Genomic DNA, 57,301 nt, shown 5'->3' with positions numbered 1-57,301 from the left:
GGTATCGGACAGCGTTATCTTGCCGTCCTTCAGCTTGCCAACCTGATCGAGCAGCAGCAGCGCGACACTGTCGAATCCTTGCGGCGCCCCGCGCGCCAGATTCATCCGGTCGGCCACTTCGATGCCGCCGAGATTGGCGCGGGCGGCCTCCATCAGGCGGCCCTTGATGGCGGGCAGGGGCGAGCTGCCCGACAGCGTCACCCGGACGACGTCGCGTTCCGCCGACCAGACGAACGGCTTGGCTTCGGGAACGAGCCGGGTTTCATCGTTGACCAGCCGGACGCCCGGAACGGCCCCGACCGACGTCACCGCGCCCTGCCGGCCGTCTTCCGAGAACGCATCCGCCGCAAGCGTCACGTCCCGACCGGCGACCGAGATTCGCCGTTTGTCGAGGACGGTGTCCTTGAGGGCCGCGACTGAACGCTGCGCCAGATCGGCTTCCAGCGGCTCAGTGCTCGTCCAGGCCGCGATAGCCCAAAAGATGACCAAAGGAATGATGCCCGGCCACCATTTGCCACTCCACCTGAAAAGTCCGTGCATTCGAGTTCCCGCGGGGTCCGAAACGGAGAGAAAACAAACCCTTGCGGGACTGTCAAACACGAAATGTCGCAGCCGCCGGACGGCTCTGAACGGGGTCCGGCTAACTGTTTCTTCAGCGATGTTTCGCTAGTTTTCGTCCTGTAAATGACCGGGCAGCCCTACACCCCGATGAAAATGCTTCGCAACACCGTCATTCGCGCCGGACTGGAAGCGCTGTACTTCTCCGGTGCGCATTATCTGCTGCGACCAATCTTCGCAGGTGTCGGCGTCATTTTCATGCTGCATCACGTCCGGCCCCGCCGCGACGGCGAGTTTCAGCCCAACCATCATCTCGAGGTCGAGCCGGAATTCCTGCGGGCGATGCTGGCCCATCTTCGCGCGCTCGATCTCGACATCGTCACCATGGACGAGGCGCATCAGCGCCTTGCGGCGCGCGATTTCGCGCGCCGCTTTGCCTGCTTCACCCTCGATGACGGCTATCGCGACAACCGCGATCATGCCCTGCCGGTGATGCGCGAATTTGATGCGCCGCTCACCGTCTATGTGACGAGCGATTTCGCCGAAGGCACCGGACGGTTGTGGTGGGTCGCGCTGGAACGGGCGATCGCCAAGACTCCTTCGATCGACGTGCCGATCGGCGGCACCAAGATCAAGCTCGACGCCTCGACACCGGCGGCCAAGCACGCAGCTTTCGAGCGCATGCATGACTGGCTGCGCCGGCTGCCGACCGAGCATGACATGCAGCGCGAAATTTCCGCGTTATGCACGCGGTATGATGTGGACGAAGCGCCGATCACCCGCGAGCTCTGCATGTCCTGGGACGAATTGAAGGGGTTTGCCGACGATCCGCTGGTGACGATCGGCGCGCACACGATCACGCATTGCAACCTGGCGCGGCAGAGCGAAGAGGCCGCCTCGTTCGAGCTGGCGGAGGGCCGCGCGCGGATCGAGGCGGCGCTGCAGCGCCCGGTGCTGCATCTCGCCTACCCCTATGGCGACAGGATCGCGGCCGGCCGGCGCGAATTCGCCATGGCGAAGGCGGCCGGATTCAAGACCGCAGTAACAACGCGGCCGGGCATGATCTTCCCTGAGAGCGCCGACCACCTGACCGCGCTGCAGCGCGTCTCCCTCAACGGCAATTATCAGGACGCGCGTATCATCCCGGTCCTGACCTCCGGCGCCGCCACCGCGATGTGGAACGGTTTTAGGCGCATCGACGCGGCCTAGATTCCGATTGCAGCTCCGTTGGGTCGATCAGCGCCGAGGCCCCCGCGTACTTCACATTTTGTTCCGACCGGCTCCCAGCGGTGCTGATCGTCATGGAAAATTAAGAAACGCAAGGGAGCATGAAAGATCATCAGGGCATCTTGAAGAGCTACGCGGAGACGCGGCCGAATGCGTGCTCCGGAACCCGGCTACTGACCAAGCGAAGGGGGACATGTTCAATCGCCTTGCGCCGCATCTGGATAAACTGGCTGACAAGGTCGAACAGGCCATGAATGCCCGCCAAGCAGGCTGATGGCAAGTGGGGGCGGGTATGCGGGCAAAAACGCTACTCGTTCTACTGGGTGCCACTGCGCTGAGCGCCTACTTCATTGGTCGCCATGGCACCCCCGTCGCGCAGCCGCAGCCCGCCATAGCCAAGGCTGTCGCGTCGCACGCCCTGCATCACGTTCCATTGCCGCGACCGCGACCACAAACGCGGACGGACCCATCACCTCTCTCGGTCGCGCGGTCGCGCGATTGATGCAGGCCTCGCCCGCAAGGGAGAGGGAAAGCGACACTTCCTTGACTCATCGCCCTCCCCCGCCCAAAACCGGCGGCAAGACAATGGAGGAACTCATGTTCAAGGATCTGTTTTCGCTCAACGGCCGGATCGCGCTGGTGACCGGCGGCTCGCGCGGCATCGGCAAGATGATCGCGGCCGGGTTTCTCGCGCAGGGTGCGGCCAAGGTCTACATCACCGCGCGCAAGGCGGGACCTTGCGAGGCCACCGCGAAAGAACTCACCGCCGCCTATGACGGCGAATGCATCGCGCTGCCGATCGATATCTCGACCGTGGCGGGCTGCGAGAAGCTGGCTGCCGAAATCATCAGGCTGGAGCCGAAGCTCGACATCCTCGTCAACAATGCCGGAGCGGCCTGGGGTGCGGAGTTCGATGAATTCCCGGAGAGCGGCTGGGACAAGGTGATGAACCTGAACGTCAAGTCGCTGTTCTTCCTGACCAAGGCGCTGGCGAAGCCGCTGCGCGCGGCGGCCTCGGCCGAGCGGCCCGGCAAGGTGATCAACATCGCGTCCATCGACGGCATCTTCGTCAACCCGATGGAGACCTACTCCTACGCCGCGAGCAAGGCTGCAGTGATCCATTTGACGCGGCGCATGGCCGTCAAGCTGATCAAGGACCACATCAACGTGACGGCGATTGCGCCGGGCGCCTTCGCCTCCGACATGAACCGCGCCGCGCGCGACCAGGCCGAGGCGGTCGCCAAACGCGTTCCGGCGCGGCGCGTCGGCACCGACGAGGACATGGCGGGGGTTGCGATCTACCTCGCCTCGCGTGCCGGCGACTATGTGGTCGGCAACACGATCGCGGTCGACGGCGGCGTGGTGTACGCGACGGCGGGCAGCGAGATCGCGGGGTAGCCAAAACCTGCGTCGTCCCGGCGAACGCCGGGACCCATACCGCGTGTTGCATCAATTGGGCACGACGGCAGACATCGTACCAAGACAACGTCATCCGGTGGTTATGGGCCCCGGCTCAAGGCCGGGTCGACAGTGAAGATCAGGTTTCGATCTTCACGTACTCGAAATCGCCGGGCTTGTTGTCGATGCCGACTTTCGGCGGCGAGATCCAGGGGGCGAAGGCGCCGATTTCCGTTACCGGCTTCATCAGCGAGGCGATGAAGTCGCCGTCGTCGCTGGACGGCAACCATTCGCCCTTGCGTTTGTTCCAGGTGGCGTCGTCGATCAGCACGCCGTCGGGCGTGGCGTTGATGTCCTTGAACTCGCCGATCTGGCGGTGGAAGGCGACGTTCGGCAGTGTCAGCTTGTACTGATAGCCCGCGGTCGAGATCACCTTGTTCCAGCGCAGCATGCCCTTGACGCAGTCCTGGGTGTAGTCGTCGCGCAGGCGCATGTTGAGCGCGGTCAGCGCCGGCTCGTCGACGCGCTTGATCACGCCGTCGACCAGCTTGAGCACCGGATAAGTGGCGTTCTTGAGCTGGTGGTCGTCGTCGATCTGCGTCTCCTTGTAGCGGCCCTTGATGCCGGCGTTGAAGGCGTTCGCCGCGTTGGTCGAAACCTCCGAACCAAAGAGATCGAGCGACAGCGAATAATGCAGGTTCAGCTTCTTCTGGATGGTCGGCAGGTCGATGACCCCCAACGCGCGCACCTTCGCGATATCGGTCGGATCGGTGATGCCGGCTTCGCGCATCGCCTCGCAGGTACGCTGCACGACACGGCTGATGCCGGTCTCGCCGACGAACATGTGATGCGCCTCTTCGGTCAGCATGAAGCGGCAGGTCCGCGACAAGGGATCGAAGCCGGACTGCGCGAGGCTGTGCAACTGCATCTTGCCGTCGCGGTCGGTGAAGTAGGTGAACATGAAGAACGACAGCCAGTCCGGCGTCGCCTCGTTGAAGGCGCCGAGCATGCGCGGGGAATCCGCATCGCCCGAGCGGCGGCGCAGCAAATCGTCGGCTTCCTCGCGGCCGTCGCGGCCGAAATATTTCTGCAGGAGATAGACCATCGCCCAGAGATGGCGGCCTTCCTCGACATTGACCTGGAACAGGTTGCGCAGGTCATAGAGCGAGGGCGCGGTCTTGCCGAGATGGCGCTGCTGTTCGACGGAAGCAGGCTCAGTGTCGCCCTGGATCACGATCAGGCGCCGCAGCATGGCGCGGTGCTCGCCCGGGACTTCCTGCCAGGCCGGCTTGCCGTAATGCTCGCCGAAGGGAACGACGCGGTTCTCTTCCTGCGGCGCCAGCAAGATGCCCCAACGATATTCCGGCATCTTGACGTAGTCGAATTTGGCCCAGCCGCGCGGATCGACTGAATAGGCGGTGCGCAGATAAACCAGCGACTGCTGAAAGCCTTCCGGCCCCATGTCGCCCCACCAGTCCATATAACCGGGATGCCAGCCTTCCAGCGCTTTCAGCACCTGACGGTCTTCGCTGAGATTCACGTTGTTCGGAATCTTGGTCGAATAGTCGACGTTCATGTAATTCATTGGGGGCCTCCCGTGGTTCGGTCTCGTGTCCCGGACGCGGTGCAGCGTTCTTCACGATGCACCGCAGAGCCGGGACCTATTCGGTGGCTGAGGTGGGTCCCGGTTCTGCAGCGCCTCACTTGCGTGCCGCACAGCGCCCGGGACACGGACTTAAACTCTCGTCATGTCGAAGTGCGCCTTCTGGCCGGTGCCGTAGCGGCGCAGTGCGCCGTCTTCACCGACCGCGTTGGGGCGCTGGAAGATCCAGTTCTGCCACGCCGTGAGGCGCGAGAAGATTTTCGATTCCATGGTCTCAGGACCGACGAAGCGCAAATTCGCTTCCATGCCGGTGAGGCCGTCGGGCGAGAACGACGTGCGCTCCTCCAGGAACACCCGCACCTCGTCGTCCCAGTCGATGTCGTCGAGCGCGAAGGTGACGAGGCCGAGCTCTTCGGCCTCCTCGGCATCGAGCGCCTTGCCGATCGCGCCTTGCGCGCGATCTAGGTCGGACGGGTCGGCCTGGAAGCGCGATTGCAGCCGCGTCAGGCCGTGGCTCATCGGATAGGGGCCGAAATTCAGCGCGGTAAGCTGGATCGCCGGCGGCGGCCGGTTGTCGCCCTGGCGCGAGCCGATCAGCATATAGGAGCGGTCGGCAGCGAACACGAGTTCGGCCAGCGTGCCGGCGAAGCAGGAGCCGGGCTCGACCAGCGTCACCAGCGTGCGCGAGGTGACGTCGATGCGCTTCAGGACGCGCTTCCAGTAGTGCCTGATCTCGTTGACCAGCCAGTGTGCCTTGTTGGCTTCGAGGAAGGCATCGCAGGCGACCACATTGGCGGGATCGCCGTGCGACTTGAACACCAGCATTGCGATCTCGAGCTCATTGAGGCGCAGATGCAGGATCGCGTCGTCGAGTTCGCGCGCCACCTGCAGCGGCCAGAACGATGCGCCTTGCGCGACTAGGCCGTCGATATCGGCCGGTGGCCCCTGCTCCGGCGCCTTGATCGAAATGGTGGCGATGCGCGCCGCGCGGTCGATGTCGACGCTCACAAAATCATAGCGGATGCCGGCCTCGTCGATGGTGCGGTCGAGCGGCGTGAGCGTGATGCCCTTGCCGCTGCCGTTGCGCTTGGAAGCAGCCGCAAAGGCCTTGGCGCGCTCGGCGACTTTTGCATCGAGCTTGCTGTTCGGCGCGATCTCGTCGACCAGCCGCCAGGCAACCGCGCGCTTGCCCTTGATGCCTTCCTCGATGGTGCAGAAGAAATCCGCATGGTCGCGGCGCACCTTGCGCTTGTCGACGACGCGGGTCAGGCCGCCGGTGCCCGGCAGCACCGCGAGCAGCGGCACTTCCGGCAGCGCGACAGCGGCAGCGCCATCATCGGCGAGAATGATGTGGTCGGTCGCCAGCGCCAGCTCATAGCCGCCACCGGCCGCGGTGCCGTTGACGACGGTGATGAAACGCTGCCCGGAATTTTCCGATGAATCTTCCAGGCCGTTGCGGGTCTCGTTGGTGAATTTGCAGAAATTGACCTTGTGGGCATGCGTCGCGCCCGCCAGCATGCGGATATTGGCGCCGGCGCAGAACACGCGGTTCTTGCCGGAGCGCATCAGCACGACCTTCACCTCGGGATGCTCGAAGCGCAGTCGCTGCACGGCATCCGCCAGTTCGATATCGACGCCGAGATCATAGGAATTCAGCTTGAGCTGGTAGCCCTCGAACAGGCCGGCATTCTCGTCGACGTCCATGGTGAGCGTCGCAACCTCGCCATCGACGGCGAGCTTCCAGTGCCGATAGCGCGATGGGTCGGTTTGAAAATCGATGTATTTAGCGCCGCCCGCGAGGACGCGATCTTCGCCGGCCATGAGCCACCCTCTGTCGTTTTCTCTGGTAACGTTCTGATCGTTAGATGCACAATAATGCATGTTTTAGACTTCGTCCAGCCAAAAACGCCGGAACATGCATTTTGTTTCATGTTCTGGTGGCGACCGAAAACGTCACCCACTCGGTCTTGTCGAGCTGCGGCCGGGCCAGTCTCGCTTCGACGAGCCCTGTCAGCGCCGCCACCGGAAAGCTGTCGGCGAACCCATCGCCGCCGGCGCTGCGCAGGCCCAGGGCATCCAGTTCGCTGAGTGCCTCGCCGAGCAGGCGCACGGTGACGTGGACTTTCCGCATCCGCAACCGCAGATTCGCGGTCGCGATCAGGATGCAGGCGCGCAGCAAGGTCCGTTCGCGACCGCCCTGCGGCGCTGCCGCCCACACCGCCTCCAGGATCTCCTGCGCTTCCCAAAAATAGCCGTGGTCGTTGAGGCCGATGCCATAGCGCAGCGCCGGATGGCGCGCCGGCACGTAGCCATGGAAACGGGCAGGCACCAATGCCGTGACCCGCGCCAGCGTCTCGTAATCGGCCCGATCCTTCTCGGAGATGCCGGGCACATAGGCCCATCGCGGCAGCGGCAGATGGCCCGCGCTGCCGGATGGCGCGATCATCGGAAACTCGTTCCAGCGCGCGCGAATGCGCTAGGCGGCCCCTCTTTGCGAGCCGCTTCCCATCTGCAACACCGCGTTTGCGAATTCCTTGATCGCATCGAGCGTCGCCTCCGGCGCGTCGCGATGCGGCTGATGTCCCGCCTGTGGAATCACCGTCACATCGACCGGACAGTAGCACTCTTCCCTGGCAATCTCGACCTGCCGCATCGTGCCATACTGGTCGTTCGTACCCTGCAGGATCGCAACGGGGACGCGGATATAGGCGAGGTGTTCGGAAATGTCCCACTTGCGGAAGTCCGGATCGAGCCAGGCGCCGTTCCAACCATAGAAGGCATTGTCGACGTCCCGGTGCCAGCGCGACAGCTTGCCCTTCAGGTTGGTGGTCTCGTAGGCGGTGCGGATCTGCGCGATCGAGGCGATCGAAATATCCTCGACGATGAAGTGCGGCGCGATCAGCGCAAGGCCCTGCACGCGGTGATCCTGATGCGAGCCGGCATAGATCGCTGCGATGGAGGCGCCGTCGGAATGACCGAGCAGCATGCCGCGGCGAAAGCCGATCTTGTCGAGCAGCTTTGGCAACACGTCGAGCGCCTCGACATGCATGTAGTCGAGCGGACGCGGCAGTTTGACCGGCGTCGATGCGCCATAGCCCGCGCGCGAATAGACGAAGACGCCGGCGCCGGTCGCGGCCTGCAGCTGATCCGGAAAATCGCCCCACAGCTTGGCTGATCCGAGCCCCTCATGCAGCATCACAATGGTCGGCGCGCTTTCGGGCGACGGGCCGATCATACGGTATTCGAGATGCGCGGCGCCGACGGTGAGGAAGCCCTGGGGGGTTAGGGTGGTCATTGAAAGCTTTCCGAAAGTGATCGTGACGTCGTACTCTCAAGCTCGTCGTCCCGGCCTTGAGCCGGGACCCATACTCCACGGCTCCTCGCACAGGCAGGATGGCCGACAGCTTCCTAAACAACAGAGGCCGCGGCGTGTGGGTCCGGACGTTCGCCGGGACGACGCCTGGAAGTTACTCTGCCCCATCGCGCAGCTTGAACCTTTGAATCTTCCCGGTTGCCGTCTTCGGCAGGCTATCGACGACCTCAACCCAGCGCGGATATTTCCACGGGCCGATCTTCTGCTTGACGTGCTCTTTGAGCGATTCGTACAGGCTGTCCGTGCGGCTGCCCTCGCGCAGCACGACAAACGCCTTCGGTTTCAACAGGCCTTCCGGATCGGCATGGGGCACGACGGCGGCCTCCAGGACGGCCGGATGCTTGATCAGCGCGCTTTCGACCTCGAAGGGCGAAACCCAGATGCCTGATACCTTGAACATGTCGTCGGCGCGGCCGCAGAAGGTGTAGCGGCCATCTGCGTCGCGAACATATTTGTCGCCGGTGCGGGTCCAGTTGCCCTGAAACGTATGCCGGCTCTTGCTGCGCTGGTTCCAGTAGCCTTCGCCGGCCGACGGCGCCTCGACGAGAAGCTCGCCGACTTCGCCGTCCGCGACGTCCTCGCCGGTCTCGCTGACCAGCCGGACCTGGTAGCCGGGGACGGGCCGGCCGGATGTGCCGTATTTGATGTCGCCGGGCGCGTTCGACACGAAGATATGCAACAGCTCGGTCGAACCGATCCCGTCGAGGATGTCGACGCCAAAGCGCGCTTTCCAGGCTAGGCCGACGGATTCGGGCAATGCCTCGCCGGCGGAGGTGCAGATGCGCAGCCGCGTCCCTGCCCTCTCGTTCTGCGTCGTCTCCTCGTTGAGCATCGCCGCAAACAGCGTCGGCGCGCCGTAGAAGATCGTCGGGTTGTATTTGTTCAGGAGCGCGAACATCAGCGCCGGCGTCGGCCGGTCGGGATTGAGCACCGTGGAGGCGCCGACCGACATCGGAAAGGTCAGTGCGTTGCCGAGGCCATAGGCGAAGAACAGCTTCGCCGCCGAGAGACAGACGTCGCTCGCGTTGATGCCGAGCACCTGCTTGGCATAGGTGTCGGCGGTGGCCTGAAGGTTGGCGTGCAGATGGCGCACGCCCTTTGGCATGCCGGTCGAGCCTGATGAATAGAGCCAGAACGCCGGCTCGTCGGGATGGGTTTGCACCGTGGCGAAGGTGTCGTCCTCTTTCGCCAGCTCCTCGGAAAGCAGCTTGTGGCCGAACGCATGCTTGCCCGACACGACCACGCAATCGAGGTCCGCCATGCGGCCCACGATGTCCTTCACGACCGGATAGAGCGCTTCGGAAACGAACAGCACGCGGGCGCGGCTGTCGGCCAGCACATAGGCGTATTGCTCCGCCGTGAGCAGCGTGTTGAGCGGCACCGGTACGATGCCGGCGCGGATCGCGCCGAGAAACACAGCGGGAAAATCCACCGTATCCAGCATGATCATCGCCACGCGTTCCTCGCGGCGGACGCCGAGCCGGCGCAGCATGTTGGCGACGCGGCAGGTTTGCCGCTGCAGCTCGCGATAGGTGACCTCGGAGACCGTATCGGTGAAGGCGAGCTTGGCGCCGCGGCCCTCGTCGACGTTGCGGTCGAGCAGCCAGGTCACCGCATTGTACGAACCGGACGTGTACGAACCGGACGTGCCGCTCACGACGCTTCTCCCACAGTTTTTAAGAATTATAATTCATAGAAAGCCACCAGCCACGCTTGCTGTCAATCCTCATCGGCATTATGTTTCCGAAAATACCTCCTACCCCCATGGCAGCGCCGAACGAGGGCAATGACCGAGGCCAGCGACCCCGAAACCGGTTTTCTCGAGCAGCTTGGCCAGCGTGTGCGCACCATGCGCGCCCTGCGCGGCATGTCGCGAAAAGTGCTCGCCAAGGTTTCTGGAATTTCCGAGCGCTATATCGCGCAGCTCGAAAGCGGCAAGGGCAATGTCTCGATCGTGCTGCTGCGCCGCGTGTCGAACGCGATGGGCGCGCATCTGGAAGATTTGATTCCCTCCGCCGATCCGACGCCGGACTGGGCCGTCATTCGCGACCTCCTGCGCAAGGCAACACCTTCGCAGATCGCGCAGGCCAAGGACGCGCTCGCTGGCGGTGCGGCAGCAGCGCAGCGCCGCATCTCGTTCGCCGGCATCGCGCTGATCGGCCTGCGCGGCGCCGGCAAATCGACGCTCGGCCGGATGCTGGCGAAAAAGATCGGCTGGAAGTTCGTCGAGCTCAACAAGGAGGTCGAGGCGCAGAACGGCCTCTCGGTCGCCGAGATCATCGCGCTATACGGCCAGGAAGGCTTTCGCCGCATGGAGCAGGCGGCGCTGTCTCAGCTCTTGGCCCGCAAGGAGCTGATGGTGCTGGCGACCGGCGGGGGCATCGTCTCCGAGCCATTAACCTTCGATCTGATCCTGTCGTCATTCTACACGATCTGGATCAAGGCCGATCCGGAAGAGCACATGGCCCGCGTCCGTGGCCAGGGCGACCTGCGGCCGATGGCGGACGATCGCTCGGCGATGGCCGAGCTGCGCAACATCCTGATTAGCCGCGAGCCGCTCTACGCCCGCGCCTCCGCCGTGGTCGATACTGCCGGACTTTCGGTGGACGCCGCGGCGGCGCGCTTGAGCGATGCGGTGGCCCCGGTGCTGCACGACAAGCACGCCTTCGGCCTGCGCAGCGCGGTCTCCTGACTTTCCGGCCTCTGAATCATCCATCTTGGCCTGAGTTCGCCCATGCGGGCGCATGCCCGCGCCGGTTGTGCCCCACTGCAAATTAACCACCCGGCAAATCCCATGAGCACGGAGGCACCAACACCCTCCAATTTGTGTTACCAATCCGTTAATGGGAATGGAGAAGAACGGTGCCGGAGCGCCGCCAGCAACAGAGAAACCGCGTCTATTACGGCGGAACGATCGCGTTCAACGCGCGCAACTCGACGGTCGACTGCGTGGTCCGCAATTTCAGCCCGTGCGGCGCCAAGATCGAATTCGAGAATTCGGCGATGCTGCCCGACAGCGTCGACTTCGAGGTCGCGCGCAAGGGCCTTACCTGCCTCGCCCGCCTGGTCTGGCGCGACCGCAACGCGGCGGGACTGATGTTCTGCGAAGAGCACGAGACGGGCAGCGTCGTCACCCTGGACTGGGCGCGCAAGCTCCGCGCCAGCGAGCGCGCCAACCGCCGGCTGAAGTCGCGACTCGATCAGCTATTGAACGAGCATTGAGCGCGGTGCTGTCCGGAATGACCGCATGAGCACGCTCGACGACGAGGACGCCCTGCTCGCCGGCGCCAGGCCGAAGGCGCTGCGGCGGCCGCTGCGCACGATCCTGCTGGCGCTGCTGACGCAGTACGTCGCCATCGCCTGTAGCGTCGGCCTCACCGTCGCAGTGACGCTGCACTATTGGGTGACGCCGCAGATCGTCGCCACGTTCGAGACCCTCGAAGCCGCGTTCAAGCGTTTGCCGCCGCGATAGCGCGGCCGATCGGATATCATTCGCGGACGGCTGGCCCTCGCACTATCGGCTTGGTCGCGATACTGATGGCGCATGAAGCTGCTCTTCCTCCATGGTGCGCCCGCCGCCGGCAAGCTGACCGTCGCAAAGGCGCTGCTCCGGATCGTGCCGGGCCGGCTGATGGACAATCACGCCGCGATCGACCTGGCGCTGACGGTCTTCGACTTCGGCACGCCAGGTTTCTGGGAGCTGGTCCAAAACGTCCGCGAAGCCGTGCTCGAAGCCGCTGCCGAACGGGACGTGCCGCTGCTGGTCACGACCTTCTGCTATGCCGAGCCGGAAGATCGCGCGTATTTCAGCCGGGTCGAGCAGATCATGCAGCGCTATGACGGCGAACTGCTCCCGGTCTTCCTGCACTGCTCGCGTGAGGAGGCCCTGCGCCGGGTCGGCAATCCCGATCGCGTGGCGCGGCGCAAAATATCTTCAGGCGAGCACCTGATCCGCGATCTCGACCGCTACGATCTCACCGCGGTGCCGCGGGCCGATTGCCTAAAGCTGGATACGAGCGTCAATCCGGCTGATATGACTGCGCAGCAGATCGTTCGTCATTTTGGGCTTGGCGGCTAGAAGCCGCGTGCTTCCTCTCTCCGTTCGTCATTGCGAGAAGCGAAGCGACGAAGCAATCCATGTCTCGGCAAGCGGCTAAATGGATTGCTTCGCTTCGCTCGCAATGACGGCGGGGATAGAAATGCTCTCTTACACCAGCAGCGATTTCACCGACGACGCGGTTTCCTGCAGGCGCGGCAGAAAACGTTCGATCATCTCTTCGGCGGAGACGCGGTCGACATGCGCGCCCATGTTGATGGCGGCGACGATGGCGCCGTCATAGCGGCGCACCGGCACCGAGACCGAACGGAATCCGGGCTCGGCTTCGCGGTCGACCAGCGAATAGCCATTTGCGCGATCGTCGCTGATCGTCTTCAGCAGCCGCTTCTTGTCGGTCACCGTGAATGGCGTCAGCGGTGTAAGCGCCATCCGGCCGAGCGCGGCGGCGAGTTCGTCGTCGGATAACCGCGACAGCAGGACACGGCCGACCGAGGTGCAGAATGCCGGCAGCCGGTAACCGATATCGATGCCCGCCGAGAAGATACGCGTCGGGCTGGCGCGCGCGATGAATACGACGTCATCGCCGTCGAGGATCGCCATCGAGGAGATTTCCTGCGCCTCACTCGACAGCTTGTCGAGCGCCGGCTGCAGCACCGAGACGACATGGTTGGATGCGAGATAGCTCGATGCCAGCACCAGCACACGCGGCATCAGGCGAAACAGCTTGCCGTCGGTGGTGACGAAGCCGGCGCGCTCCAGCGTAAACAGGATGCGCCGCGCGGTGGCGCGCGGCAGGCCGGCGGCCTTGGCGAGATCGCTCAGCGTCATCGGCTGCCGGCCGCTGCCGAACACCTCCAGCACGCGCAGGCCGCGGTCGAGGCTTTCGATGAAATCGGTCGCGCCGCGGTTGTCTGCGTCCGCCGCGCGCTTAAGCTTGGGCATCGCTGCCTCCAAAATCCGCTTGCCTCATCCCTAGACTACGCTAAAATCGCACAAAAGTTCAATAGGCGAACACATCAGCTTTCGGAGCCTCACCATGATGAGCCAGGAGCAGAACGACCTGATCACCCGCACGGGCCGCAAGGATCCCTGCGGCAAGCTGATGCGGATGTACTGGCAGCCGGCGGCGCTGGTCGACGAGCTGGAGGGATCGCGGCCGGTTCGCCCGGTAAAATTGCTCGGCGAAAACCTCGTGCTGTTTCGCGACGAAGAGGGACGCTACGGCCTGATCGACCGCCACTGCGCGCATCGCGGCGCCGACCTCGCGTTCGGCCGGCTGGAGAATGGTGGTCTGCGCTGTGCCTTCCATGGCTGGCTGTTCGATATCTCCGGCCAATGCCTGGAAACGCCGGCGGAGCCGAAGGACTCAAAACTGTGTCAGGGCATCAGGCAGCGTTCCTATCCCGTGGTTGAGAAGAGCGGCATTCTCTGGGCTTACCTCGGCGAAGGCGAGCCGCCGGCCTTTCCGGAGATCGATTGTTTCGTCGCGCCCGACAGCCACACCTTTGCATTCAAGGGCCACATCAATTGCAATTGGCTGCAGGCGCTCGAAGTCGGCATCGATCCGGCGCACGCCTCGTTCCTGCACCGCTTCTTCGAAGACGAGGACACGTCCACGGCCTATGGCAAGCAGTTCCGCGGCGCATCCGCCGGCAGCGACATGCCGATGACGAAGATTTTGCGCGAATACGACAATCCGATCATCAATGTCGAGCATACCGAATATGGCCTGCGCCTGATTGCGCTGCGTGAGCTCGACGAAGAGCGGACGCATGTGCGCGTCACCAACCAGCTTTTTCCGCACGGCTTCGTCATCCCGATGAGCCAGGAGATGACGATCACGCAGTGGCATGTGCCGATCGATGACGAGAACTGCTACTGGTATGCGATCTTCACCTCCTACACGTCCCCGGTCGACAAGAAGAAGATGCGCGACCAGCGGCTCGAGCTCTACGAGTTGCCGGACTACAAGTCGCGCAAGAACAAGAGCAACGATTACGGCTTCGATCCGCACGAGCAGGCGAGCGCGACCTATACCGGCATGGGCAACGACATCAATGTCCACGACCAGTGGGCGGTGGAATCGATGGGCCCGATCCAGGACCGCACCAACGAGCACCTCGGCCAATCTGACAAGGCGATCGTGCAGTATCGCCGCCTCCTGCGGCAGGAGATCGAGAAGGTGGTTGGCGGCGAGAAGCCGATGCTGTTTCTCGATGATGCCACGGCCCGCAGCATTCAGGGGCCAGCGACGATGGACGGCATCGGGCCGACACTGGGCTGGGAGCTCTACTGGATGGAAGTCGATGTCAAGCGCCGCCGCGGCGCGCCCTGGACCGCGCCGGTGCCGTGCGAGATCGCGGGCAAGGTGACGCACCTGACCGCGGCGGAGTGATGGTCTCTCCTCCGTCATTGCGAGCGAGGCGAAGCAATCCATCGCGCCACACGGGGATAGATGGATTGCTTCGTCGCTTCGCTCCTCGCAATGACGGCGGTGGATTCAAGCGAGTTTGGGGGGATCGGCGTTGAGCTTCGTTAAACGTCACGGGCTGTGGTCTTCAGAGCAGCATGAGGCGACCAGCCGCCTTCGCAAGCTCGTCGAAGAGAAAAACGTCGAAGTCATCCGCCTGTCCTTCCCCGATCAGCACGGCATCCTGCGCGGCAAGACGCTGATCGCAAGCGAAGCGACTGCCTCGCTGGAAAGCGGCTGCTCCATCACCACGACGATGCTGGCCAAGGACACCTCGCACAAGACGGTGTTTCCGGTGTTCACATCAGGCGGCGGCTTCGGCATGAAGGAGATGGAAGGCGCCGCCGACGTTGTGATGGTGGCCGATCCCACTACCTTCCGCGTGCTGCCCTGGGCGCCGACCACAGGCTGGCTGCTCTGCGACCTCTATTTCAACGACGGCCGCCCGGTGCCGTTCGCCACGCGTCATCTCTATCGCAAGGTGATCGATCAGCTCGGCCAGCGCGGCTATGATTTCGTCGCCGGGCTCGAGGTCGAATTCCACCTCTTCAGGCTCGACGATGCGCATATGGCGCCTGATGATGCCGGTCAGCCCGGGCGGCCGCCGTCGGTCAGCCTGCTCTCGCACGGCTATCAGTATCTGACCGAGCAGCGCTACGACCAGATGGAGCCGGCGCTGGAAATCATCCGCCGCGACGTGCTGGCGCTCGGCCTCCCCCTGCGCTCGGTCGAGGTCGAGTTCGGCCCGAGCCAGTGCGAGTTCACCTTCCAGCCGACCAAGGGATTAGTGCCTGCCGACAACATGGTGCTGTTTCGCTCGGCGGTGAAACAGATCGCGCGCCGCCACGGCTATCACGCGACCTTCATGTGCCGCCCAAAGCTGCCCAATGTGTTTGCCTCTGGCTGGCACCTGCATCAATCGCTGGTGTCGCGCGCGAACGGAGAGAACGCCTTCATGGCGAAAGACGCCGGCGAAGCGCTCAGCCCGTTCGCCAAACACTATCTCGCCGGTCTGCTGGAGCACGCCCGCGCGTCGACCGTGTTCACGACGCCGACCATCAACGGCTACAAGCGCTACCGCTCCTACTCGCTGGCGCCCGATCGCGCGATCTGGGGCCGCGACAACCGCGGCGTCATGATCCGCGTGCTCGGCGGTCCGAATGATGCCGCCACGCGGCTGGAAAACCGCATCGGCGAGCCTGCGGCGAACCCCTATCTCTACATGGCCTCGCAGATTCTCTCCGGGCTCGACGGCGTCGACCGCAAGCTCGATCCGCCGCCATCGGCCGATACGCCCTACGAGACCAAGGCGGCCCTGCTGCCGAAATCCTTGCGCGAAGCCGTGTTCGCGCTGCAGGACGATCCGTTCTTCCGCGGCGCGCTGGGGGCGGAGTTCGTGGATTACTACGTCCATATCAAGAATGCGGAGATCGAGCGCTTTCAGGCCGAAGTGTCGGACTGGGAGCACCGCGAATATTTCGAGATGTTTTGAGGAGGCTCGTTCTCTCGTCGTCCCGGCGAACGCCGGGACCCATAATCACCGATGCCAATAATTGGAAGAAGCCGTCGACCACCGCCTTGATAATTACAGCCGCGGAGTATGGGTCCCGGCGTTCGCCGGGACGACAGAAATAGCTCATATGCCCAAATACCGGTGCTGCAAATCCGGCTCCGCGATCAACTGCTCTGATGTCCCCGTCCACACCGTACGGCCGCGCTCGATGATGTAGTGGCGGTCAGCGATCTTGGCGAGGTTGGCGACGTTCTTGTCGATGACGAGCACGGACTGCCCCCGCCCCTTCAGCATCGACAGGCAGCTCCAGATCTCCTCCCGGATCAGGGGCGCGAGGCCTTCGGTGGCTTCATCGAGGATCAGCAATTTCGGATTGGTCATCAGTGCGCGGCCGATTGCCAGCATCTGCTGCTCGCCGCCCGACAGCGTCACGCCCATGTTGTTGCCGCGCTCGGCAAGCCGCGGAAACAGCGCGTGGATCTTGTCGATCGTCCAGGGATCGGACGCGCCCTGGCGGTTGCCGGACGCCGCGACGAGATTTTCGTAGACCGTGAGGTTCGGAAAAATCTGGCGTCCCTCCGGCACCAGGCCGATGCCGAGTTTTGCAATCTTGTACGACGGCAGGCTACGCACTTCCTCGCCCGCGAAACGGATCATGCCGGCGCGCGCGCGCGTCATGCCCATGATGGAGCGGATGGTGGTGGTCTTGCCCATGCCGTTGCGGCCCATCAGCGCGACCATCTCGCCCGATTGGATCTTCAGCGACAGGCCGAACAGCACCTGGCTGAGGCCGTAGCAGGTCTCGACGCCGTCGATTTCCAGCAGGGTTTCAGCCATGATGTGTCACCGCGTGCTGCTCGCCGAGATAGGCGCGTTTGACTTCCTCATTGTTCCTGATTGTGTCGGGATCGCCGGAGGCGATGACGCGGCCATAGACCAGCACCGTGATGCGATCGGCCAATGCAAACACCGCCTCCATGTCGTGCTCGACCAGCACGATGGCGACTTCCTTCCGCAGCTCTTTCAGCAGCGCCACCATGCGCGCGGATTCAGTGACGCCGAGGCCGGCCATCGGCTCATCCAAGAGCAACAATTGCGGCTTGGTTGCGAGCGCGACGGCCAGCTCGAGCTCGCGCTGCTCGCCGTGGCTCAGCTCCGACACCAGCACATCGGCGCGCTTGGCGAGCCCGACCCTCGTCAGTGCTGCCTGCGCCGCTTCGCGCAGATGCCTCTCCTTGCGCGCGGCGCCCCAGAAACGGAAGGAGTGGCCGTCATGCGCCTGCGCGGCCAGCGCGACATTGTCGGCGGCGGTGAAATCCGGCAGCAGGCAGGTGATCTGGAACGAGCGCGCCAGGCCAAGCCGGCTGCGCTGGTAGGACGGCAACCACGTGACCTCGCGGCCGGCGAAATGAATCGTGCCGGAGTTCGGCGCCAGCTGCCCGGTCAACTGGCTGATCAGCGTGGTCTTGCCGGCGCCGTTGGGGCCGATGATGGCGTGAAGCTCGCCGGGCAGAACGTCGAGCGACAGATTGTCGGTGGCCTTGATGCCACCAAAACTGCGGACGAGATTCTCGACGCGGAGCAAGGGTTCAACCACGGCTCAACCTCCCGAGCACGCCCATGATGCCGCCGCGCGCGAACAGCACGATCAGCAGCAGCAGCGGGCCCATGATCAGCGCCCAGTATTCGGTGAACTGCGACAGCACTTCTTCCAGCACCAGGAAGACGATGGTGCCGATGACGGGGCCGAACAGCGAGCCCATGCCGCCCAAAATCACCATCACCATGAGATCGCCAGAGCGGGTCCAGTACATCGTCGCCGGACTGATGAAGTCGGTATTGTTGGCAAGTAGCGCGCCGGCGAGGCCGCAGATCGTGCCTGAAATGACGAAGCAGACCAGACGATATCTGTTGGCATGAAATCCGATCGCCTGCATGCGCTGCTCGTTGGAGCGCACGCCCTGCACCACCATGCCGAAGCGCGAATTGATGATGCGCCAGATCAGGTAGATGCCGCCGAACAGGCAGGCGAGGCAAAGGTAGTAGAACTGCACGCGGTTCGAGAGGTCGATCAGGCCGCCGAAGGTGCTGCGCTTGTAGATGGTGAGGCCGTCGTCGCCGCCATAACGCGACATGCCCGAGGCGATGTAATAGGCCATCTGCGCAAAGGCGAGCGTGATCATGATGAAGTAGACACCGCGGGTGCGCAAGGACAGCGCGCCTATGACGAGCGCATAGAGCGCCGAGACGATCAGCGCCACCGGCCATTGGATGAAGCCGGAGCCGATGCCTTCATAGGCGAGGATGCCCACCGCATAGCCGCCGATGCCGAGATAGGCGGCATGGCCGAAGCTCATCATGCCGCCATAACCCATGATGAGGTTGAGGCTGGCCGCCGCGAGCGCGAAGATGACGATGCGGGTGAACAGCGTCAGGATGAAGATGTTGCCTGATAGCGCCGAATAGGCCGGCAACAGCAGCAAGCCAAGCGCGGTGAGCGCCACGATGACGTTGCGGGCGTTGATGGAAAATTTCATCGCTTCGCAGCCGGAAACAGCCCCTCCGGACGAACCACCAGCACGATGGCCATCAGGAGATAGATCAGCATCGACGATAGCGCCGGCGCGGCAGTTGAAGCCGCGGCGGAGCTGAGCACCTTACGCAAGAGATCCGGCAGGAACGCGCGGCCGAGCGTGTCGATCATGCCGACGAAGATCGCCGCCAGGAACGCGCCTCGGATCGAACCGATGCCGCCGATCACGATGATGACGAAGGCAAGAATGAGAATGTTCTCGCCCATGCCGATCTGCACCGTGAGGATCGGCGCCTGCATCAGCCCGGCAAGGCCGGCAAGCGCGGCGCCAAGCCCGAACACCAGCGTGAACAAGAGCTTGATGTTGATGCCGAGCGCGCCGATCATTTCACGGTTCGAGGCGCCGGCGCGGATCAGCATGCCGATTTTAGTGCGCATCACGACGATATAAAGCAGGGCTGCGACCGCCAGCGCCACCACGATGATCGAGAGGCGGTAGGCCGGGTAGAACACGCCGGGCACGATCTGCACCGGCACCGTGAGCCAGGCCGGCAGCGGCAGCGACAGGCCAGCCGGTCCCCAGATCAGCCGCACCGCGTCATTGAAGAACAGGATCAGGCCGAACGTCGCCAGCACCTGATCAAGATGGTCGCGGCCATAGAGATGCCGCAGCGCTATGAATTCCAGAGCGATGCCAAGCAGCAAGGTGGCGCCGAGCGCGAGCAGGATGCCGAGCACGAAACTGTTGGTCCAGGCGACGAAGGTTGCGGCGAAATACGCGCCCATCATGTAGAGCGAGCCGTGCGCCAGGTTGACGAAGTCCATGATGCCGAACACCAGCGTCAGGCCAGCCGCCAGCAAAAATAGCAGCAAGCCGAACTGCAAGCCGTTCAGCGATTGTTCGATGAGGACGAGCATTGATCCCTTAAACGCCTGGGGCCTAACAAAACAGCGGCAGCACATCTGCGCCGCCGCCATTTTTCTTGTTGGGCGGATGATCTGTCGCAAACCGCCCCCGGGTCAAGCCCATGGGCGTTTTGCCGCGATCATGCACCGGCCATGCCAACCGTCACTTCTTCATCGGACATTTGTCGTGAAAGCGGTCCTGGTCGTCCTTGACGATGGTCGCCACCGTCTTGAGCGCGAGCTGGCCGTCGGCGTCCTTGACCACGTCCTGCAGGTAGAAATTCTGGATCGGGATGTGGTTGTTGCCGTATTTGAACGGGCCGCGCACCGACTTGAAGTTGGCCTTCTCCATCTCGGCCTTCATCTCGTCCTTCTTGGAAGTGTCGCCCTTTACCGCGACCACCGCGCTGTTGATCAGGTTCGCGGCGTCATAGGACTGCGCGCCGTAGAAGGTCGGCCGCAGCCCGGGGTACTTCTTGCGATAGTCCTCGACGAACTTCTTGTTCTCGGCGTTCGGCAGGTCGTTGACCCATTGCTGCGCACCGGGCACGCCGAGCGCGTTTTCCTTCTGCAAAGGCAGCGACAATTCGTCGATGGTGAAGGCGGTGTAGAGCGGGATCTGCTGCTTGATTCCGGCCTGCGCATATTGATTGAGGAACTGCACGCCGGCCGCTCCCGGATAGAACACGAAGATCGACTCGGCCTTGGAGTTCTTGGCCTTGGTGAGTTCGGCGGAAAAATCGAGCTGACTCGGCCACACCGTATATTCCTCGCCGACGACCTGGCCCTTGAAGGTGCTCTTCACGCCGGCCAGCATGTCCTTGCCGGCGGCGTAGTTCGGGCCGATCAGGAATACCGACTTGACGCCCTTCTGGTTCATGTAGGTGCCGACCGCCTGCGGGGTCTGGTCGTTCTGCCAGGAGGTCGAGAAGACGTAGGGCGAGCAGAGCTCGCCAGCGAGTTGCGAGGGACCGGCGTTGGCCGAGATCAGGAACGTCTTGGCATCGACCGCGGTTTTCAGCGAGGCCAGCAGCACGTTCGACCAGATGTAACCGACGATGAAATCGACCTTGTCGGACTGGATCAGCTTTTCGGTTTTCTGCTTGCCGACGTCGGGCTTCTGGCCGTCGTCCTCGTAGATCACCTCGACCGGCTTGCCGGCGATCTTGCGGCCGAGATGGTCGAGCGCCAGCTCGAAGGAATTGCGCATGTCGTTGCCGATCACAGCGGTCGGGCCGCTGAAGGTCGAGACAAAGCCGATCTTGATGGTGTCGCCGGCGGATGCGGGCTGCGCCAGCGCCAGAATTGCCGCGCCCGCCAGCCAGAATGCCTTTTTCATAATCACTCCCCTCCTCGTTAGCGATCAGGCCCGGGCCAACCGGGCGACCGGCGCTGTCTCGCGCACCTCATTATCACTGAGGTATTTTGTGCGCGAAATCGCCGGTCAGCGGCAAGCATGAACCGGTTTGCCCGGCTTTGAACCTTCGGCGCATGCTTAAGCCACCGGAACCATAGTTCGTGGACGGCGGGGATGGCAAGAACTATAGTGCCGGTTGCTACGGCAACGATTTGTCGCAGTTTTTGGGCCGGGAATCCGGGAGGAGCGGCCACGCCGGGCAGTCCTTATGGCAAATTTCGCCCGCCATCGGCCGGAAGCGCTCGTTCAGATCAGGTATTCCGCGTCATGGATGACATAGGACGCGTGGCGAAAATCCCGGATCGTGGCGACCTGGCCGGCCGACCAGTCCAGCAGCATGAAATATTTCGGGCTAGATCCACGTTCGTTCGGATCGAACACCAGGATGGCGGGACGCCCTTCGACCAGGCCAGGCACCAGATGCCAGTCGCTGACCTTCGCGTAATTGCCGAAATAGCGGGACACTTCGACCTTGCCGTGCATGCGGGTCTTGCTGACGAGGTCGAGCCTGACATCATCAGCGATCATCGTCCGGATTGCGTCGAAATCGCGCGCGTTGAAATGGGCGACATAGGCGCCGAGGCGCGCGCGGTCCGCATCCGACAATTTCGCTTGCGGCGCATCATCAGGTTCATCGGCGATGTCGTGCAACTGCGCACGGCCGCGATGCAGGAACGCCTTCGCCGCCGGCAGGCTGCATTCCATGACCTCGCAGATTTCCTTGAGCGAGCATCCGAGCACATCCATCAGAATTACGCTTGAGCGTTGCGCCACCGGCAGGCGCATGAAGGTGCGCAGCGAAGTCGCGGCGACCTGCCGGCTCTCGACGGCATCGAGCTGATCAGCGATCATGTCCATCTCCGCATCGCCCCGAAGCGCTTCCAGGCGGCGCTTACGGCGCAAAAAATCCAGCGCGGTGTTGTGCGCGATCTTGAACAGCCAGCCCTCGGGATTGCCGATGGGGCCGGCGGAGGGATGCGCCTCCACCGCCTTGATCAGCGCGTCCTGCAGCACGTCCTCGCCGTCGATGACCGAGCCGACCATGCGCGCGCAATAGCGATGCAGTTTCGGCCGCATCGCGACAAGCAGACGCTCGATTTCAGAGCCCGACGTCTCGGAAATCACGGTCATTCAGCCTCCGGCGAATTCACGTATCGCCCAGCATGCGATAATTGCCGATAACCGTCGCGCCCTTGACGAGCGGGGTCTCGGCACAACGTTCCCGAATGCCGTTCTGGAACGCGGCGAATGCCGGAAGGCCTTGCAAGGGGCTGGCGCCCTCGGCCGCAGTCTCGACGAAATGGATAAAGGTGTCGTCCTCCAGCCGCAGCGATAGATAGCGCAGGCCTTCCGGCTGCGCCGTCTTCAGCGCCGCAAACACATTTGCGACCAGTTCGGCGTTCTTCTCGGTCATTTCAGGCGTTGTCTTGTACCTTATCACGGTTCGTCGCATGACGCTCTCCTCGTCGGTGGCCATCTCGACCCCAAGGACGTTCGGGAACTGGCAAAGGATGCGGTGGCAGGAAGTTATTTTCAGGAAGTTACTTGTTGTCGTCCCGGCGAACGCCGGGACCCATCACCACAGGATTTGGTTATTGCCCTGAGCTGCGGCTCCAGCGTTCTCAGCAAATCCCTGCTGCGAGTATGGGTCCCGGCTCAAGGCCGGGACGACAGATGATAGCGTTTCGCTATCAGGCCATTGGCAAAGGCGTATTGGACCATCAGGCGTGAATGGCTACATAATCCCTTGCATTCATAGACCAGGGCCGCATCGCATGACGACAACGCCGCAACAACCTCATCACGTGGTGATCGTCGGGGCCGGTTTCGGCGGGCTGGAAACCGCCTTCGGCCTCGCCGGCGCGCCGGTAAAAATCACGCTGATCGATCGCCGCAACCATCATCTGTTCCAGCCGCTGCTCTATCAGGTTGCGACCGCCTCATTGGCGACGTCGGAAATCGCTTGGCCGGTACGTTACCTCCTGCGCGACCGCAAGGAGGTGACGACGCTGTTCGCCAATGTGAACGGCATCGATACGGCCGGTAAGCGCGTGTTGCTGGAAGACGGCGAAACTATTCCCTACGACACCCTGGTGCTCGCCACCGGCGCCCGCCACGCCTATTTCGGCCATGACGAATGGGAGCCGTTCGCGCCCGGCCTGAAGACGCTGGAGGATGCCACCACGTTGCGGCGGCGTATCCTCGTCGCCTTCGAGCGCGCCGAACGCGAGACCGATCCTGTCCGGCGCGCGGCGCTGCTCACCTTCGTCATCATCGGCGCCGGCCCGACGGGCGTCGAAATGGCCGGCACCATCGCCGACCTCGCCAAGGACACGCTGCCGCCGGACTTCCGCAACATCGACACCCACAAGACCCGCGTCGTGCTGGTCGAGGCCGGGCCGCGCGTGCTCGCGGGATTTCCCGAGGATCTCTCCGCCTACGCGCAGCGGTCGCTGGAGGAACTCGGCGTCGAGGTGGTGCTGGGCCAGCCCGTCACCGAATGCGCCATCGATGGCGTCGTCTATGGCGGCAAGAAGCTGGAGGCCAGGACGATCGTCTGGGCCGCCGGCGTGCGCGCCTCGCGCGCGGCGGAATGGATGAATGCGCCGGCCGACCGCGCCTATCGGCTGAAGGTCGAGCCTGATCTGACCGTGCCGGGCCATCCCGATGTGTTCGCGATCGGCGACACCGTGACGATCGCAGGTCCTGACGGCAACCCGGTGCCCGGCATCGCGCCCGCGGCCAAGCAGCAGGGACGCTATGTGGCGGCGCTGATCAAGGCGCGCCTCAACGGCAGCACGCTGCCCCCGTTCAAATACAAGCACGCCGGCAGCCTCGCGCAGATCGGCAAAAAGAAGGCCGTGATCGATTTCGGCTGGATGAAGCTACGCGGCAATCTTGCCTGGTGGATCTGGGGCATCGCCCACATCTACTTCCTGATCGGCCTGCGCAACCGGCTCAGCGTCGCGCTAAGCTGGCTGTGGATTCACGCCCGCGACCAGCGCGCCGCGCGGCTGATCACGCAGGGATCGAGCAAGGTGACGGGGTAGCCTTCTCTACGGCGCGCAGGTAAAGCTCGCGGCGCGATCGACCGGTCCCGATTTATAGTGCGGCCATGCCGGCCACTGGCACAGTGGCAGCGAGCGCGTTGTCTCGAACGCCGGCGTGTCGAGCCGCTGCTCGGTCACTTCGAGATCGCCGGGCGCCTTGCCATGCTCGACCCAGTCGACCAGCACCGCCAGGATGTCGACATTGGCTGGTGCGCCCGAGCCGACATGATCGACGCCGGGCGCCGTGTAGAGCCGGGCGAACTCCGCCACCTTCTCCGTGCCGAGCTTGCGCTGTACGTTCTCGAAATAGCGGATGCCGGCATAGGGGCTCTGGGCGTAGTCGGCCATGTTTTCGAGAATGACGAGCCGGCCGCCGCGCGCGGCAAAACGGCCGAGGTCCGGGTCGGTCGAATCCATCAAGCGCGACACCTGCAGCAACCGCTCCTTGTGATCGTCGGGCTTGTAGGTCGTAACGTCGAGCTTCGGATCGCGCGCGAAGACGTATTGAATGCCGCCCGCGCCATAGATCCAGGCGATGCCGTTGTTTGGCGCCGGCGGCTGCACCGGCGCGGCCTTGCCGAGCCACCAGGCGTTCCAGCCGCCGGTCGGGCCGAACGCCGGAGTATTTTCGCCGGAGACGCCCCAGCCCGGATAGTCATCGAGACCGTTCTCGAGCGTGAAGGAGAATTTGTACGTCCCATGCAGCGTCTTGATCGCCGCGATCTGCGGTTCGGTCAAACACTGATCGCCGCTCTGGCCGGCGGCGCAGCGCAGCTCTTCCACGCGGAATTTCGCCTTGCAGCCGACCGGATCGAGAACCAGCATGTCCTCGGCGCCATCAGCCTTGTCGCAGGCCTTGAGCACCGCCTTGGCGACGAGGTCGACCTGCGCCGGACGTATCCAGCCCTCACCCATCGTGGCGAGGCCCGACTTCGTCCCGGCATGCTGCAGGCCGACCCAGTTGATGACGGGCACACGGGCGAAGATGCCGTCGAAATCATCGGGATAGCGCTGCGCCATGGTCAGCGCCTCGCGGCCGCCCTCCGACGATCCCATGAAATAGAGTTTTGTCGGCGGATTGCCGTAAGCGCGCACCATCAACGCGACCGCGGCATCGCGCACGCGCTTGTAGGAGCGATGCGCAAAATTTTCGAACGCCTCGTCGTTGAGCGCAAAGAGTTGCGGCGGCTCGCCCGGTTTGGTCTCGTGGCCGGAGTCGGTGCCGTAGGTGACAAAACCGCGCGCCAGCGGCGATGGCGCGCCGAACGGATAGGCCGGCGGCAAGGCGAGCCCAGTGATCAGCACCCCATTGAAGCCGCCGCCGCCATATTGCAGCGAGCGGCCGTTCCATTCGAGCGGCAGATTCACCTGGAATTTGATCGGCGGCGCAGCGGGATCGGACGGTGCGATGTGGCCGAGTACCTTGCAGAATTCCGGATTGGCCGGCGTGACGCGCGCCGCCGGCGTCGGCCCTTTCTCGGCGACCGCGAGCGGCGATGGCGCAACGATGCTGGCGGAATCGATCTTTACGGCGTTGTCGCCCGCTCCGACCAGGCCGCTGCATGTCGCCGCGGCATCGCCGGTTATCTTCGCGGCGGTCGCTTCTGTGGCAATGAGCGAGGTCGCAAGCGTCAGCAATGCCAAAGGGATCGAAGTACGCGTGCTAGACCTGATCCGTCGCATTGTTGTCCCCCGCAATCACAGCCGCGTTGTGCCGGCTCTCAGGCTTACAATGATGTACGGCACGCAGGCGTCAATCGAAATCAATTTGGGCTGAGCGGACCTCGCGCCCTTGTGTTGGTCTGGTGTGCCCGGGATCAGTCCACAAACTCGTCATGCCCGGGACAAGCCCCGGGCATGGCGAAATGAAAATCATGCGGCGACCTCACTTCACCAGCGCGCAGCCGCCGTCGGCGAGCGGGCGAAAGGCCTGGTCGGCGGAAATGGTCGAAACCAGCTTGTAGTAATCGTAAGGGTACTTTGATTCCTCCGGCTTCTTCACCTCGAACAGGTACATCGGGTGAACGACGCGGCCATCCTGGCGGATGGTGACGTCGCCGAACAATTTGTCCTTGCCCCTGAACTTCTTCATCTGCGGCACCACGTCCTTGGCGTGATCGCTGCCGGTCGCGGCCACAGCGTTGAGATAGGCTAAGGTCGAAGCGTAGACGCCGGCCTGGTTGCCGCTCGGCATCTTGCCGTTCATGCCGGGACGCGCTCCAAAACGCTTGGCGAAGGCGCGGGTGTCGTCGTCCATATCCCAGTAGAAGGCCTCGAACAGCTGCAGCCCCTGGCCGACCTTCAGCCCCATGCCGTGGATGTCGTTGATAAACAGCAGGAACGCCACCATGCTCTGGCCGCTCTGCTGCAGCCCGAACTCGGCCGCCTGCTTCACGGCGTTGACGGTGTCGCCGCCGGCATTGGCGAGCCCGATCACCTTGGCCTTGGAATTCTGCGCCTGCAGCAGCAGCGAGGCAAAATCCGGCGTGTTGAGCGGATGTTTTGCCGAGCCCAGCACCTTGCCGCCGTGCCTTTCGATGTAATTGGTGGCCTCGGCCTCGATGCCCTGGCCTAGCGCGAAATTCACGGTGATGAAGAACCATTCCTTGCCGCCGCGCGCCATCATCGCCGCCGCCGTCGAATTGCCGGTCGCCCAGGCGTCGTTGACCCATTGGATGGTGTTGGGTGAGCAGGCCTTGCCTGTCAGATCGGAACTCGCCGTCGACGACGCCAGGAACGTCATGCGGCTGTCGCGCAGCAGCGAATTGATGGTGAGACCGACCGCGGAGTTCGGCACATCGACCACGGCATCGACGCCGTCGACATCGAGCCATTTGCGCACGATCGCCGATCCCACGTCGGCCTTGTTCTGGTGGTCGGCATAGACGATCTCGACCTTGATGCCCTTGCCACCGCCACCAAAATCTTCCGCCGCCATGCGCGCGGCCTCCACCGAGCCCATGCCGTTGGTATCCTGGAAGATGCCGGAGATGTCGTTGAGCACGCCGACGCGCACGACGTTATCGGAAATCTCGGCACGCGCTGCAGCCGTCATCGCGCAAGACACGGCAAGCGCCAGACCCAACCCTAAACCCCGCATTGTCTTCTCCTCCGATGTTGACTTTGGCGTTCCCGGACTTTCGCCGGGTTTACCGGTTGGCGCGACGCGCCGCTGCAATCGCCGATCAGATACCGGCTTTGTATCAGGCGGCCGAAATGGTGATTGGAAGACTGTCCAGGCCGCGCAGTGTATTGTTGTAACGGCGCTTGACGGGCCCGGTGATCTCGATGCTGACGACCCTGCGGGCGATCGCCGCCATCATCACTTCGCCTTCGAGGCGGGCGACAAGCTGGCCGACGCACATGTGAATGCCCGAGCCGTAGCCAACATGGCCCGAGGTGCGGCGGGTGATGTCGTAATGATCGGGGTTTTCCCAGCGGCGCGGATCACGGTTCGCGGCCCCGAGGAACATCAAGACTTTCTCGCCCTCACCGATCACATGCCCGCCGAGCTCGACCTGACGCGTGGTGGTGCGGAAGAAGGTCTGCACCGGGCTTTCGAAGCGGATCGCCTCCTCGAAGGCGTTGCGCGCCAGCGTGGGATCGCTGCGCAGCTTCGCCAGCTGCTCGGGAAAGCGCGCCAGACAATAGACGGCGGCGCCGATGCCATAGACGGTGGTGTCGAGCCCGGCCGACAGCAGCGAACGCACCAAAAGCGGCGCTTCCTCATGGGTGATATCGCCGGCATCGGCGCGGGCATGGATGCAGGCGCCAAAACCGCCGGGGGCGAGATTCTCGCGCTGGCATTGTTCGGCGACATAGGCCTGATGCGGCGCCGAGCGCTCAATCGCCTCCTGGCGAAGCTGGTTCGGCGGACCGAATGCGTTGAACACCAGGCTGGCATAGGGCAACAGGTTCTCCCGCCCCTCCTGTTTCAGTCCGAGGGCATCGGGGAAGACCGACAGGGGATAGGCTTCCGCAAGATCGGGGATGGCATCAAAGCTGCCGCGCGAAATCAGCTCATCGACCTTGGCTTCGGCCAAGGCTGTGAAGTGGCCGCGCAGCGGCTTCATGGCGCTGGCCGACAGCACCAGGTTCAGCACCGCGCGCGTGCGGGTATGCGCCGGCGGATCCGCCTCGAGGATGATGCTTTGCGGCCGCCACGGCTTTTCCTTGGCAAAATCGCTGAGGCCGACGCCGCGGCTCGAACAGAATGTGAGGGGATCGTTGAGGACGGCGTGCACCTCGGCATGGCGCGCCACGCCATAGACGCTCCATTTGTCGAGCCACACCACCGGCCCCGCCTCGCGCAGCACCTGGTGGATCGCGTGCGGGTCCTCGAAGAATTCGGTCGAGAACGGGTCGACGTCGAGGCTCGGGACGCCTGCCGGCGCAGGTTTCTGTGTGGCGCTCATGCGGGTCTCCTACATAATGTTCTTGCAGAGCGGCGTGCGCTGTCTCTATGTCTGAAAGGCTGGAGCGGCTTCGGAAGAGCATGAGCAAGAACAGACAGGCGCGCGCGCCTCGCGCGGGCACGGCAGGCAGGAGCGGACGCGCCGAACAGGTGCTCGACCTCGACCGCTACGTCCCGGCGCTCATCACCTTCATCGCCAACAAACTGTCGCGCAGCGCGACCGTGGTCTATCAGAAGCGTTTCGGGGTCAACGTCACGGAGTGGCGGATCCTGTCGCTGCTCGCGATCGAGCCGGAAATTTCGGCGGCCCGCATCTGCCATGTGATCGGCTTCGATAAGGGTCCGGTGAGCCGCACCCTGGCAGGCATGGAGGAGCGCGGGCTGGTCAACATTCGTGCCGACCGGCAGGACGGGCGCACCCATTCGATCTCGCTGACCGCAAAGGGCTACACCACCCATGACCAGGTGATCGCGGTCGCGCTCGAACGAGAGCGGCGCCTGCTCTCCTGCCTGAGCAAGCCGGAACGCGAGACGCTGATCGCGCTGCTGCTGCGGGTGCACGGCAATCTCGATGCCGTGAAGGGCGCCGGCGAAATCGACGACCGGGCCTGAGCGGCCCGCGCTGGCCGCCGCACTAGCGCAGCGACGCAATGCGTCGTGACGATCCCGCCGTCCGAACATCCGTCTCTCCCTCATGCGGCCCAGGCACTCTCCGTGCTCTTCGAGAGGGTCGCTTTGATGAGGACAGGCTTACATAAATTAGTTGCCTTGGCAACATAAACCACAGACCACCTCGACGAGGTTCCGCGAGCCGCCCACTGGCCGCTCGCGGAAATTACATCATTTCTTGACCAGCGGGCAGTTGCCTTCGCTCTCGGGACGGAACGCCTGATCTCCGGGAATCGTCGCGACGACCTTGAGCAGATCCCATTTCGACGTGGATTCGTCCGGTTTCTTCACTTCGAGCAGATAGAGGGGGTGAATCTTGCGCCCGTCGGCACGGATGGTGCCCTTGCCGAACAGCGGATCGTCGGTCGGTATCGCCTTCATGGCAGCGACCACGGCCTTGCCGTCAGTGGCGCCGCCGACCTTGTCGACCGCCTTCAGGTAATGCAGCACGGAGGCATAGACGCCGGCCTGCATGTCGTTCGGATAATTCTGCTGCGGATGGCGTTCGGCGAACCGTTTTGCGAAGGCGCGGGTGCCGTCGTTCAGATCCCAGTAGAACGGATTCATGATCTGCGCGCCCTGCGCCGCCTTCAGCCCCAACGCGGGAATGCCGTTCATGCCGAGGATCAGGCCGACCAGCTTCTGCTTTTGCGTCAGCCCGAACTCCGCCGCCTGCTTGATCGAGGTGATGGTGTCGTCGCCTGCATTGGCGACGCCGACAATGTCGGCGCCGGAGGCCTGCGCCTGCAGCAGGAACGAGGCATAATCGGCCGTGCCGAGCGGATGGCGTACGGCGCCGAGCACCGCGCCGCCGGAGGCCTTGACGCCCTCCATCGCCTGCTTCTCCAGGTCATGGCCAAAGGCATAATCGGCGGTCAGAAAGAACCATTTCTTGCCGCCCTGCGCCACCACGGCTTTGCCGAGGCCTCGCCCATAGGCATAGGTGTCGTAGGTCCAGTGCACGGTGTTCGGCGTGCATTTCTCGCCTGTAAGCAGCGCGGTGCCGGCGCCAGAGCCGATGAAGACCTTGTTCTTCTGCTCGCTCATCGCTGCAACCGCGAGCGCAATCGCCGAGTTCGGCAGGTCGAAGACAGCGTCGATATTTTCGGTGTCGTACCAGCGCCGCGCAATGCCGACGCCGACGTCGGTCTTGTTCTGGTGGTCGGCGGTGATGACGTCAATCGGCTTGCCGGCGGCCTTGCCACCATAATCCTCCACGGCCATCTGCGCCGCGATGACCGACCCGACGCCCTGATAGGTCGAAAACACGCCTGACTGGTCGTTGAGCACGCCGATCCGAACGCGGTCCTGGGCGTGAGCCGCGCCGGCGAACATGCCGCCGAGCGCGGCCACGAGCATTCCCAGACCAAAAGACTGTCGCATGCGCTCCCTCCTGCATGAAATATGGCGGGCCTTCGCGACCGCTTCTGTATTACTTATAATTTATAACTATTTTGAGGATTGTCAATTCACATGGCGGCATGCGAGCTATGGCCCATGGGTAGAATCGGCAAAGTCTCGACACGGAGCGGCAATGGGGCAGCGAAAGCGGCCGAGCCGGATAGGCCCCGGGAGCTCGATCTCAGCGCACTCCAGGAGACTCCCGGATTCATGATCCGGATTCTGCAACTGCAGAATTTCGAAGCGTTTTATCCGTATTTCGAATCGCTGAAACTCTCGCCGCTCGAATACGCCATCCTCATCGTGGTCCGAGACAACAAGACGGTGACGCAGAGCGAGCTTGCCGCCGTCCTGAAAATGCAGCTGCCCAATCTGGTGAAGATCCTCGCCCGGATGGAGGAGACCGGCATTCTCAAGCGCAAGCGCTCGGCGCGGGACCGCCGTGCGGTTGAACTCAGCCTCAGTGCGGCCGGTGAGCGACGCGCCGACGAGGCCAGCCGGCTCGGCCAGAATTTTAACGCGCGGACACTTTCGGCGCTCAGCAAATCCGAACAGGCGGCCTTTCTCCAGATGTTGGTGCGACTGGTCGAGGCACACCGGAACGGCATCTGAGCCTCTCTCAGCCGGCGCAGCCGATCCATTCGGACGATGAATCGTCATCCAGCACGGCCACCGCGTCGGCGCGCCGCGTCAGCACCGCGCGCTGGTTGATGTAGCCCTTGTCGGTGATCTCACCACCGTCGACGGAGGCGGGCTCGGCGAGCAGCAGCGCGCGAGTCGCATGCCCCGACGAGTTGCCGCTCTGCGCCTTCAATCTCGCAAGGCCATGCGCAATCGCGCCGCGAACTTTGTCGTGGCCGATGACGTCCTTCACATCGGCCTGATCAGGCAGGCCGGCATGGGCCCGGCAGGCGGCGATGTTCGGGAAGACCAGGAAACGCACCTCATCCCCGCCATGGCCGGCCACCACGATGTCCTGCGCCAGCGGCGCCAGCGCCGCGACGCCGGCGACACGCAGCGTACCGACGCTGACCCAGGTGCCGGAATTGAGCTTGAAATCCTCGGCAACGCGGCCATCGAAGAACAGTCCGAGCTCGAGACGATCCGGATCGGCAAAGGTGACGGCATCGCCGATCAGATAAAAACCTTCGGTGTCGAACGCCTGGGCCGTCAGTTCCGGCGCCTTCCAATAGCCTGGCGTGACATTCGGCCCGCGCACGCGCACCTCCAGCTTGTCGCCCCACGGCACCAGCTTCAGCTCGGTCCCCGGGATCGGCACGCCGATATTGCCGGAACGCCTCGCCTGGAAATGACAGTCGGTGGCGAGCGGCGAGGTCTCGGTCGAGCCCCAGGCCGAGACCATCGGCAGCGCGCGTCCCACTGTTTTGATCGACAACTCTTCCAACGCATCCCAGAGATTCTGCGGGAGCGCTGCGCCGGCGTAGAAGGCGAACTTCACTTCGCCGAAAAACTTCTTTCGCAACTCGTCATCGCTCCGCAGCGCTGAGATCAGCATGTCAAAGCCGCGCGGCACGTTGAAATAGACCGTCGGCATCACGCTGCGGAGATTGGCGAGCGAGGTCGCGAACAGGCCGGGCGCCGGCTTGCCGCCGTCAACATAGAGCGTGCCGCCATTACGCAGCACCAGATTGAAATTGTGGTTGGCGCCGAAGGTGTGGCTCCAGGGCAGCCAGTCGAGGATCACGAGCTGGTCGCCGATATCTTCGAGGAATGTCCAGGTTTGCGCCTTGGCCTGCTGGCTCGAGGTCAGCATGCGCTGGGTGTTGATCACGGCCTTGGGCGTGCCTGTCGACCCCGAGGTGAACAGGAATTTTGCGATCGTGTCGGGCGTGATCGCGGCGAAGGCATTTTCGACATCGTCCGTTTCCGGCGTCGCCGCGACGGTGCGGAAAGAAATTGTTTCGCTGTCGTCCGCAGTGCCGCTGACGATGGTCGCCGAATGCAGCGGCTTGATCGTCGCCAGCGCCGCGGCAAACGGCTTGACGGCGGAGACATAGATCGCGCCGGGCCCTAGCAGGCTGATCATGCTCTTGAGCTTGTCGAAATCCCTCGACATAAGCGAATAGGCCGGCGAGACCGCGGCCGAGGGCACGCCGACATGCTGGGCGGCGAGCGCAAAAAGCGCATGCTCGACGCTGTTATCGGAGAGGATGACGAGCGGCCGCTCCGCGCTCAGGCCTTGCGCGAGGATCCAGGCGGCCGCGCCGCGCACCTGCTTCAACGCGTCCTTGTAGGTGACCATCGACCACGGCGCATCGGCGCTGGCGCGGTCGGCAAGGAAGATGCGTTCCGGCGCCAGCCGCGCCCAATGCTCCAGCCAGTCGCCGATGCAGCGTGCGCTTTCGTGCAGCGGCGTGGTCGACCTCACCAGAATGCTGCCGTCGGCGCGGCGATCGGCGACGATCGCGGGAGTCGCGAACAGCTTGTCATCGCTGATGGCGGCGATGGCCATGATTTCCTCCTGTCCCGGCTGGTTCGCCGATCGCCGCGCACACGCCGGCCTGCAGCTCGAAGGGCTGCTTGGCACTAATGTTGAGCACAACAATTGTTGTCGTCAACAACAATCTTCCCATCGGGACGGCGACGCGCTAGAAGCGTCGATGATGACGGGAAGCGCACAGGTGTTCAGATCAGGCAGGTCGCGAACCAGCGCGAGGCCGCCGCGCGGGCGGAAGCAGGCAGCCAATGGCGGTGCGAACCTCGACGATGAGATCGGCCTCGACGCGTTGGCCGGTCACGCCGGTTACGCGGTGCGGCGCTTCCAGATCTGGATTTTTCAGGATTTCATTCGCACGCTCGCCACCGTCGATATCCGCCCGACGCAGTATTCGGTGATGACCGTGATCGGCGCCAATCCCGGCCTGAGCCAAATGGCCGTTGCAAAACGGCTCGGGATCGAGCGCGCCCGTCTGGTGCACCTGCTCGACAGCCTCGAACGCCGCGACCTCGTCGCCCGCATCCGCTCGGCCACGGATCGCCGCTCCCATGCCCTGCACCTGACGGCGCGCGGCAAGACGGCGCTGGCCCAGTTCAAGCGGCTCGCCGCCGAGCATGAGCGGCATGTGGCCGAGAAGATCGGCAAGGCGAACCGGGAGAAGCTGCTTCAGATCCTTTCGGCGTTCACCTGACCGGGGCGGCCCGCCTCGCCGAAAAGCCCAGCCGCCTAATTTTTATGCAAATACTCGGCGACGGCGGACTGGCCGAAGCTACGCGCCGGCGCTTTAAGCTTCTGAAATTACGTAGCTATCATCAGATCCTGACCCGACATGGCCATTGTACACAATGGCACATCGCTTGCTTCAATGCGGGTAACCTTTGCCCGCTGGAGTTTTGCCCGCCATGGGGTCCGACGCGCCCGAAACAATTGCCGCCATCGTTGCCGCGCACCGCGCCGGCACGCTCACGCCGGCAGAGACCGTCGCCCGCTCCTACCAGCGCATCCGCGACCACAACGATCCCGCCATCTTCATCAGCCTGCGCAACGAGAAGGAAGCGCTCGGCGAGGCCGAGGCGCTGGCTTCAAAGGATGCGCACGCGCTGCCGCTGTTCGGCGTTCCCGTCGCGGTCAAGGACAATATCGATGCGCAGGGCCTGCCGACCACGGCGGCCTGCCCGGCCTTTTCCTACTCACCTGCGCAGGATTCGACGGCGGTCGCCAAGCTGCGCGCGGCGGGCGCGATCATCATCGGCAAGACCAATCTCGACCAGTTCGCAACCGGCCTCGTCGGCGTCCGCTCGCCCTATGGCATTCCCGTCAATCCGATCCGCAGCGATCTCGTTCCGGGCGGATCGAGCTCGGGCTCGGCGGTCGCGGTTTCCGCCGGCCTCGTGCCGCTCGCGCTCGGCACCGATACCGCGGGCTCGGGCCGCGTGCCGGCGATGCTCAACAACATCGTCGGGCTGAAGCCGAGCCTCGGGCTGATCTCCAACGCCGGCCTGGTGCCGGCCTGCCGCACGCTGGATTGCATCTCGGTATTCTCGCTCACCGTCGACGATGCGATGACGGCGCTGACCGCCATGGCCGGCCCTGATGGCGCCGATCCCTATTCCCGTGACCGGCCGCTCGGCGCACTATCGGCGTTTCCTGGAAAGCTCCGGCTCGGCGTTCCCGGCAACGGCCAGTTGATCTTCTTCGGCGACCGCGCTGCCGAGAAAGCCTATGACGCGGCGATCAAGCGCTGGACGCAGCTCGGCGCCACGCCGGTCGAGTTCGACCTCGAACCGTTTTACGAGGCCGCGCAGCTGCTCTATGAGGGACCGTGGGTTGCCGAACGTTATCTCGTGATCCGCGATCTCTTGGCTTCCGCGCCGGACGCGATCCATCCGGTGACGCGCGAGATCACCGCAGCCGGCGCGCGACTGACGGCGGCCGACACGTTTGCCTCGCTCTATCGCCTGCAGGCGCTGCGCCGCGCCGCCGAGCGAGCATTTGCCCATTTCGACGCGATGGTGCTGCCGACGGCGCCGACCGCCTATTCGACCGCGCAGGTGCTGGCCAATCCGCTCGAGCTCAACTCCAGGCTCGGCACCTACACCAATTTCGTCAATTTGCTCGATCTCTGCGGGCTGGCGTTGCCGGCTGCGATGCGCGACGACGGCATCCCGTTCGGCATCACGCTGCTCGCGCGCGCCGGCCGCGACGCCGAGCTCGCCAGCATCGGGCGGGTGTTCCATGCCGATACCCAACTGAAAATTGGCGCCACAGGATTGGCGCAGCCGCCGCTTGCTGCGCTGCCAGCAGCGACTGATGGCGACGAGATCACCATCGCCGTGGTCGGCGCGCATCTTTCGGGCATGGCGCTCAACGGCGAGTTACAGGCGCTCGGCGCCCGCCTGATCGAGGCGACCGAAACCGCACCTGACTACAAGCTCTACGCGCTCGATACCACGCCGCCAAAACCCGGCATGCTGCGCGTGGACGCGGGCAGCGGAAGCACGATCAAGCTGGAGCTATGGGCGCTGTCAGCGGCTTCGTTCGGAAAATTCGTGGCCGCGATCCCGCCGCCACTCGGGATCGGCACGATACGGCTTGCTGACGGGAGAGGCGTGAAGGGCTTTCTCGCAGAACCCGCAGCGATCAATGGCGCGCGCGACATTTCATCATACGGTGGCTGGCGCGCGTTCATGGCGGAGAAGACGGGAAAATAACAGCGGCGGCTGCCGTTCGGCTAATTGCCGCAAGCGCCGCCTGCGAGCCATGCGGCGATGGTCGCGCGCTCCTGACCTGTCATTTCGGTGACGTTCCCCGGCGGCATGGCGATAGACCATATTGCAGATCGACCGATGAGCTTCGCATTGCGCTGAATCTGCTCCGGCCGATCCAGCAAGACGGCCTTGGGAGCTGTCGCGATCGACGCCTAGACCGGCTCCCTGGCGTGGCACATGCTGCATCGTGACAACACGATCTCTTCGACTTCCGAAAAGCTCGGTTGCGTCTTGGGCAGCGCGCCTATCGCAGCGACCGGTGGCCCCGCCGCCGAAAGCCAGCCGATCGCGATCATGCCAGCCGCCGCGACGATCCAGACCCACCCGGGAGAATTTTTCCCGGCGTGGCGCGTTGAAGAAATGCCTGATGACGGGACCAAGCAGCAACAGGATCGCGACAATCAGCCAGTTATAGCGTGTGGCGAAGATGAGCGGATAGTGATTGCTCATCATCAGCGCGACCACCGGCAGGGTCAGGTAGTTGTTGTGAATCGAGCGAAGCTTGCTCGCCTTGCCGAGCCGAGGGTCCGGCGGCTTTCCTGCAAGCAGCGCGGCAACGATCTTCTTCTGATTGGGAATGATGACCAGGAAAACGTTGGCCACCATGATCGTGCCGACGACCGCCCCGATCTGATTCAAGGCGCCACGGCCGCTAAAGACGTGCGTGAAGATCCAGGTCAGGCCAACCAGAAACAGGTAGCCGCCCAACGCCAATTGCCATTCGTTCCGGGCCAGAGCGGTCTTGCAAGACGTATCGTAGAGGATCCACGCAAGGGCAAGGCTACAGGCACTGACGAACGCCGCCTGCAGCGGCGAGAGATCGAGGTTCGATTTGTCGATCAGGAACAGATCGGCGTCCAGATAGTAGACCACGATCATCAGGGCGACGCCGGACAGCCAGGTGGTGTAGGCTTCCCACTTGAACCAGGTCAGTTCGTCTGGCATCGCCTGCGGCGCTACGAGATATTTCACGATCCGGTAGAAGCCGCCGCCATGGACCTGCCAGGCGCTGCCCTGTACGCCATCGGGAAGGTCGCCGCTCGGCTTGAGGCTGAGGTCGAGGTGAATGAAATAGAACGAACTGCCGATCCATGCGATCGCAGCCACGATATGCAGCCAACGAAAGCTTAGGCTCAACCAATGCGTGATGATGGATTGCCAGATCATCGCGAGAGCGCGGTTTCAAGCTCGTTCAGGGCAACGCGTCAGCTCGCTTCGGTGCAGAACGTCGTCCTTCGGAATCCGATCGACCGTCCGAGCCAGTTCGATCAGTATGTCGGCAAAGAGGCCGAAGTTGATGTGCATGTGAACCGATTTGCGGCTGCTTTCTTCGCCGGAGCGTTCCAGCACCAGGGCAATGCCGCTATCGTCGACATGCGCCTCGAACCGCGACGAGCGTTCAAAGGTGCCAACATAGAATTTATCGGGATATTCCAGCGCGACCTCAACCTTATCCCGAATTGCCTTCGTCATAGGTCCTTCCCGGATTTTTTGCATTCGCCCGGAAATGTTTACCGCGGACCGCTCCGCAGAGAGTTGACGCGGACCAAAGCAACTCGTCCCGGCAACCGACTACACTGACACCGCGTAAATCTCGTACTCGCCGCGCACCAGCTCGATATGGGCGCGCATCGCCGCCGCGGCGCCGGCCTTGTCGCCGCGCATGATGGCGACGACGACGCGGTCGTGCTCGGCGTGGGACTTGGCGAGGCGGCCGAGGTTGCGGAACTGGGCGCGGCGGAACGGCTGCACCCGCACCCGCGTCGCCAGCGTCATCTCGGCGATGTAGCCGTTCTGCGAACCGGCATAGATCGCATTGTGGAAACGCTCGTTGACTTCGTGGAAGCGCTCGGGATTGCCGGCATAGCTGAGCACGCGCAGCTCCTCGTGGATCGCCTCTAGCTTCTGGCGTTCCGCCGGCGGCATCCGCTCAGCGGCGAGCCCGGCGCACAGGGCTTCGAGCTCTGCCATCGCCTCGAACATTTCCGTCAGGCGGTCGAGCGAGGGCTGCGCCACCACGGCGCCGCGATGGGCGCGGGCCTCGACGAGGCCGCTCGCCACGAGCTGACGCAGCGCCTCGCGCACCGGCGTGCGGGACACCGAGAAGCGGCGCGCGATGTCGGTCTCGTCGAGCGGCGATCCTGGCGCCAGCACGCCGCGCACGATCTCATCGGCAAGCTGCAGCCGCAGCTCCTCCGCGCGCGTGACCTTGTCGCGTTGCGCCGACGGGCGATCGACGCGGCGAACTGCGGTTTCCGGCAGATCGTCCAGACTCATGCCGTTTGACCTTTCGGCTCGTCGATAATGCTGACATGGGCGGCGACGATCTTCCAACCTTCGGGAAACCGTACCCAGGTCTGCATCTGCCGTCCTACCCGGCCCGGCGCATTGTCGCGATAGAACAGCGTCGAGGCGACCGCTGTATCGTGGCCATAGGTCGTGATGACCGTCTTGTCGGTCCGCCGCATCAGCCCGACCGGCGAGCGCGCCGCGCGGAACGCCATGATCGCTTCATAACCGTAGAGATTTTCCGCGATGCCATAGCGCAACGTGTGGGGAGCATTGCGGAACAGTTCGTCCAGCACCGCGACATCGTTCGACACCAGCGCCGCCTCATAGCGCTGGAATTGCGCGGTGACTTCGGCGAGCACCTCGGGAAGATCGATTTTCATCCTTAAAATCCTCTCGGCGCCGGCACGGCCACGACACCCATCTGTTCCAGCGCATGCGCAAGCCGTAGCGCGATATCTTCGCACCAGGGCGCTGCGATGATCTGCACGCCAATCGGCATCGGCTCCAGCGGCACCGGCACGGCGACAACAGGCAGCCCAATGAACGAGATCGGCTGGGTGTGAATGCCGATATTGGCACGCACGGGCAATTCAACGCCATCGAGCACGAAATTGACCTGACCCAGTTTCGGCGCGACGCAGGGCGTAGCCGGCGCAATGATCGCGTCGACCGACCTGAACAGTTCCAGCACTTTGGCGCGGTACCAGCGGCGGAATTTCTGCGCGCGATCGACCAGCGGCGCTGGCACCATGGCGCCGGCGATCAGGCGGTCGCGCACCGCCGGATCGAAATCATTGGGGCGCGTGCGCAGGCGGTCGAGATGCAGCGAGGCGCCTTCGGTGGTCGTGATTACATAGGCCGCGGCGCGGGCGCGCGCAGCCTCGGGCAGTTCGACCGTCGTCGTAGCGTGAAGCGCTTTCGCGACCCGCGAAACCGCTTCGATCGCTTCCGGAAAGACGTTCTTCTGAAAGTAGCCGCCGGCCACTGCAACCCGCAGGCCGTCAATGCCCTTTGCCAGCAGCGACGTGACAGGCTCGACGGGCCGCGCCGTGCAAGCGGCATCATCGGCATCCGGCCCCTGCATGGCGTCATAGGCCAGCGCAAGGTCCCCAACATTGCGCGCGAGCGGACCGAGATGATCGAGGCTAGAGACGAAGGGGAACGAACGCGCCCGCGACAGCCGGCCATAGGTCGGCTTCAGCCCAAAGACGCCGCAGAACGAGGACGGCACCCGGATCGATCCGTTGGTGTCGGAGCCCAGCGCGATCGGCACCAGCGCGCCGCCGACGGCGCTGCCCGAGCCGCCGGAAGAGCCGCCGGTCATCCGCGTCGGATCGTGCGGATTGCGAGACGGGCCGTCGTGGACGTTCTCGCCGGTGAAATCATAGGCGTATTCGCCCATGTTGAGCGCGCCGACCAGCACGGCGCCAGCCGCTTCCATCCGCTCGATCAGCGTGGCGTCACGCGGCGATGGCGCGAGGTCCCGGTTGATCTTCGATCCGGCGCGGGTGGCGAGGCCTTCCACGTCGAACAGGTTCTTCACCGCGAAGGGAACGCCGGCCAGCGGGCCGACCTTTTCACCTGCTGCGATCCTGGCATCGATCGCCTTCGCCGTGGCCCGCGCGCGGTCCGCTGTGACGTCGGTAAAGGAATTCAGCACGCGATCATGCGCAGCGATCCGCGCAAGCGCGGCCTCGGTCGCATCGAGCGCGGAAAGCTTGCGATCGGTGACCGATTGCGCGATCTGCTCGGCCGACAGTCCGTCTGACTTCACGGTCATGGCGATATCAAGCCGAGTAAATGCTGGCCGGCTCGGTCTCGTCCGGCAGCGGGAATTCATCGACCAGCCGCGCCAGCCTCAGCGACACTTCGAGGTTCGCCCGCACGGCAGGCCGCCAGGCGTCTTCGACCGGCAGCGCCAGCGCCGTTGCGACGGCATCGATGTACTTATCAAGATGGTCGTCGGCCATTTCACTCTACCTTCTCTCTTCCTTGTCATCGCCCGGCTCGACCGGGCGATCCAGTAACCACCGGCATCAGTGAGTACTGGATGCCCGCCTTCGCGGGCATGACAGCTAGACCGGCAACGGCGGATGCGGAATCGCCGTCAGCAACTCCTTGGTGTAGGCGTCCTGGGGATCGCCCAGCACGCGCTCGGACGAGCCTTGCTCGACGATACGCCCCGCTCGCATCACGATGACACGATCGCACAGCAAACGCACCACATTCAGATCATGCGACACGAACAAATAGCTCATGCCCATCGACGCTTTCAGATCCTGCAAGAGGTTGAGCACGACCGCTTGCACGGAGACGTCGAGCGCGGCGGTTGGCTCATCGAGGATCACGAGCTTTGGATGCAGCGCAATCGCCCGCGCGATGCCGACGCGGGCCTTTTGTCCGCCAGATAGCTGATGCGGGAAGCGGTCGAGCAAATTGACGGGAAGGCCGACCAGCCCGGCAAGCTCCTCACAGCGGGCGCGCAGCGCATCGCGCCCCCTGATGTCGCCGAGCTGCAGGATCGGATCGGCGATAGCGCGCGCGGCGGTGAAGCGCGGGTTGAGGCTGTCGGTCGGGTCCTGGAACACCATCTGGATGCTCTTGCGCTGCGGCAGCCGCGCGAAGGCCTGCGGCATGATGGCGCCGATCTCCTCGCCGTCGAAGGCGATGCGGCCGGAGGTCTGGTCCAACAGCCTCATCACCATCATCGAGGTCGTCGACTTGCCACAGCCGGATTCGCCGACCAGGCCGACGCTCTCGCCATGGCCGACCCTGAAGCTGATGCCGTCGACGGCGCGGAACAGTTCGGCTTCCACCGGTGGCTTGCGGGAGAACAGTTTTGTGAGGACGACGCTGGCACCCTGGCGCGGATATTCCTTGACCAGCTTTTCGACGGTGAGTAGGGGCGCCTTCTCCCTCTCCCCGTCCTTCACGGGGAGAGGGTCGGGGTGAGGGGCTGCCTCCGCGAGCGTCACTCGCGGAGAGTCCCCCTCACCCGCCGCGCTCTGGCGCGCAAGTGCGCTGCCCAGCGCGTCGGCCTCTCCCCGCGTGCGGGGAGAGGCTAAAGCGTCCTCCTCCGGCAAGAGATCGCGCAGCGACACGCCGAGCCGCGGCGTCGCGCGCATCAGCTTGCGCGTATAGGGGTGCTCGGGCCTGGCAAAGATATCCGCCGACTTCGCGGTCTCCACTACCCTGCCCTTTTCCATCACCACCACGCGGTCGCAATAGGCGGCGGCGAGGCCGAGGTCGTGGGTGATCAGGATCGTCGACATGTGCCGCCGCTTCGTCAGCTCGACGATCAAATCCATCACCGCCTTCTGCGTGGTGACGTCGAGGCCGGTGGTCGGCTCGTCCGCTATCAGGAGCTGCGGGTTGCAGGCCAGCGCCAACGCGATGACGACACGCTGGCACATGCCGCCGGAGAGCTCGAACGGATAGGCGTGATAGCGCTCGCGGGGACGGGCGATCTTGACCTGCTCCAGCGCCTCGATCGCCTTTTCACCGCGGTCGCTGGCGGCAGTCTGCACGTGCTGGCGCAGCACGTCCTCGATCTGGTCGCCCACTTTCCGGATCGGATTGAGCGCCGCGCGCGGGTTCTGGAAAATCATCGAGATTTCGCGGCCGCGCAGATCGCGCATCTCGTTCTCGCTGGCGGCCTTGACATCGATGCCGGAGAACATCACCGAGCCTTCGGCGATCTTGCCGGCGCGATCGAGAATCCGCATGACAGCATAAGAGGTCACCGACTTGCCGGAGCCGGACTCGCCGACGATGCCGAGCGTCTCGCCCTTGGCGACGGATATGTTGACGTGCTGCACCGCCTTGACGATGCCGCGGCGGGTGGTGAATTCAACCGTGAGGTCGCTGACGTCGAGCAGAGGCTGGGCCGTCATGGCGACCTCCGCAAAAATATCGAAAACAACCCCATGCACAGTAGAACGGTCAGCGTCGCTGACCTATTCCCGCGCGCAAAGCTGACGCCAGCCATCACGTCCTCCGCTGCGGATCGACGATGTCGCGCAGGCCGTCGCCGAGCAAATTGAAGCAGAACACCGCGATCATCAGCGCCAGGCCGGGGAAGAGCGCAATCCACCATTCCCCTGAAACCATGAAGGTCGCGCCTTCCGCGACCATGATGCCCCATTCCGCCGTCGGCGGCCGCACGCCGAGCCCAATGAAGGAGAGGCCGGCCGCATTCAGAATCGCGTAGCCCATGGTCAGCGACATCTGCACGATCATGATCGGCATGATGTTGGGCAGGATGTGCACGAGCAAAATCCGAAGCTCGCCATTGCCGGACAGCCGCGCCGCCTGCACGAAGCCGGCGCTGCGGCGGACATTGGCCTCAGCGCGGGCGACGCGGGCATAGAGCGGGAAGTTCACGATCGCGGTGGCGATGATGATGTTCTGCACGGTGTTGCCGAGTGCCGCGACGATGCCCATCGCCAGCACAAACAGCGGAAACGCCATGATGGTATCGGCGACCCGCCCGACGATGCGGTCGGTCCAGCCGCCGAAATAGCCGGCAGCGATGCCGGCGAGCCCGCCCATCAGGAACACCAGCGCCACGGAGGCGACGGCGATGAAGGTGTCGAGGCGGGTGGCGACAATGACGCGGCTGAAGATATCGCGGCCGAGTTGATCGGTGCCGAACCAGTGCGCCGAAGACGGCGGCTTCAGCGCTGCCGCCGTGTCACTGGCGAGCGGATCGTAGGGCACGATGTAGGGGCCGAAGATCGCGGCGAACAGGATGACGACGAGAAGGCCGAAGGCGAACGCCGTGACGCGGTTCTCGCCGAGCACGTAGCGGACGTGCTCGAAGGTTGCTGATAGGCCCGACGTCCGCGCGGGCGCGGCGGGTTCGACGGCAGGCGCGACACTACTCATGTTCCGACCTCACCCTTCCAGCCGCACGCGCGGATCGATCACGCCGTAGAGAATGTCGATGACGAGGTTGAGCAGCACGTACATGACGGCCATGGTCAGCACGAACCCCTGCACCGGCGCGAAGTCCGACGAGATCAGCGCTTCCACCGCATAGGAGCCGATGCCGGGCCAGGCGAACACCTTTTCGACCAGCACGTTCGCGCCAAGGAGGAACGAGAACACCATGCTGAGCGTGGTGATGACAGGCAGCATCGCATTGCGAAACGCGTAGGTGACGATCACCGTCGACGGCGACAACCCGGAGGCACGCGCGGTGCGGACGAAGTCGGAGGCCAGCACCGCCAGCATCGAGGCCCGCGTCATGCGAGCGATCGGCGCCAGCGAGAAGATCGCGAGCGTCGCCGCCGGCAGGATCAACTGGCTCAGCGCCGAACGGAACGTCTCGAAATCGTGCGCGATCAGCGCGTCGAACAGATAGAAGCCGGTGACATGCGCCGGCGCGCTGTAGAACACGTCCAGCCGGCCGAGCGGCGCCGGCGACCAGCCGAGCCTGAAGTAAAAGAGATAGACCAGGACGAGGCCGGTAAAGAACACCGGCAGCGATACGCCGGCCGTCGTGGTGACACGGCAGAGATGGTCGATCCAGGAGCCCGGCCGCGTCGCGGCAAGCACGCCAAGCGGAATCGCGATGCCGACCGAGATGACGAGGCCGAGCAACGTCAGCTCGGCGGAGGCCGGCAGGCGGTTACGGATTTCGGTGGCGACCGGCTGGCCCGTGGTCAGCGACGTTCCGAAATCGCCACGCGCAAGATCGTTGGTGTAGCGGAAGAACTGCTCGACCAGCGGCTTGTCGAAGCCGAGCTTCTTGCGGATCTGCTCGATGGCTTCCTTGCTGGCCGCGGGCCCGGCGAAATAGGCCGCGGGATCGCCGGGCAGCGCGCGCGTCAGCAGGAAAGTGACGATGACGACCCCGATCAGCGACGGGATCGCAAACATCAGCCGCTTGCCGATCATAGTCAGCATGATGCGCTCCCAGCTTGCTCCCCGCCTCTCCCCCGCAGGACAGGGCAATCGCATGAGGAGTAGTCGAGTACTGGCCGCGGGCTCGCTTCGCCTCTCCCGCTTGCGGGGGAGGCCGACGCGCTCCAAGAGCGCGGCGGGTGGAGGCTCTCGCCACGCAGGGAATCTCGATGCGGAAGCACCCCCACCCCAACCCTCCCCCGCAAGCGGGAGAGGCGGCGCAGTGCGGATGCCGCCGCATCTCGTACCTCACTGATTGAACGAGTCGAACAAGCCCGCGTTTCGCCCGCACGCCGCATGATACATTACGCCTTCACCAGCGCGCGATAATCGAGCCGGCGGTGGAACCAATACTGATAGCCGGATACGTTCTTCTGCATCGCGACATTGACGTAGGGTTGATAGAGCGGGATGCGCGGGATGTCCTTGAAGGCGAGATCGACAAAACTCTTTACGTCGCTGTCGTATTTCGCGGTGTTGCCGACCGCGGCGGCATCGACGGCACCGGCGATGTAACCGTCCATCTCCTTGGATTGGTAGCTCATGGTGTTGAAGATCGAATTCTTGCCGTCGTAGCACCAGATGAAGAAGTATTCGGGATAGTCGAGCCAGCCGGAGAACACGTTGGTGTAGAGCGGCAGCACCTTCTTGTTCAGCTCGGTCCGCCAGTTGGCGCCGGGGATCTTGTTGATGGTGGTCTTGATGCCGATCTGCGCGAGGCTTTCCTGCACCAGCACGCAGAGCGGCTCATTGACGCCGGCAAAGCCGAGGTCGAACGACAGCGTGGTCTCAAAGCCGTTAGGATAGCCGGCTTCCGCCAGCAGCGCCTTGGCCCTGGGGATGTCGGTGACGTATTTGGTCGGCTGCGGCCATGCCACTTCGGTCGCCTTGTCGGCCGCGGCGCCAAACATCGGCTTGGCGAGGCCGAACAGCACCGCATCCATGATCTTCTGGTAGGGAATCGCGCAGGCGACGGCCTCGCGGACCTTGACGTTGTCGAACGGCGCGATCTTGACGTTCATGCCGATATACTGAACGCCGTTAGAATACGGCACCGAGACGATGTTGAGCTTGCCGCTGTCCTTCAGCTCGACGAAATCCTTATTCGGCAGATCGTAGGAGATATCGGCGTCGCCGCGCTCCAGCAGCGCACGGCGGTTGCCGGCCTGCGGCACCATGCGCCAGATCACGCGCTTGACCTTCGGCAAGGGGCCGCCGGCCCAGGCGTCGTTGCGCTCCATGACGACTTCGGTGCCGGCTGTCCACTTCGTCACTCTGTAGGCGCCGGAGCCCGCGGTCTGCTGCTTGGTGTATTCGAGGCCCCAGGGGTCCTTCTCGCTGGCGTTCTTCTTCACCAGCTCCGAATTGACCACGCAGGGCACGATGACAGCGAGATCGGGAAGCGTCAGGCGATCCTTCTTGGCGAAATCGATCCGTACCGTGTTGTCGTCGACGATGACGAACTGCTCGGTCTTGGTCAGTGAGCCCGCGCCCATCTGGAAGGTCGGGAAGCCGCCGACACTGACGGCGCGATCGAGCGACCACTTGACGTCCTTGGCGGTAACCGGCGCGCCGTCATGGAATTTCGCATTCTTCTTCAGCTTGAAGGTCACCGACATGTCGCCAACATTCATGTCCTCGGCGAGTTCGGGCTTGAACTTGTCGCGGTCGTAATAGGGCACGCCGCCGGGGCCGGTCTTCATCTCGTGGGTGATCAGCCGGTCGTAGCAATTCCACGACACCTCATAGCCGGGCACGTTGGTGCCGACACCGTGGATGTCGAGATTGTTGGGCCCGCTCTCGGAGACGATCAGCAGCGTCTCCGACCGCGCATCCGCCTTGGCGGCGGACCAGATCGCCGGTGCCGGCGTCAGCGCGCCGGCCGCGGCCAGCCCCGAGACTGATTTCAGGAAATCGCGACGCTTCATGGGTGATGCTCCAAACGCCTGAGGGGAACGGCCTTGGAACAGGGAATCGCAAGGTTTGTGCCAACCGTTAAGAGAAGGTTATGGCGAGGCCAATCGATTGATATGGCTAGGTATTTTATCTTGCGCCGGCCTCGAACGGGACGCGACGAGCCGGGCGGCTTGCATACAAAGCGGCGTATTTGCCCACGAAGTAGGCAGAAATCTTTGGACGCTTGCTCGCTGGGCGCGGCTCAGACTGGCCAGAGCAGCTCCTGCAATTCCTCGAGGTTGGCGGCCTTCTGCTGCCAGCCCTCGATATAGATGTGCCTGATCGGATCGCTGGCCTGGTGCAGCATCATCAGCGCCATCAGCCGCCGCTTCAACTCGAAATTGATATCGGCACCCGAATAGCCGAAGCCATCGAACAGGCTGCGGACGCGCCGCGGCCGGCCCGCGGTCATAAAGGCGCTGGGTCCCAGCAGGTCGTATTCGCCCCAGCCGGCCATCACGTCGCCGAAGTCGAACAGCCCCGCGAGGTGCCAGGTGCCAGCCTCGCGCCTGAGCAGAAAATTCTCCGGGATGTATTCGCCGATGAGGATCACCGGCGCCGCGTCGAGCGGAATGAGGTCAGTGGCATCGCGCAGCAATCCATCCAGCCCATCAAGAAATTTCTGCGGCAATCCGAGACGCGCGTGCCGGGCGTGGCACGCCGCGATTTGGCCACGCACGAACGTGGGCCAGTCCGGCTCGATACGGGCGAGCGGGCCGATCGGTGCGCGCTGCACCTCGGCAATGGTCGCGCCGATCTCCGCAAGCACGCCCTCCTTGTCCGCTTCCGGCAAGGACGGCCATGCATCCGCGCCGAGTACCCCCGGTAGCCGCGTTATGACGAGATAGGGCCATCCGTCGCGCTCCCCCTCCACAACGATTTCGGGGATCGCGATTCGAAGGCGTCCGCGAAGCTGGGCGAGCGAGCTTTGCTCCGAGACGAATTGCGGGCGAAGAATGGGCGGAAAAATCTTCAGGATGTGATGTTCGTCGAGCGCCATGACGAGGTTGGTGCCGGTGGCGAAGACGTGCGGCGCGGTGCATGCGAGGCCATGGCTGCGGGCGATATCGCGGGCGATCGGCAGCCACTGCGCGGGGTTGGCGCGAAAGGAGCGGAAGGATTCGTAGTCGGTGAAGGGGGGAAGGGATGGGGACATGGGAATGACGAACTCTATCCACCGTCATTGCGAGCGAAGCGAAGCAATCCATAGCGCCGCAAGCGGAGAGGTAGATTGCTTCGTCGCTTCGCTCCTCGCAATGACGGTGGATATGTCGTTACCCCCAATGGCCGAATGAAACTACCGATCCGGATTAGCCCGCTCGAACTGGCGCAGCAGGCGGTTGCCGCGCTCGACGGCCTGATCGAGGGCGGCCTGCGCGGTCTGCTTGCCGCTGAAGACGTGCTCGAGTTCTTCGTCGATCACATTGCGGATCAGCACAAACGACCCAAGCCGGATCCCCTTCGAGTTCTCGGTCGGCGGCTTCAGGGTGAGCTGCTCGATCCCGATCGCGGCGCCGGGATTGCGGTCATAGAAGCCCTGCGTGCGGCTGAGATTGTAGGCGGCCCGGGTGATCGGCAGATAGCCGGTGTTCTGGTGCCAGGCGGCCTGCACTTCCGGCTTGGAGAGATAGGCGAAGAACCGGGCGACACCGGCATATTCGGCGGCCGGCCGGTCGCGCAGCACCCATAACGTGGCGCCGCCAATGATCGAGTTTTGCGGTGCGCCGGCGATTTCGCTCCGGTACGGGATCATGCCGTAGCCGACCTCGAATCTGGAATTGGCCTTGATGTCCGCGCGCGTTCCGGACGAGCCGATGAAGATGGCGCATTCGCCCTTCTGAAAGCGCGGCTCGGCCGACTGGCCGCGGCCGCTGTAATCGAAAATCTTGGTCGCCTGCCATTCGGCGAGCTGCGCGACATGCCGCACCACCTCGGGCCTGTTGAAAATCAGCTCCGCGTCCAGCCCGTTGAAACCGTTGCCGCGGGTGGCCAGCGGCAGGTTGTGGAACGCAGAAAAATTCTCGACATGCACCCAGGAAGGCCATGACGTGGTCAGCCCGCAGGGCGAGCCGGACGCGCGCAGGCGCTTTGCCGCAGCCCCAATCTCGGCCCAGGTCTTCGGCGGCGCCTCCGCGTCGAGGCCCGCTGCGCGGAACAGATCCTTGTTGTAGTAAAGGATCGGGGTCGAGACATTGAACGGGAATGAGAGCATGTTGCCGGCGACGTCGGCATAATAGCCTGTTACCGCCGGTAGATAGGCCTCCGGCGAGAACGGCTCGGATTGATCGCGCATCAGCTCGAAGACCGGATAGATCGCGCCCTTGGCCGCCATCATGGTCGCGGTCGCGATCTCGTTGACCTGGACGATCGCCGGCTGGCTGCGCGACCGGAAGGCGAAGATCGCCGCCGTCACCGTCTCGGTATAGTTGCCCTTGTAGGTCGGGACGATCCGGTAGTCGGATTGCGATGCGTTGAAATCGGCCGCCAGCTTCTCGACGTGCTTGCCGAGTTCCCCCGACATCGCGTGCCACCAATTGATCTCAGTGGCGGCCTGCGCCGGAGACGCCAGCGCCGCGGCTACGACCGCCATGACTTGCAAGAATCTGAAGGCCAATTTCACTGGCGTTACCCTGCTCTGGCGCAGGCGCGACGCGCCTGTTCGCCGCGCCCTCATAAATCCCCCTGCCTGCGGTTTCAATCGGCCGGCATCACCGCAATGCACAATTTGAGATTGTAGAGGATTGCCGAATTTACCTTGGGCATCCTATCCGCCGGTCACGCCGGCCAATAGCCAAGCATCGGTAAATTCTGCTAAAAATGCGTTGAACCTTTTGTTCCCGGCGCAGACTTCATCTGAAGGGGAATTGTCGCCAGTGTATTGCCGCGCCAACCTTTCGCGGACCTTCGTGCCTGTTGTTGCGCTGTTGCTTGCGGCGGTCTCAACGGGCGCTTTTGCGCGCGGGTTTCACACCCAGGACCCCCAAGGCGACCCCCAAGGCGGTTCCCATGGCCAATCCAGCGCGGAACAGGAACCGACCGGGACCGGCGCGACCACCCCCGACCGTACCATCGTTGCATTGATCGGCACGATCGCACCGCTATTGGTCTGGCGCTTTGACAAGACGGAGCGGATTTGACCGGCGCAGCGCAACAGCAGCAGACAGGGGAACGGCCGCCAAGCTTCGCCGCGCGCGGTCGCTTTCGCGTGGTCCAGTGGCTGCGCGCCGTGCCGATCCGCTGGCGCATCCTGTCGATTGCCGCGCTGAACTCCGCCGTCGTGGTCGTGCTCGCCATCCTGATCTGGAACGGCGCCAAGGTGCTCGGCTCGGCCTGGGACGATGTCCGGCTGGTGCGCGAATCCGACAAGATCCTGGCGCATCTCGAAAGCGAGACCTCCAGGCTGCAGAACCTGATCCACCGCTATATCAACCAGCCGAGCCCGGAACTGTTCGCCGAAATCCTGCTGCTGCGCGAAGCGGTGCTGGGCACGCTGACCAACCGCGCCGCCAACGACCCGATCCTGTCGGGGTCGGTCGAGCGGCTCGAACAGGTCACCGACCGCTTCCTCAACGGCTTCGGCGAATTGCGCGCCGCGCAGGCCACCATCACCAAGACCTACGAGCAGCAGGTGCTGGGACCGGCCCGGGAAATGGCGGGCCTCTACTCGGTCATCGAAGGCGCCACCGGGCATCGCGATGCCCAGATTTGGCCAGCGCTCGGAAGGTCCCGCGAGGCGTTTACCGCGCTGCTGGTCGCCGCCAACGCCTATTATTTGTCGCCTGCCTCGACCTCGGCCGAGGACGCCCGCCGGAACACCGAGACGATCGAGAAGACCATCCCGGTGATGACCGACCTCGCCGACAATGACCTGCAGCGCATGGCGCTGCAGCGCCTGCAGGCGCGCACCGTGGCGCTGCGCGAGGGCATGGCGAAATTGACCGAGCAGCTCGCTGTCAGGACCGAGCTGCTGCGCAACACCATCGATGCCAGCCAGGCCGAGGCGATCGCCGTGATCGACGAATTGTCGGTCAAGATGCGCCAGCGCGAGCAGAAGGCGCAGGAGACGTTCGATAAGACGCTGTCGGGCATTTCGCGCCGGGTGCTGTCGATTGCCGTGATGTTCCTCGGCATCATCCTGTCCGCCGGCGTCTTGATCGCGCTCTCGATCCGCCTGCCGCTGCAACAGATACTCAGGTCGATGCACGCCATCACGTCGGGCAATCTGGATCGGGGGGTACAGGGCACGACAGCCAGGGACGAGGTCGGCGCCATGGCGCGCGCGGTCGACGTGTTTCGCGAGAACGCCATCGCCAAGCGCAAGACGGAAGACGAGCTGCGCTCCGCCAAGGAGCGCGCCGAAAGCGCGCTGCTCGAGCTGAACACTGCGCAGCAGAATTTGATCGACGCCGAACGGCTGGCGGCGCTCGGCGGGCTGGTGGCCGGCGTCGCGCATGAGGTGAACAATCCGATCGGCATCAGCCTGACGGTGGCGTCGAGCTTTGCGCGGCGGGCCGAAACCTTCGAATCCGAATTGCGCACCGAGCCGTTGCGCCGCTCCAAGCTCGACGAGTTCGTCAAGTCCTCGCGCGATGCGGCGGGGCAATTGGTGGCGAACCTGCACCGCGCCGGCGAGCTGATCCAGTCGTTCAAGCAGGTGGCGGTGGACCGCTCGCACGCCGAGCGCCGGCAATTCAATCTCAGCGAGGCCACCGACCAGATCGTCGCTAGCCTGAAGCCGGTATTGAAGAAGGCGGCGATCACGTTGTCGGTCGACGTGCCGGAAGGGTTCGTCATCGACGGCTATCCCGGCTCCTACGGCCAGATATTAACCAATCTTTTCCTCAACGCCGCCAACCATGCCTTCGGCGACGGCCGCTCCGGGGCGATCTCGATCTCGGCCCGGGCCCGCGGCAGCGACGATGTCGAGATCATTTTCGCCGACAACGGGGCCGGAATGACGCCGGACGTGCAGCGGCAGGCGTTCGACCCGTTCTTTACGACGCGCCGCAACGAGGGCGGTACCGGGCTGGGCTTGCATATCGTCTATAATCTTGTCACTCAACAGCTTGGCGGCCGGATGATGCTGGAGTCGAGGCTGGGACAAGGCACCACATTCCGCATTATCATGCCCAAGGTCGCCAAGGGCGGACCTTCGATTGTAGACCAGACAGTAGCCGACGGAACTTCGCAATGGCCGAACAGGACGATGTCCTCCACCTGATCGACGATACCGGGGCCGCTCCGGAGGACTCGTCCGCCCGCAAATGGAAGGTCGCCGTCATCGACGACGATGCCGCGGTGCATGAGGGCACCCGCTTTGCGCTGAGCGACTACAGCCTGAACGGCGCGACGCTGGAAATCCTGTCGGCCTACTCCGCGGCCGAAGGTCGCAAGCTGATGCGCGACAATCCCGATGTCGCCGCCGTGCTCCTCGACGTCATCATGGAAACCGATGTCGCGGGGCTCGAGCTCGTCGAATACATCCGCAACGAGATCAAGAACGAGACCGTCCGCATCATCCTGCGCACCGGACAGCCGGGCCAGGCGCCGGAGCGCCGCGTCATCGTGCAGTACGACATCAACGACTACAAGGCCAAGACCGAGCTGACCGCCGACAAGCTGTTCACCTCGCTGACCGCGGCGCTGCGCAGCTATCAGCAGCTCGAGCGCATGGTGCAGACGCGGCGCGGGCTCGAGATCATCATCGATGCCGCCTCGACGCTCTACGACTTCAAATCGATGCAGCGGCTCGCCGAAGGCGTGCTGACGCAGCTCGCCTCGCTGCTCAATGTCGACTGCGCCGGCATCCTGGTGCTGCGCGACGATGGCGCGTCGGGCGCCGAGTTCTCGGTGCTGGCGGGCTCCGGCTGCTACAGCCGCTTCATCGGCACCACCAGCTCCAAGGCGCTCGATCCGGATCTGCGGGCGATGGTGGAAGCCGCGTTTATGCGCCGCAAGAACGAATTCGCCGACCATCGCAGCGTGCTTTATTTGCGCACCGGCAGCGGCCGCGAGGTGGTGGTGCTGCTGCAGGCCGAGCGCCAATTGTCCGACACCGACCGCGCGCTGGTCGAGATCTTCTCCAGCCGCCTGTCGATCGCCTTCGACAACGTCATCCTCTACCGGCAACTGCACGAGGCCAATACCCAGCTCGAGGACCGCGTCGCCCAGCGCACCCGCGCGCTGATGCAGGCCAACCGCCGTCTTTCCGCACAATGGCTGCGGCTGCAGCGCGCCAACGGCTTCAAGAACGAAATTCTCGGCACTGTCGCGCACGACCTGAAGAATCCGCTCGGCGTAATTCTCGGCCGCACCGAGATGCTGACCGAATTGATCGGCGCCGGCTCGCCGAAGGAGAACATCACCGCCCAGGTCGAGCATATCAGGGACGCCACCAAGCGGCTGACCACGATGGTCGACCATTTGATTTCCGATGCGATGGCCGACGCCTTCGACATCACCATCCGCCGCGAGCCGGTCGACGTCGCGGCGCTGGTTGCCGAGGTCGCCGATTCCAACCTGCCCTCGGCGGTCAACAAGCAGCAGACCATCCACGTGTCGGCACCGCCGAATATCGTCACCATGTGCGATACCGACCGCATCCGCGAGGCGATCGACAACCTGTTCAGCAACGCCATCAAATATTCGCCGATCGGCGGCAAGATCACGGTCACCGTCAGCCATGAGGAGGGCGACACGGTGATCCGCATTGCCGACCAGGGCGCCGGCCTGTCGCCCGAGGATTTGGGACGGCTGTTCGGCCGCTTTCAGCGGCTATCGGCAAAGCCGACGGCGGGGGAAAGCTCGACCGGCCTCGGCCTGTCGATCGTCAAGCGCATCATCGATATGCATGGCGGCCATGTGACCGCGGAAAGCGCCGGCCCCGGACAGGGATCGACCTTTACCGTTACACTGCCTGCGACAGAGACGACATGACCCAGAACCCGCACATCTTCATTGTCGATGACGAGGCGCCGGCCCGCGAGATGGTCGGTGATTACCTCAAGATGCACGGTTTCGGCGTGACCTTGTGCGACGGCGGAAAAAGCCTGCGCAAGGAGATCGAGACCACTGTGCCCGACCTCGTCGTGCTCGACCTCAACATGCCCGAGGAAGACGGGCTATCGATCATTCGCGACCTCAAGAGCCGCATCAACGTTCCCGTCATCATGCTGACGGCGACTGCGAGCCCGATCGACCGCGTCGTCGGCCTCGAGCTCGGCGCCGACGATTACATCGCCAAGCCCTGCGAGCTGCGCGAACTGATGGCGCGCATCCGCTCGGTGCTTCGCCGCAGCACGCCGGCGAAAGCTGCCGCCGCGCCCGAGACAGCGGCGAAGGCAGAGAAGGAGCAGCTGGTGCGGTTCGGCACCAAATGGCTCGACCTCGAAGCCCAGGCGCTGCGCGACGATGAAGGCAACGAGCACCCGCTGACGGCGTCCGAATTCGGCCTGCTAAAAGTGTTCGCGGCCAATCCGAAGCGCGTGCTGTCGCGCGAGCGGCTTTTGGAGCTCGCCAATGCGCGCGACGCCGAAGCCTTCGACCGCGCCGTGGATCTCCGCATCATGCGCATCCGTCGCAAGATCGAGATCGATCCGACCAAGCCTGCCGTGATCCGGACGATTCGTGGTGGCGGCTATCTGTTCTCGCCGACCGGCGAGAAGGGTTAGGCTCTTTGTGCTCCCTCGCGCCGCTCTTCGCGGGGAGAGGGTCGGGGTGAGGGGCTCTCTCCGCGAGCACTGCAGTTCGATAGACCTATACCCCCTCACCCGGATTGCTTCGCAATCCGACCTCTCCCAGCAAGCGGGGCGAGGTAAGAAGCGTTCTTCAGGTCAACGCGCATGGAACAAATCCGCATCTGAAATCTTCCAATTTTCCACACATTGGAATTATTGGCGTTTTCGGTCCGAATGTTTCGTCGCAGGGCCCGCGACGAAACAATTCTCGCGGGCACGAAACCATTTTCCCCTTGTCGAGCAGACATCCCGAAACCGAGCCTCATTAACAATCCTTCCAACGAAACGCCGCCGGGCGTGGGGAATTGGGAGCCTGTCATGTCGAACGTCATTGCCATCAACGCCGCAGCCAAGCAGTCGATTGCCGCCGCCCGCGCGATATCAGACGAAATGCTGCTGGCGAGCATTGCCAAGGGCGACCGGACGGCGATGCATGTGCTTTACTCCCGCCACAACGTTCGGGTTTACCGCTTCGTGCTGCGCATGGTGCGCGACACCACGATGGCAGAAGATTTGGTCAGCCAGGTGTTTCTCGACGTGTGGCGCACCGCCGCGCAGTTCGAGGGCCGCTCGCAGGTTTCGACCTGGCTCTTGTCGATCGCCCGCTTCAAGGCGCTGACCGCGCTGCGCCAGCGCAAGCATGAGGATATCGAGCAGGAAGACGTGTTGGAGATCGCCGACGAAGCCGATACCCCGGAAGCTTCGCTCGACCGCAGCAACACCAGCGCAATCCTGCGCGCCTGCGTCGCCAAACTGTCGCCGGCGCATCGCGAGATCATCAACCTGGTCTACTACCACGAGAAGTCGGTGGAAGAGGCCGGCCTGATCATCGGCATCCCCCAGAGCACGGTGAAAACCCGGATGTTCTATGCCCGCAAACAATTGGCCGAGTTGCTTAAGGGCGCCGGCGTGGACAGCCTTGCTGCATAAAGCCAAATGATTTCAATCAATTAGTAAGGAACTGGGGGCGTAGAGCGGGGCCGGTTTCGCGGATAAAGATTACCTCCGACGAAACAAATGAAACAATCGGCGACATCACCCGGAAAAACTCACCCCCTATACCTGCGATCAACGCAACGCCAACGCCGAACAGGAGAGCGAACATGCTGAAGCCGTCCTTCCGCTTTTTCATCGTCCCGCTCGGCGCCGTCGCAACGCTCGCCACCTTGTCGGCCCAGAACGTCCAGCCCCGCGCTCAGCGTGACACCGGCTCGTCGTTCGTGCGCGAACAGGTGGTCGATTGCGGCACCAAGAGCCCCAAGGAGATTTGCGTGATCTCCTACGACAGCGAGACCCCCCGCTGAAGCTTCTCTAGCCTCCCAAGTTCCAGGACCTCCAAGTAACCTCCAACGACCCGGCCGGGATGCCCCCACAGCCGGGTCGCTTTGTATTTGGCGTCCGCTGTTTGCGTGACATGGAAAAGACTCACGTCCGACTGAAGTTCGATCGGCTCGCTGGCGCAATCGTGTTTCATCCACCTCGCGTTGCCGCTTGACGCGACAAGGCCGCTCGTGATGTTTGCCGCCGGCGGTGGATGCTGTGGCAGACGAGAACGAAGTCAGGTTACGCAAGGGCACGACACTCAACGAGCGGCTCGTTCTCGCCGGAATCGCCGTCGTCTTGTGCCTGATCGCCCTGCCCGGCCTCGCGCACCTTGCAAACGACCAGTGGCTCGGCATCGCCGCCCTCTTCGCACTGCTGTTCGGATGCCTGCTGCTGATCGCGGCGCTGTTTGATCGCAACGTCGTCTGGATCATCACGCCGGGCGAAATTGCGATCGGCGAACAGCGGCCATTCGGGAAGCTGCAGCGAAAGCTGGTCGGGGATCACGAAATATCCGGGATGCGCCTGCGCAAGAGCATCGGCAAATCGGTGGAGTTCACCCTCGTCGTCGAGACCCTGTCGGGCGACACGCTCACCTCGCCGCCGCTGCCCGATGTTACCCAGGTGCAACGAACCACCTTGCAGGTGGCCCGGCTGCTGCATTTGCCCGCGCCCGAAATCGCCGAGAACCCGCTCGATTCAGCCAATGCCAGGATACGGCTGGGCAAGCCGCTCGGCCCCAACCGCGTCATGGCCTACCGCGCTCTGGTCGCGCTGCTTGCCTGCTCGCTGAGTCTTCCGTTCGCCTATGCGATCTGGAGCGGCAAATTGTCCGCCCTCGGGATCGCCGTCTGGTCGCTCGGCGCGATCGTGGCCTTCGTGCTGATCCGATATCTCCGCCGGACCACTGCATTCTGGATAGTTCACAACGGTGCCTTCAGGTTTGAACGGTTGTCTTTGATCGGCAGGACGCAGACCGACATGGTCAGCGGCGACGAGGTCGATGGCATCGATGTCGAAAGCGGCGGCCGGAGGGGCGGCCACTACATCCTGGCGATCCGGCTCCGCACCGGCAAGAAGATCCGCAGTCCGGTGCTGGTCGGCAAGGAGCAGACCCGGGCCGTGAAGGCGGAGATCATCCGAAGGCTGGGACTTGATCCATCGGACAATGGATAGGCCCGCACGCCTGTCCCGCGCGGCGTGCAGGTATAATCGTCGCATCGGGCGTGATAGTCTGAATGCCTGGGTCGGACGCAATTTTCGAAAACCTGGTTCCGTTTTTGAAGCATGCGCTCGTTACGAAACTGCGACAGGTGGTGCGGATGTTCGAAGGCTTTGATGCGGTCGTATTGGCCCGGGCGCAGTTTGCTTTCACGATGTCGTTCCACATCATATTCCCCGCCTTCTCGATCGGGCTCGCCAGCTATCTCGCCGTGCTCGAAGCGTTGTGGCTGTGGACCGGGCGCGAGGTCTTCATCAATCTCTTCAATTATTGGCTGAAAATTTTCGCGGTCGCCTTCGGCATGGGCGTGGTGTCGGGCATCGTGATGTCCTACCAGTTCGGCACCAACTGGTCGGCCTTCTCCGACAAGGTTGGACCGGTGATCGGCCCCTTGATGGCCTATGAGGTCCTGACGGCGTTCTTCCTGGAGGCCGGCTTCCTCGGCGTCATGCTGTTCGGGCTGAAGCGCGTCGGCCCAAGGTTGCATTTCCTGGCGACGCTGATGGTCGCGATCGGCACGCTGATTTCGGCGTTCTGGATTCTCTCCGCCAATTCCTGGATGCAGACGCCGACCGGCCACACCGTCAATGCCGACGGGCAGTTCATCGCCGCCGACTGGCTCAAGGTGATCTTCAATCCATCCTTCCCCTATCGCCTCGTGCACATGGTGCTGGCAGCGTATCTGACCACCGCGCTGGTGGTCGGCGCAGTCGGCGCCTGGCACCTGCTCCGTGATCGCCATCTGGCGGGGGCGCGCGTGATGTTCTCGATGGCGATGTGGATGGCGACCTTGGTGGCGCCGATCCAGATCCTTGCCGGCGACCAACACGGGCTCAACACGCTGGAGCATCAGCCGGTGAAGATCATGGCGATGGAAGGCCACTTCCAGAGCCACGAGGACGGGGCGCCGCTGATCCTGTTCGGCCTGCCCAACCAGCAAGCCGGAAGGGTCGATTTCGCGATCGAGGTGCCGAAGCTCGGCTCGGTCATTCTCAAGCACTCGCCTAATGCTCCGATGGCCGGGCTCGACACGGTGCCGCGCGAAAACTG

At 63.7% G+C, this 57,301-nt stretch carries 51 protein-coding genes and 1 pseudogene (2 of these 52 cut by a window edge); 21 read left to right on the top strand and 31 right to left on the bottom strand.

From position 1 onward, the window contains the following. A protein-coding gene (locus RX331_RS03190) for an OmpA family protein (RefSeq protein ID WP_317255210.1) crosses the window boundary here: on the bottom strand, positions 1-540 show its start. It extends 855 nt beyond the left edge of the window; the window shows 540 of its 1,395 coding nt (coding positions 1-540); it begins with the start codon at positions 538-540; its stop codon lies beyond the left edge, outside the window. Between the two features lie 168 nt (positions 541-708). On the opposite strand from RX331_RS03190, the gene RX331_RS03185 reads away from it, so the two are divergent. Beyond that, positions 709-1,767 (top strand): polysaccharide deacetylase family protein, encoded by a 1,059-nt coding sequence (locus RX331_RS03185; RefSeq protein ID WP_317255209.1) that lies wholly within the window; start codon positions 709-711, stop codon positions 1,765-1,767. 615 nt (positions 1,768-2,382) lie between these two features. Further along, positions 2,383-3,183: an SDR family NAD(P)-dependent oxidoreductase gene (locus tag RX331_RS03180; protein ID WP_317255208.1), complete on the top strand. Its 801-nt coding sequence runs from the start codon at positions 2,383-2,385 to the stop codon at positions 3,181-3,183. A gap of 139 nt (positions 3,184-3,322) precedes the next feature. Here the strand turns inward: RX331_RS03180 and boxB are convergent, their stop codons facing one another. From boxB to RX331_RS03155, 5 genes are all read right to left on the bottom strand, one after another. Next, positions 3,323-4,759: a benzoyl-CoA 2,3-epoxidase subunit BoxB gene (gene boxB / locus RX331_RS03175; RefSeq protein WP_317257992.1), complete on the bottom strand. Its 1,437-nt coding sequence runs from the start codon at positions 4,757-4,759 to the stop codon at positions 3,323-3,325. Between the two features lie 159 nt (positions 4,760-4,918). Beyond that, a complete protein-coding gene (boxC, locus tag RX331_RS03170) occupies positions 4,919-6,607 on the bottom strand; it encodes a 2,3-epoxybenzoyl-CoA dihydrolase (protein WP_317255207.1) in 1,689 nt (562 codons plus the stop codon). A 106-nt stretch (positions 6,608-6,713) separates the two neighbouring features. Beyond that, a complete protein-coding gene (locus RX331_RS03165) occupies positions 6,714-7,232 on the bottom strand; it encodes a DUF309 domain-containing protein (RefSeq protein ID WP_317255206.1) in 519 nt (172 codons plus the stop codon). A 30-nt stretch (positions 7,233-7,262) separates the two neighbouring features. Next, positions 7,263-8,081 (bottom strand): alpha/beta hydrolase, encoded by an 819-nt coding sequence (locus RX331_RS03160; RefSeq protein ID WP_317255205.1) that lies wholly within the window; start codon positions 8,079-8,081, stop codon positions 7,263-7,265. A 172-nt stretch (positions 8,082-8,253) separates the two neighbouring features. Next, entirely contained in the window at positions 8,254-9,771 is a 1,518-nt protein-coding gene (locus tag RX331_RS03155; protein ID WP_317257991.1) for a benzoate-CoA ligase family protein, read from the bottom strand. Between the two features lie 174 nt (positions 9,772-9,945). Between RX331_RS03155 and RX331_RS03150 the strand changes: the two genes are divergently transcribed. From RX331_RS03150 to RX331_RS03135, 4 genes are all read left to right on the top strand, one after another. Beyond that, complete coding sequence (locus tag RX331_RS03150; protein ID WP_317255204.1) at positions 9,946-10,851, top strand: helix-turn-helix transcriptional regulator; 906 nt, start codon at positions 9,946-9,948, stop codon at positions 10,849-10,851. A gap of 170 nt (positions 10,852-11,021) precedes the next feature. Next, positions 11,022-11,381 carry a PilZ domain-containing protein gene (locus tag RX331_RS03145; RefSeq protein ID WP_317255203.1) on the top strand — a complete coding sequence of 120 codons (360 nt, stop codon included), beginning with the start codon at positions 11,022-11,024 and terminating at the stop codon, positions 11,379-11,381. A 25-nt stretch (positions 11,382-11,406) separates the two neighbouring features. Then, positions 11,407-11,631, top strand: a complete 225-nt coding sequence (locus tag RX331_RS03140; protein ID WP_317255202.1) for a hypothetical protein — start codon at positions 11,407-11,409, stop codon at positions 11,629-11,631. A gap of 72 nt (positions 11,632-11,703) precedes the next feature. Further along, positions 11,704-12,237: a hypothetical protein gene (locus tag RX331_RS03135; protein WP_317255201.1), complete on the top strand. Its 534-nt coding sequence runs from the start codon at positions 11,704-11,706 to the stop codon at positions 12,235-12,237. Positions 12,238-12,366: 129 nt separating this feature from the next. On the opposite strand, the gene RX331_RS03130 is transcribed toward RX331_RS03135, so the two are convergent. Beyond that, on the bottom strand, positions 12,367-13,158 hold the full coding sequence (locus RX331_RS03130) for an IclR family transcriptional regulator C-terminal domain-containing protein (RefSeq protein WP_317255200.1): 792 nt from the start codon (positions 13,156-13,158) through the stop codon (positions 12,367-12,369). Positions 13,159-13,252: 94 nt separating this feature from the next. Here RX331_RS03130 and RX331_RS03125 point away from each other — a divergent pair, with 94 nt between their 5' ends. Both RX331_RS03125 and RX331_RS03120 read left to right on the top strand, forming a co-directional pair. Further along, the gene (locus RX331_RS03125) at positions 13,253-14,611 is read left to right on the top strand and encodes an aromatic ring-hydroxylating dioxygenase subunit alpha (protein ID WP_317255199.1); all 1,359 of its coding nucleotides are present in this window, start codon (positions 13,253-13,255) and stop codon (positions 14,609-14,611) included. Positions 14,612-14,741: 130 nt separating this feature from the next. Next, on the top strand, positions 14,742-16,178 hold the full coding sequence (locus RX331_RS03120; protein WP_317255198.1) for a glutamine synthetase family protein: 1,437 nt from the start codon (positions 14,742-14,744) through the stop codon (positions 16,176-16,178). 144 nt (positions 16,179-16,322) lie between these two features. Here RX331_RS03120 and RX331_RS03115 read toward each other — a convergent pair whose 3' ends face one another. The 7 genes from RX331_RS03115 to RX331_RS03085 all read right to left on the bottom strand — a co-directional run bounded on the left by RX331_RS03115 (position 16,323) and on the right by RX331_RS03085 (position 22,508). Beyond that, positions 16,323-17,036, bottom strand: a complete 714-nt coding sequence (locus RX331_RS03115) for an ABC transporter ATP-binding protein (RefSeq protein WP_317255197.1) — start codon at positions 17,034-17,036, stop codon at positions 16,323-16,325. Then, positions 17,029-17,796 carry an ABC transporter ATP-binding protein gene (locus RX331_RS03110; protein WP_317255196.1) on the bottom strand — a complete coding sequence of 256 codons (768 nt, stop codon included), beginning with the start codon at positions 17,794-17,796 and terminating at the stop codon, positions 17,029-17,031. The genes RX331_RS03115 and RX331_RS03110 overlap by 8 nt, the downstream gene beginning before the upstream one ends. Continuing rightward, a complete protein-coding gene (locus RX331_RS03105) occupies positions 17,789-18,736 on the bottom strand; it encodes a branched-chain amino acid ABC transporter permease (protein WP_317255195.1) in 948 nt (315 codons plus the stop codon). Before RX331_RS03105 ends, RX331_RS03110 begins: the two co-directional genes overlap by 8 nt. After that, on the bottom strand, positions 18,733-19,650 hold the full coding sequence (locus tag RX331_RS03100) for a branched-chain amino acid ABC transporter permease (RefSeq protein WP_317255194.1): 918 nt from the start codon (positions 19,648-19,650) through the stop codon (positions 18,733-18,735). The genes RX331_RS03105 and RX331_RS03100 overlap by 4 nt, the downstream gene beginning before the upstream one ends. A 151-nt stretch (positions 19,651-19,801) precedes the next feature. Beyond that, the gene (locus RX331_RS03095) at positions 19,802-20,977 is read right to left on the bottom strand and encodes an ABC transporter substrate-binding protein (RefSeq protein WP_317255193.1); all 1,176 of its coding nucleotides are present in this window, start codon (positions 20,975-20,977) and stop codon (positions 19,802-19,804) included. A 324-nt stretch (positions 20,978-21,301) separates the two neighbouring features. Next, positions 21,302-22,186: a sigma-70 family RNA polymerase sigma factor gene (locus RX331_RS03090; protein ID WP_317255192.1), complete on the bottom strand. Its 885-nt coding sequence runs from the start codon at positions 22,184-22,186 to the stop codon at positions 21,302-21,304. Between the two features lie 16 nt (positions 22,187-22,202). Next, the gene (locus RX331_RS03085) at positions 22,203-22,508 is read right to left on the bottom strand and encodes a hypothetical protein (RefSeq protein WP_317255191.1); all 306 of its coding nucleotides are present in this window, start codon (positions 22,506-22,508) and stop codon (positions 22,203-22,205) included. Positions 22,509-22,830: 322 nt separating this feature from the next. Here RX331_RS03085 and RX331_RS03080 point away from each other — a divergent pair, with 322 nt between their 5' ends. Continuing rightward, entirely contained in the window at positions 22,831-24,105 is a 1,275-nt protein-coding gene (locus RX331_RS03080) for an NAD(P)/FAD-dependent oxidoreductase (protein ID WP_317255190.1), read from the top strand. 6 nt (positions 24,106-24,111) lie between these two features. On the opposite strand, the gene RX331_RS03075 is transcribed toward RX331_RS03080, so the two are convergent. The 3 genes from RX331_RS03075 to RX331_RS03065 form a co-directional block, all read right to left on the bottom strand. Continuing rightward, positions 24,112-25,788 carry a tannase/feruloyl esterase family alpha/beta hydrolase gene (locus tag RX331_RS03075; RefSeq protein WP_317255189.1) on the bottom strand — a complete coding sequence of 559 codons (1,677 nt, stop codon included), beginning with the start codon at positions 25,786-25,788 and terminating at the stop codon, positions 24,112-24,114. A gap of 202 nt (positions 25,789-25,990) precedes the next feature. After that, on the bottom strand, positions 25,991-27,205 hold the full coding sequence (locus RX331_RS03070; protein WP_317255188.1) for an ABC transporter substrate-binding protein: 1,215 nt from the start codon (positions 27,203-27,205) through the stop codon (positions 25,991-25,993). Positions 27,206-27,308: 103 nt separating this feature from the next. Further along, complete coding sequence (locus tag RX331_RS03065; protein ID WP_317255187.1) at positions 27,309-28,520, bottom strand: cytochrome P450; 1,212 nt, start codon at positions 28,518-28,520, stop codon at positions 27,309-27,311. A gap of 80 nt (positions 28,521-28,600) precedes the next feature. Here RX331_RS03065 and RX331_RS03060 point away from each other — a divergent pair, with 80 nt between their 5' ends. Then, on the top strand, positions 28,601-29,131 hold the full coding sequence (locus tag RX331_RS03060) for a MarR family winged helix-turn-helix transcriptional regulator (protein ID WP_317255186.1): 531 nt from the start codon (positions 28,601-28,603) through the stop codon (positions 29,129-29,131). Positions 29,132-29,359: 228 nt separating this feature from the next. Here RX331_RS03060 and RX331_RS03055 read toward each other — a convergent pair whose 3' ends face one another. Then, positions 29,360-30,571 (bottom strand): ABC transporter substrate-binding protein, encoded by a 1,212-nt coding sequence (locus tag RX331_RS03055; RefSeq protein WP_317255185.1) that lies wholly within the window; start codon positions 30,569-30,571, stop codon positions 29,360-29,362. 228 nt (positions 30,572-30,799) lie between these two features. Between RX331_RS03055 and RX331_RS03050 the strand changes: the two genes are divergently transcribed. Continuing rightward, positions 30,800-31,201 (top strand): MarR family winged helix-turn-helix transcriptional regulator, encoded by a 402-nt coding sequence (locus RX331_RS03050; RefSeq protein WP_317255184.1) that lies wholly within the window; start codon positions 30,800-30,802, stop codon positions 31,199-31,201. A 7-nt stretch (positions 31,202-31,208) separates the two neighbouring features. On the opposite strand, the gene RX331_RS03045 is transcribed toward RX331_RS03050, so the two are convergent. After that, on the bottom strand, positions 31,209-33,062 hold the full coding sequence (locus tag RX331_RS03045) for a feruloyl-CoA synthase (RefSeq protein WP_317255183.1): 1,854 nt from the start codon (positions 33,060-33,062) through the stop codon (positions 31,209-31,211). Positions 33,063-33,213: 151 nt separating this feature from the next. On the opposite strand from RX331_RS03045, the gene RX331_RS03040 reads away from it, so the two are divergent. Both RX331_RS03040 and atzF read left to right on the top strand, forming a co-directional pair. Further along, positions 33,214-33,738 carry a MarR family winged helix-turn-helix transcriptional regulator gene (locus RX331_RS03040; protein ID WP_317257990.1) on the top strand — a complete coding sequence of 175 codons (525 nt, stop codon included), beginning with the start codon at positions 33,214-33,216 and terminating at the stop codon, positions 33,736-33,738. Between the two features lie 211 nt (positions 33,739-33,949). Continuing rightward, entirely contained in the window at positions 33,950-35,758 is a 1,809-nt protein-coding gene (gene atzF, locus RX331_RS03035) for an allophanate hydrolase (RefSeq protein ID WP_317255182.1), read from the top strand. A 20-nt stretch (positions 35,759-35,778) separates the two neighbouring features. On the opposite strand, the pseudogene RX331_RS03030 reads toward atzF, so the two are convergent. From RX331_RS03030 to ugpB, 12 genes and pseudogenes are all read right to left on the bottom strand, one after another. Next, a pseudogene (locus RX331_RS03030) lies at positions 35,779-36,979 on the bottom strand (urate hydroxylase PuuD). A gap of 18 nt (positions 36,980-36,997) precedes the next feature. After that, entirely contained in the window at positions 36,998-37,288 is a 291-nt protein-coding gene (locus RX331_RS03025; RefSeq protein ID WP_317255181.1) for a hypothetical protein, read from the bottom strand. A 99-nt stretch (positions 37,289-37,387) separates the two neighbouring features. Beyond that, positions 37,388-38,092: a GntR family transcriptional regulator gene (locus tag RX331_RS03020; protein ID WP_317255180.1), complete on the bottom strand. Its 705-nt coding sequence runs from the start codon at positions 38,090-38,092 to the stop codon at positions 37,388-37,390. Beyond that, the gene (gene hpxZ / locus RX331_RS03015) at positions 38,089-38,487 is read right to left on the bottom strand and encodes an oxalurate catabolism protein HpxZ (protein WP_317255179.1); all 399 of its coding nucleotides are present in this window, start codon (positions 38,485-38,487) and stop codon (positions 38,089-38,091) included. Before hpxZ ends, RX331_RS03020 begins: the two co-directional genes overlap by 4 nt. Before the next feature lie 2 nt (positions 38,488-38,489). Then, positions 38,490-39,887: an AtzE family amidohydrolase gene (locus RX331_RS03010; protein WP_317255178.1), complete on the bottom strand. Its 1,398-nt coding sequence runs from the start codon at positions 39,885-39,887 to the stop codon at positions 38,490-38,492. A 7-nt stretch (positions 39,888-39,894) separates the two neighbouring features. Further along, positions 39,895-40,077 (bottom strand): DUF4089 domain-containing protein, encoded by a 183-nt coding sequence (locus RX331_RS03005; protein WP_317255177.1) that lies wholly within the window; start codon positions 40,075-40,077, stop codon positions 39,895-39,897. Positions 40,078-40,182: 105 nt separating this feature from the next. Beyond that, on the bottom strand, positions 40,183-42,000 hold the full coding sequence (locus tag RX331_RS03000; RefSeq protein WP_317255176.1) for an ABC transporter ATP-binding protein: 1,818 nt from the start codon (positions 41,998-42,000) through the stop codon (positions 40,183-40,185). 94 nt (positions 42,001-42,094) lie between these two features. Further along, on the bottom strand, positions 42,095-42,994 hold the full coding sequence (locus tag RX331_RS02995) for an ABC transporter permease (RefSeq protein WP_317255175.1): 900 nt from the start codon (positions 42,992-42,994) through the stop codon (positions 42,095-42,097). Positions 42,995-43,003: 9 nt separating this feature from the next. Next, positions 43,004-44,017, bottom strand: a complete 1,014-nt coding sequence (locus RX331_RS02990) for an ABC transporter permease (RefSeq protein WP_317255174.1) — start codon at positions 44,015-44,017, stop codon at positions 43,004-43,006. Positions 44,018-44,319: 302 nt separating this feature from the next. Further along, complete coding sequence (locus tag RX331_RS02985) at positions 44,320-45,942, bottom strand: ABC transporter substrate-binding protein (protein WP_317255173.1); 1,623 nt, start codon at positions 45,940-45,942, stop codon at positions 44,320-44,322. A 230-nt stretch (positions 45,943-46,172) separates the two neighbouring features. Further along, positions 46,173-47,126, bottom strand: coding sequence for an aminoglycoside 3'-phosphotransferase/choline kinase family protein (locus RX331_RS02980; protein ID WP_317255172.1), 954 nt, complete (start codon positions 47,124-47,126; stop codon positions 46,173-46,175). Between the two features lie 141 nt (positions 47,127-47,267). Next, complete coding sequence (gene ugpB, locus RX331_RS02975) at positions 47,268-48,644, bottom strand: sn-glycerol-3-phosphate ABC transporter substrate-binding protein UgpB (RefSeq protein ID WP_410708095.1); 1,377 nt, start codon at positions 48,642-48,644, stop codon at positions 47,268-47,270. A 148-nt stretch (positions 48,645-48,792) separates the two neighbouring features. On the opposite strand from ugpB, the gene RX331_RS02970 reads away from it, so the two are divergent. From RX331_RS02970 to RX331_RS02935, 8 genes are all read left to right on the top strand, one after another. Continuing rightward, positions 48,793-49,107 (top strand): hypothetical protein, encoded by a 315-nt coding sequence (locus RX331_RS02970; RefSeq protein ID WP_317255170.1) that lies wholly within the window; start codon positions 48,793-48,795, stop codon positions 49,105-49,107. A gap of 89 nt (positions 49,108-49,196) precedes the next feature. After that, positions 49,197-51,191: an ATP-binding protein gene (locus tag RX331_RS02965; RefSeq protein WP_317257989.1), complete on the top strand. Its 1,995-nt coding sequence runs from the start codon at positions 49,197-49,199 to the stop codon at positions 51,189-51,191. After that, positions 51,161-52,906 (top strand): DUF3369 domain-containing protein, encoded by a 1,746-nt coding sequence (locus tag RX331_RS02960; RefSeq protein ID WP_317255169.1) that lies wholly within the window; start codon positions 51,161-51,163, stop codon positions 52,904-52,906. The genes RX331_RS02965 and RX331_RS02960 overlap by 31 nt, the downstream gene beginning before the upstream one ends. Further along, positions 52,903-53,640, top strand: a complete 738-nt coding sequence (locus RX331_RS02955; protein WP_317255168.1) for a response regulator — start codon at positions 52,903-52,905, stop codon at positions 53,638-53,640. Before RX331_RS02960 ends, RX331_RS02955 begins: the two co-directional genes overlap by 4 nt. Positions 53,641-54,024: 384 nt before the next feature. Then, positions 54,025-54,636 (top strand): sigma-70 family RNA polymerase sigma factor, encoded by a 612-nt coding sequence (locus RX331_RS02950; protein WP_317255167.1) that lies wholly within the window; start codon positions 54,025-54,027, stop codon positions 54,634-54,636. Between the two features lie 173 nt (positions 54,637-54,809). Next, positions 54,810-55,010, top strand: coding sequence for a hypothetical protein (locus RX331_RS02945; protein ID WP_317255166.1), 201 nt, complete (start codon positions 54,810-54,812; stop codon positions 55,008-55,010). Between the two features lie 235 nt (positions 55,011-55,245). Then, positions 55,246-56,205: a hypothetical protein gene (locus tag RX331_RS02940; protein ID WP_317255165.1), complete on the top strand. Its 960-nt coding sequence runs from the start codon at positions 55,246-55,248 to the stop codon at positions 56,203-56,205. A 146-nt stretch (positions 56,206-56,351) separates the two neighbouring features. Continuing rightward, positions 56,352-57,301: the 5' portion of a cytochrome ubiquinol oxidase subunit I gene (locus tag RX331_RS02935; RefSeq protein WP_317257988.1), read on the top strand. The gene runs 448 nt beyond the window's last position; only the first 950 of its 1,398 coding nucleotides appear in the window; it begins with the start codon at positions 56,352-56,354; its stop codon lies beyond the right edge, outside the window.

This window comes from Bradyrhizobium sp. BWA-3-5, assembly GCF_032917985.1.
In the GTDB taxonomy this organism is placed as follows: Bacteria; Pseudomonadota; Alphaproteobacteria; order Rhizobiales; family Xanthobacteraceae; genus Bradyrhizobium.
Note: the sequence above shows the minus strand (reverse complement) of the source record. Positions and strands in the feature narration are given on the sequence as shown.

What these genes read in the sequence shown, in the direction of transcription:
- RX331_RS03185 (WP_317255209.1), top strand. Translation starts at nt 709, where the DNA reads ATGAAAATGCTTCGCAACACCGTCATTCGCGCCGGACTGGAAGCGCTG.
- RX331_RS03180 (WP_317255208.1), top strand. Translation starts at nt 2,383, where the DNA reads ATGTTCAAGGATCTGTTTTCGCTCAACGGCCGGATCGCGCTGGTGACC.
- boxB (WP_317257992.1), bottom strand. Translation starts at nt 4,759, where the DNA reads ATGAACGTCGACTATTCGACCAAGATTCCGAACAACGTGAATCTCAGC.
- boxC (WP_317255207.1), bottom strand. Translation starts at nt 6,607, where the DNA reads ATGGCCGGCGAAGATCGCGTCCTCGCGGGCGGCGCTAAATACATCGAT.
- RX331_RS03165 (WP_317255206.1), bottom strand. Translation starts at nt 7,232, where the DNA reads ATGATCGCGCCATCCGGCAGCGCGGGCCATCTGCCGCTGCCGCGATGG.
- RX331_RS03160 (WP_317255205.1), bottom strand. Translation starts at nt 8,081, where the DNA reads ATGACCACCCTAACCCCCCAGGGCTTCCTCACCGTCGGCGCCGCGCAT.
- RX331_RS03150 (WP_317255204.1), top strand. Translation starts at nt 9,946, where the DNA reads ATGACCGAGGCCAGCGACCCCGAAACCGGTTTTCTCGAGCAGCTTGGC.
- RX331_RS03140 (WP_317255202.1), top strand. Translation starts at nt 11,407, where the DNA reads ATGAGCACGCTCGACGACGAGGACGCCCTGCTCGCCGGCGCCAGGCCG.
- RX331_RS03135 (WP_317255201.1), top strand. Translation starts at nt 11,704, where the DNA reads ATGAAGCTGCTCTTCCTCCATGGTGCGCCCGCCGCCGGCAAGCTGACC.
- RX331_RS03130 (WP_317255200.1), bottom strand. Translation starts at nt 13,158, where the DNA reads ATGCCCAAGCTTAAGCGCGCGGCGGACGCAGACAACCGCGGCGCGACC.
- RX331_RS03125 (WP_317255199.1), top strand. Translation starts at nt 13,253, where the DNA reads ATGATGAGCCAGGAGCAGAACGACCTGATCACCCGCACGGGCCGCAAG.
- RX331_RS03115 (WP_317255197.1), bottom strand. Translation starts at nt 17,036, where the DNA reads ATGGCTGAAACCCTGCTGGAAATCGACGGCGTCGAGACCTGCTACGGC.
- RX331_RS03105 (WP_317255195.1), bottom strand. Translation starts at nt 18,736, where the DNA reads ATGAAATTTTCCATCAACGCCCGCAACGTCATCGTGGCGCTCACCGCG.
- RX331_RS03100 (WP_317255194.1), bottom strand. Translation starts at nt 19,650, where the DNA reads ATGCTCGTCCTCATCGAACAATCGCTGAACGGCTTGCAGTTCGGCTTG.
- RX331_RS03095 (WP_317255193.1), bottom strand. Translation starts at nt 20,977, where the DNA reads ATGAAAAAGGCATTCTGGCTGGCGGGCGCGGCAATTCTGGCGCTGGCG.
- RX331_RS03090 (WP_317255192.1), bottom strand. Translation starts at nt 22,186, where the DNA reads ATGACCGTGATTTCCGAGACGTCGGGCTCTGAAATCGAGCGTCTGCTT.
- RX331_RS03085 (WP_317255191.1), bottom strand. Translation starts at nt 22,508, where the DNA reads ATGCGACGAACCGTGATAAGGTACAAGACAACGCCTGAAATGACCGAG.
- RX331_RS03080 (WP_317255190.1), top strand. Translation starts at nt 22,831, where the DNA reads ATGACGACAACGCCGCAACAACCTCATCACGTGGTGATCGTCGGGGCC.
- RX331_RS03075 (WP_317255189.1), bottom strand. Translation starts at nt 25,788, where the DNA reads ATGCGACGGATCAGGTCTAGCACGCGTACTTCGATCCCTTTGGCATTG.
- RX331_RS03070 (WP_317255188.1), bottom strand. Translation starts at nt 27,205, where the DNA reads ATGCGGGGTTTAGGGTTGGGTCTGGCGCTTGCCGTGTCTTGCGCGATG.
- RX331_RS03065 (WP_317255187.1), bottom strand. Translation starts at nt 28,520, where the DNA reads ATGAGCGCCACACAGAAACCTGCGCCGGCAGGCGTCCCGAGCCTCGAC.
- RX331_RS03060 (WP_317255186.1), top strand. Translation starts at nt 28,601, where the DNA reads ATGAGCAAGAACAGACAGGCGCGCGCGCCTCGCGCGGGCACGGCAGGC.
- RX331_RS03055 (WP_317255185.1), bottom strand. Translation starts at nt 30,571, where the DNA reads ATGCGACAGTCTTTTGGTCTGGGAATGCTCGTGGCCGCGCTCGGCGGC.
- RX331_RS03050 (WP_317255184.1), top strand. Translation starts at nt 30,800, where the DNA reads ATGATCCGGATTCTGCAACTGCAGAATTTCGAAGCGTTTTATCCGTAT.
- RX331_RS03045 (WP_317255183.1), bottom strand. Translation starts at nt 33,062, where the DNA reads ATGGCCATCGCCGCCATCAGCGATGACAAGCTGTTCGCGACTCCCGCG.
- RX331_RS03040 (WP_317257990.1), top strand. Translation starts at nt 33,214, where the DNA reads ATGACGGGAAGCGCACAGGTGTTCAGATCAGGCAGGTCGCGAACCAGC.
- atzF (WP_317255182.1), top strand. Translation starts at nt 33,950, where the DNA reads ATGGGGTCCGACGCGCCCGAAACAATTGCCGCCATCGTTGCCGCGCAC.
- RX331_RS03025 (WP_317255181.1), bottom strand. Translation starts at nt 37,288, where the DNA reads ATGACGAAGGCAATTCGGGATAAGGTTGAGGTCGCGCTGGAATATCCC.
- RX331_RS03020 (WP_317255180.1), bottom strand. Translation starts at nt 38,092, where the DNA reads ATGAGTCTGGACGATCTGCCGGAAACCGCAGTTCGCCGCGTCGATCGC.
- hpxZ (WP_317255179.1), bottom strand. Translation starts at nt 38,487, where the DNA reads ATGAAAATCGATCTTCCCGAGGTGCTCGCCGAAGTCACCGCGCAATTC.
- RX331_RS03010 (WP_317255178.1), bottom strand. Translation starts at nt 39,887, where the DNA reads ATGACCGTGAAGTCAGACGGACTGTCGGCCGAGCAGATCGCGCAATCG.
- RX331_RS03005 (WP_317255177.1), bottom strand. Translation starts at nt 40,077, where the DNA reads ATGGCCGACGACCATCTTGATAAGTACATCGATGCCGTCGCAACGGCG.
- RX331_RS03000 (WP_317255176.1), bottom strand. Translation starts at nt 42,000, where the DNA reads ATGACGGCCCAGCCTCTGCTCGACGTCAGCGACCTCACGGTTGAATTC.
- RX331_RS02995 (WP_317255175.1), bottom strand. Translation starts at nt 42,994, where the DNA reads ATGAGTAGTGTCGCGCCTGCCGTCGAACCCGCCGCGCCCGCGCGGACG.
- RX331_RS02990 (WP_317255174.1), bottom strand. Translation starts at nt 44,017, where the DNA reads ATGCTGACTATGATCGGCAAGCGGCTGATGTTTGCGATCCCGTCGCTG.
- RX331_RS02985 (WP_317255173.1), bottom strand. Translation starts at nt 45,942, where the DNA reads ATGAAGCGTCGCGATTTCCTGAAATCAGTCTCGGGGCTGGCCGCGGCC.
- RX331_RS02980 (WP_317255172.1), bottom strand. Translation starts at nt 47,126, where the DNA reads ATGTCCCCATCCCTTCCCCCCTTCACCGACTACGAATCCTTCCGCTCC.
- ugpB (WP_410708095.1), bottom strand. Translation starts at nt 48,644, where the DNA reads ATGAGGGCGCGGCGAACAGGCGCGTCGCGCCTGCGCCAGAGCAGGGTA.
- RX331_RS02960 (WP_317255169.1), top strand. Translation starts at nt 51,161, where the DNA reads ATGGCCGAACAGGACGATGTCCTCCACCTGATCGACGATACCGGGGCC.
- RX331_RS02955 (WP_317255168.1), top strand. Translation starts at nt 52,903, where the DNA reads ATGACCCAGAACCCGCACATCTTCATTGTCGATGACGAGGCGCCGGCC.
- RX331_RS02950 (WP_317255167.1), top strand. Translation starts at nt 54,025, where the DNA reads ATGTCGAACGTCATTGCCATCAACGCCGCAGCCAAGCAGTCGATTGCC.
- RX331_RS02945 (WP_317255166.1), top strand. Translation starts at nt 54,810, where the DNA reads ATGCTGAAGCCGTCCTTCCGCTTTTTCATCGTCCCGCTCGGCGCCGTC.